The 55,438-nt window shown below is 72.6% G+C and carries 51 protein-coding genes and 1 riboswitch (1 of these 52 cut by a window edge); of the genes, 34 read left to right on the top strand and 17 right to left on the bottom strand.

The features are described 5' to 3' along the window. The 4 genes from FJ694_RS17005 to FJ694_RS16990 form a co-directional block, all read left to right on the top strand. Positions 1–514: the 3' portion of an AraC family transcriptional regulator gene (locus tag FJ694_RS17005; RefSeq protein ID WP_157268435.1), read on the top strand. 461 nt of this gene lie to the left of the window's left edge; only the last 514 of its 975 coding nucleotides appear in the window; its start codon lies beyond the left edge, outside the window; it ends in the stop codon at positions 512–514. Between the two features lie 68 nt (positions 515–582). Next, positions 583–741: riboswitch (FMN riboswitch) on the top strand. A 101-nt stretch (positions 742–842) separates the two neighbouring features. Next, positions 843–1,343: a 6,7-dimethyl-8-ribityllumazine synthase gene (locus tag FJ694_RS17000; RefSeq protein ID WP_157268434.1), complete on the top strand. Its 501-nt coding sequence runs from the start codon at positions 843–845 to the stop codon at positions 1,341–1,343. 14 nt (positions 1,344–1,357) lie between these two features. After that, positions 1,358–1,981 carry a GTP cyclohydrolase II gene (ribA, locus tag FJ694_RS16995; protein ID WP_157268433.1) on the top strand — a complete coding sequence of 208 codons (624 nt, stop codon included), beginning with the start codon at positions 1,358–1,360 and terminating at the stop codon, positions 1,979–1,981. Positions 1,982–2,155: 174 nt separating this feature from the next. Then, entirely contained in the window at positions 2,156–3,775 is a 1,620-nt protein-coding gene (locus tag FJ694_RS16990; RefSeq protein WP_157268432.1) for an OpgD/OpgG family glucan biosynthesis protein, read from the top strand. Positions 3,776–3,797: 22 nt separating this feature from the next. On the opposite strand, the gene FJ694_RS16985 is transcribed toward FJ694_RS16990, so the two are convergent. Both FJ694_RS16985 and FJ694_RS16980 read right to left on the bottom strand, forming a co-directional pair. Beyond that, positions 3,798–5,837, bottom strand: a complete 2,040-nt coding sequence (locus FJ694_RS16985) for a putative bifunctional diguanylate cyclase/phosphodiesterase (RefSeq protein WP_157268431.1) — start codon at positions 5,835–5,837, stop codon at positions 3,798–3,800. A 229-nt stretch (positions 5,838–6,066) separates the two neighbouring features. Beyond that, complete coding sequence (locus FJ694_RS16980; RefSeq protein ID WP_157268430.1) at positions 6,067–6,486, bottom strand: hypothetical protein; 420 nt, start codon at positions 6,484–6,486, stop codon at positions 6,067–6,069. Positions 6,487–6,826: 340 nt separating this feature from the next. On the opposite strand from FJ694_RS16980, the gene FJ694_RS16975 reads away from it, so the two are divergent. After that, positions 6,827–8,608, top strand: a complete 1,782-nt coding sequence (locus tag FJ694_RS16975; RefSeq protein ID WP_157268429.1) for a putative bifunctional diguanylate cyclase/phosphodiesterase — start codon at positions 6,827–6,829, stop codon at positions 8,606–8,608. A gap of 7 nt (positions 8,609–8,615) precedes the next feature. On the opposite strand, the gene FJ694_RS16970 is transcribed toward FJ694_RS16975, so the two are convergent. Further along, entirely contained in the window at positions 8,616–10,655 is a 2,040-nt protein-coding gene (locus FJ694_RS16970) for a sensor domain-containing diguanylate cyclase (protein ID WP_157268428.1), read from the bottom strand. A 374-nt stretch (positions 10,656–11,029) separates the two neighbouring features. On the opposite strand from FJ694_RS16970, the gene FJ694_RS16965 reads away from it, so the two are divergent. From FJ694_RS16965 to FJ694_RS16945, 5 genes are all read left to right on the top strand, one after another. Continuing rightward, on the top strand, positions 11,030–12,076 hold the full coding sequence (locus FJ694_RS16965) for a GGDEF domain-containing protein (protein ID WP_157268427.1): 1,047 nt from the start codon (positions 11,030–11,032) through the stop codon (positions 12,074–12,076). Beyond that, positions 12,060–14,132 carry a putative bifunctional diguanylate cyclase/phosphodiesterase gene (locus FJ694_RS16960; protein ID WP_157268426.1) on the top strand — a complete coding sequence of 691 codons (2,073 nt, stop codon included), beginning with the start codon at positions 12,060–12,062 and terminating at the stop codon, positions 14,130–14,132. The genes FJ694_RS16965 and FJ694_RS16960 overlap by 17 nt, the downstream gene beginning before the upstream one ends. Before the next feature lie 75 nt (positions 14,133–14,207). Continuing rightward, positions 14,208–14,717, top strand: coding sequence for a MarR family winged helix-turn-helix transcriptional regulator (locus FJ694_RS16955; RefSeq protein WP_157268425.1), 510 nt, complete (start codon positions 14,208–14,210; stop codon positions 14,715–14,717). A 68-nt stretch (positions 14,718–14,785) separates the two neighbouring features. Further along, positions 14,786–15,967, top strand: coding sequence for an MFS transporter (locus FJ694_RS16950; RefSeq protein WP_157268459.1), 1,182 nt, complete (start codon positions 14,786–14,788; stop codon positions 15,965–15,967). 46 nt (positions 15,968–16,013) lie between these two features. Beyond that, positions 16,014–16,733, top strand: coding sequence for an endonuclease III domain-containing protein (locus tag FJ694_RS16945; protein WP_157268424.1), 720 nt, complete (start codon positions 16,014–16,016; stop codon positions 16,731–16,733). A gap of 4 nt (positions 16,734–16,737) precedes the next feature. Here FJ694_RS16945 and FJ694_RS16940 read toward each other — a convergent pair whose 3' ends face one another. Further along, on the bottom strand, positions 16,738–17,151 hold the full coding sequence (locus tag FJ694_RS16940) for a type II toxin-antitoxin system VapC family toxin (protein ID WP_157268423.1): 414 nt from the start codon (positions 17,149–17,151) through the stop codon (positions 16,738–16,740). 76 nt (positions 17,152–17,227) lie between these two features. Continuing rightward, positions 17,228–17,482, bottom strand: a complete 255-nt coding sequence (locus FJ694_RS16935) for a type II toxin-antitoxin system Phd/YefM family antitoxin (RefSeq protein ID WP_157268422.1) — start codon at positions 17,480–17,482, stop codon at positions 17,228–17,230. A 194-nt stretch (positions 17,483–17,676) separates the two neighbouring features. Here FJ694_RS16935 and FJ694_RS16930 point away from each other — a divergent pair, with 194 nt between their 5' ends. Continuing rightward, the gene (locus FJ694_RS16930; RefSeq protein WP_157268421.1) at positions 17,677–17,892 is read left to right on the top strand and encodes a hypothetical protein; all 216 of its coding nucleotides are present in this window, start codon (positions 17,677–17,679) and stop codon (positions 17,890–17,892) included. 18 nt (positions 17,893–17,910) lie between these two features. Here FJ694_RS16930 and FJ694_RS16925 read toward each other — a convergent pair whose 3' ends face one another. Both FJ694_RS16925 and FJ694_RS16920 read right to left on the bottom strand, forming a co-directional pair. Further along, a complete protein-coding gene (locus FJ694_RS16925; RefSeq protein WP_157268420.1) occupies positions 17,911–19,578 on the bottom strand; it encodes a tannase/feruloyl esterase family alpha/beta hydrolase in 1,668 nt (555 codons plus the stop codon). Between the two features lie 9 nt (positions 19,579–19,587). Continuing rightward, positions 19,588–20,538 carry a Bug family tripartite tricarboxylate transporter substrate binding protein gene (locus FJ694_RS16920; protein WP_157268419.1) on the bottom strand — a complete coding sequence of 317 codons (951 nt, stop codon included), beginning with the start codon at positions 20,536–20,538 and terminating at the stop codon, positions 19,588–19,590. Between the two features lie 68 nt (positions 20,539–20,606). Here FJ694_RS16920 and FJ694_RS16915 point away from each other — a divergent pair, with 68 nt between their 5' ends. Next, positions 20,607–21,188 (top strand): hypothetical protein, encoded by a 582-nt coding sequence (locus FJ694_RS16915; protein WP_157268418.1) that lies wholly within the window; start codon positions 20,607–20,609, stop codon positions 21,186–21,188. A 74-nt stretch (positions 21,189–21,262) separates the two neighbouring features. After that, positions 21,263–21,766, top strand: coding sequence for a DUF3237 domain-containing protein (locus FJ694_RS16910; RefSeq protein WP_157268417.1), 504 nt, complete (start codon positions 21,263–21,265; stop codon positions 21,764–21,766). Here FJ694_RS16910 and FJ694_RS16905 read toward each other — a convergent pair. The 6 genes from FJ694_RS16905 to FJ694_RS16880 form a co-directional block, all read right to left on the bottom strand. Next, entirely contained in the window at positions 21,751–22,587 is an 837-nt protein-coding gene (locus FJ694_RS16905; RefSeq protein WP_157268416.1) for a helix-turn-helix transcriptional regulator, read from the bottom strand. The two genes, FJ694_RS16910 and FJ694_RS16905, sit on opposite strands and share 16 nt — an antisense overlap. Before the next feature lie 33 nt (positions 22,588–22,620). Further along, positions 22,621–24,330, bottom strand: a complete 1,710-nt coding sequence (locus tag FJ694_RS16900) for an acyl-CoA dehydrogenase family protein (protein WP_157268415.1) — start codon at positions 24,328–24,330, stop codon at positions 22,621–22,623. 5 nt (positions 24,331–24,335) lie between these two features. Beyond that, complete coding sequence (locus tag FJ694_RS16895) at positions 24,336–25,325, bottom strand: Bug family tripartite tricarboxylate transporter substrate binding protein (protein WP_157268414.1); 990 nt, start codon at positions 25,323–25,325, stop codon at positions 24,336–24,338. 84 nt (positions 25,326–25,409) lie between these two features. After that, a complete protein-coding gene (locus FJ694_RS16890; protein WP_157268413.1) occupies positions 25,410–26,177 on the bottom strand; it encodes an SDR family NAD(P)-dependent oxidoreductase in 768 nt (255 codons plus the stop codon). 55 nt (positions 26,178–26,232) lie between these two features. Then, positions 26,233–28,086, bottom strand: coding sequence for a feruloyl-CoA synthase (locus FJ694_RS16885; protein ID WP_157268412.1), 1,854 nt, complete (start codon positions 28,084–28,086; stop codon positions 26,233–26,235). A gap of 35 nt (positions 28,087–28,121) precedes the next feature. Continuing rightward, the gene (locus FJ694_RS16880) at positions 28,122–28,931 is read right to left on the bottom strand and encodes a crotonase/enoyl-CoA hydratase family protein (protein ID WP_157268411.1); all 810 of its coding nucleotides are present in this window, start codon (positions 28,929–28,931) and stop codon (positions 28,122–28,124) included. A gap of 244 nt (positions 28,932–29,175) precedes the next feature. Here FJ694_RS16880 and FJ694_RS16875 point away from each other — a divergent pair, with 244 nt between their 5' ends. The 4 genes from FJ694_RS16875 (at position 29,176) to FJ694_RS16860 (ending at position 33,854) form a co-directional block, all read left to right on the top strand. After that, the gene (locus tag FJ694_RS16875) at positions 29,176–30,972 is read left to right on the top strand and encodes a tannase/feruloyl esterase family alpha/beta hydrolase (protein WP_375140229.1); all 1,797 of its coding nucleotides are present in this window, start codon (positions 29,176–29,178) and stop codon (positions 30,970–30,972) included. Positions 30,973–31,133: 161 nt separating this feature from the next. Beyond that, positions 31,134–31,997, top strand: a complete 864-nt coding sequence (locus FJ694_RS16870) for an amidohydrolase family protein (protein WP_157268410.1) — start codon at positions 31,134–31,136, stop codon at positions 31,995–31,997. 71 nt (positions 31,998–32,068) lie between these two features. Further along, on the top strand, positions 32,069–33,175 hold the full coding sequence (locus FJ694_RS16865; protein WP_157268409.1) for a porin: 1,107 nt from the start codon (positions 32,069–32,071) through the stop codon (positions 33,173–33,175). Between the two features lie 100 nt (positions 33,176–33,275). Beyond that, positions 33,276–33,854 (top strand): peroxidase-related enzyme, encoded by a 579-nt coding sequence (locus FJ694_RS16860; RefSeq protein ID WP_157268408.1) that lies wholly within the window; start codon positions 33,276–33,278, stop codon positions 33,852–33,854. 38 nt (positions 33,855–33,892) lie between these two features. Here the strand turns inward: FJ694_RS16860 and FJ694_RS16855 are convergent, their stop codons facing one another. After that, complete coding sequence (locus FJ694_RS16855) at positions 33,893–34,831, bottom strand: DMT family transporter (protein ID WP_375140228.1); 939 nt, start codon at positions 34,829–34,831, stop codon at positions 33,893–33,895. Between the two features lie 15 nt (positions 34,832–34,846). On the opposite strand from FJ694_RS16855, the gene FJ694_RS16850 reads away from it, so the two are divergent. Continuing rightward, the gene (locus FJ694_RS16850) at positions 34,847–35,416 is read left to right on the top strand and encodes a helix-turn-helix domain-containing protein (RefSeq protein ID WP_157268407.1); all 570 of its coding nucleotides are present in this window, start codon (positions 34,847–34,849) and stop codon (positions 35,414–35,416) included. A 6-nt stretch (positions 35,417–35,422) separates the two neighbouring features. On the opposite strand, the gene FJ694_RS16845 is transcribed toward FJ694_RS16850, so the two are convergent. Both FJ694_RS16845 and FJ694_RS16840 read right to left on the bottom strand, forming a co-directional pair. Next, entirely contained in the window at positions 35,423–35,890 is a 468-nt protein-coding gene (locus FJ694_RS16845) for a hypothetical protein (protein ID WP_157268406.1), read from the bottom strand. A gap of 17 nt (positions 35,891–35,907) precedes the next feature. Next, positions 35,908–36,225, bottom strand: coding sequence for a PepSY domain-containing protein (locus FJ694_RS16840; protein WP_157268405.1), 318 nt, complete (start codon positions 36,223–36,225; stop codon positions 35,908–35,910). 123 nt (positions 36,226–36,348) lie between these two features. Here FJ694_RS16840 and FJ694_RS16835 point away from each other — a divergent pair, with 123 nt between their 5' ends. The 14 genes from FJ694_RS16835 (at position 36,349) to FJ694_RS16770 (ending at position 53,243) form a co-directional block, all read left to right on the top strand. Beyond that, positions 36,349–36,756 carry a PepSY domain-containing protein gene (locus tag FJ694_RS16835; RefSeq protein ID WP_157268404.1) on the top strand — a complete coding sequence of 136 codons (408 nt, stop codon included), beginning with the start codon at positions 36,349–36,351 and terminating at the stop codon, positions 36,754–36,756. Continuing rightward, complete coding sequence (locus tag FJ694_RS16830; RefSeq protein ID WP_157268403.1) at positions 36,753–37,433, top strand: response regulator transcription factor; 681 nt, start codon at positions 36,753–36,755, stop codon at positions 37,431–37,433. The genes FJ694_RS16835 and FJ694_RS16830 overlap by 4 nt, the downstream gene beginning before the upstream one ends. Further along, positions 37,430–38,875, top strand: coding sequence for a sensor histidine kinase (locus tag FJ694_RS16825; RefSeq protein ID WP_157268402.1), 1,446 nt, complete (start codon positions 37,430–37,432; stop codon positions 38,873–38,875). Before FJ694_RS16830 ends, FJ694_RS16825 begins: the two co-directional genes overlap by 4 nt. 138 nt (positions 38,876–39,013) lie before the next feature. Further along, positions 39,014–40,873 carry a dihydroxy-acid dehydratase gene (gene ilvD / locus FJ694_RS16820; RefSeq protein WP_157268401.1) on the top strand — a complete coding sequence of 620 codons (1,860 nt, stop codon included), beginning with the start codon at positions 39,014–39,016 and terminating at the stop codon, positions 40,871–40,873. A gap of 125 nt (positions 40,874–40,998) precedes the next feature. Next, positions 40,999–41,745 carry an SDR family oxidoreductase gene (locus FJ694_RS16815; RefSeq protein WP_157268400.1) on the top strand — a complete coding sequence of 249 codons (747 nt, stop codon included), beginning with the start codon at positions 40,999–41,001 and terminating at the stop codon, positions 41,743–41,745. 160 nt (positions 41,746–41,905) lie between these two features. After that, complete coding sequence (locus tag FJ694_RS16810) at positions 41,906–42,649, top strand: FadR/GntR family transcriptional regulator (protein ID WP_157268399.1); 744 nt, start codon at positions 41,906–41,908, stop codon at positions 42,647–42,649. A gap of 75 nt (positions 42,650–42,724) precedes the next feature. Beyond that, positions 42,725–43,702, top strand: coding sequence for a sialic acid TRAP transporter substrate-binding protein SiaP (locus FJ694_RS16805; RefSeq protein ID WP_157268398.1), 978 nt, complete (start codon positions 42,725–42,727; stop codon positions 43,700–43,702). Positions 43,703–43,739: 37 nt separating this feature from the next. Next, positions 43,740–44,390, top strand: a complete 651-nt coding sequence (locus FJ694_RS16800) for a TRAP transporter small permease (RefSeq protein ID WP_157268456.1) — start codon at positions 43,740–43,742, stop codon at positions 44,388–44,390. A 24-nt stretch (positions 44,391–44,414) separates the two neighbouring features. Further along, positions 44,415–45,824, top strand: coding sequence for a TRAP transporter large permease (locus tag FJ694_RS16795; RefSeq protein WP_157268397.1), 1,410 nt, complete (start codon positions 44,415–44,417; stop codon positions 45,822–45,824). Positions 45,825–45,849: 25 nt separating this feature from the next. After that, positions 45,850–46,617: an SDR family oxidoreductase gene (locus FJ694_RS16790; protein ID WP_157268396.1), complete on the top strand. Its 768-nt coding sequence runs from the start codon at positions 45,850–45,852 to the stop codon at positions 46,615–46,617. A 241-nt stretch (positions 46,618–46,858) separates the two neighbouring features. Continuing rightward, complete coding sequence (locus FJ694_RS16785; protein WP_157268395.1) at positions 46,859–47,722, top strand: fumarylacetoacetate hydrolase family protein; 864 nt, start codon at positions 46,859–46,861, stop codon at positions 47,720–47,722. A gap of 40 nt (positions 47,723–47,762) precedes the next feature. After that, the gene (locus FJ694_RS16780) at positions 47,763–49,298 is read left to right on the top strand and encodes a D-arabinonate dehydratase (protein ID WP_157268394.1); all 1,536 of its coding nucleotides are present in this window, start codon (positions 47,763–47,765) and stop codon (positions 49,296–49,298) included. Positions 49,299–49,322: 24 nt separating this feature from the next. After that, a complete protein-coding gene (locus FJ694_RS16775; RefSeq protein ID WP_157268393.1) occupies positions 49,323–50,378 on the top strand; it encodes an Ldh family oxidoreductase in 1,056 nt (351 codons plus the stop codon). A gap of 87 nt (positions 50,379–50,465) precedes the next feature. After that, on the top strand, positions 50,466–53,243 hold the full coding sequence (locus FJ694_RS16770) for an ATP-binding protein (protein WP_198320870.1): 2,778 nt from the start codon (positions 50,466–50,468) through the stop codon (positions 53,241–53,243). Here FJ694_RS16770 and FJ694_RS16765 read toward each other — a convergent pair whose 3' ends face one another. Further along, entirely contained in the window at positions 53,244–53,855 is a 612-nt protein-coding gene (locus tag FJ694_RS16765) for a helix-turn-helix domain-containing protein (RefSeq protein WP_310735049.1), read from the bottom strand. It lies immediately after the preceding gene. 166 nt (positions 53,856–54,021) lie between these two features. Here FJ694_RS16765 and FJ694_RS16760 point away from each other — a divergent pair, with 166 nt between their 5' ends. Both FJ694_RS16760 and FJ694_RS16755 read left to right on the top strand, forming a co-directional pair. Continuing rightward, a complete protein-coding gene (locus FJ694_RS16760) occupies positions 54,022–54,972 on the top strand; it encodes an urea transporter (protein ID WP_157268390.1) in 951 nt (316 codons plus the stop codon). 217 nt (positions 54,973–55,189) lie between these two features. Next, the coding region (locus FJ694_RS16755; protein WP_198320869.1) for a urate hydroxylase PuuD at positions 55,190–55,438 on the top strand (249 nt) is incomplete at its 3' end.

Here is a 55,438-nt window from a genome sequence, read left to right as displayed (position 1 = left end):
CGGGCGCGTGCACTGGCGGCTGCTGCAGGCCTTCCAGCGCCTGGTGGACCTGCTGGACGAGCCGGGGGGCATCCCGGTGCTGGCGCCGCTGGCGCAGCGCGAGATCCTGTACTGGCTGCTGGTCAGCGACCAGGGCGCCCGGCTGCGGCGCATCGGCGCCAGCGGCAGCCACGGCCAGCAGGTCGCGCGCGCCATCGAGCTGCTGCGCACGCGCTTCACCGAGCCGCTGCGCGTGGAGAGCCTCGCGGCCGAGGCGCGCATGAGCGTCTCGACCTTCCACCACCACTTCAAGCAGCTCACCGCCATGAGCCCGCTGCAGTACCGCAAGCGGCTGCAACTGAGCGAGGCGCGGCGGCTGATGTTCGCCGAGCACCTGGACGCCTCGACGGCCGCCTACCGCGTCGGCTACGAGAGCGCGTCGCAGTTCAGCCGCGAATACAGCCGCGAGTTCGGGGCGCCGCCGGGGCGGGACATCAGCGGGCTGCGGGAGGCCGCGCTGCAGGCGCCGCGCTGAAATCCCGTCGCACCCCATGAAATAGCTTCGCCCCGTAGAATCCCCAGGCCGGCACCGCAAGGCGCCGGCAGCGTTCTCAGGGCGGGGTGGAATTCCCCACCGGCGGTATCCGGGGCGAAAGCGCCGGGAGCCCGCGAGCGCCCGGTGCCGCGCAAGCGGCGCCGGGGTCAGCAGACCTGGTGCGAGGCCAGGGCCGACGGTCACAGTCCGGATGAAAGAGAGCGCGCCTGGCGTGAGGGCCGACCGCTTCCTTTTTCGGGCGGCCGCCGCGCCAGTGCGTCTCATGCGCCCTGATTCTGGCCAACCCACGTCGCCGTACGGACCGACCATGAATCAGACCAACGTCAAGGCTTCTTCTTCCTCCGCCGCCTTCCGGCCGCGCATCGCCGTCGTCAGTGCCTCCTGGCACCGCGACATCGTCGAGCGCGCGCACGAGGGCCTCCACGCCGAGCTGGCCCGCCAGGGCCTCGACGCCGCCACCACGCTCACGCACGTCGCCGTGCCGGGCGCCTTCGAGATCCCGCTGCACGCCAAGAAGCTGGCCGAGAGCGGCGCCTTCGACGCCGTCATCGCCTGCGGGCTGATCGTCAACGGCGGCATCTACCGCCACGAGTTCGTCAACAGCGCCGTCATCGACGGCCTGATGCGCGTGCAGCTCGACACCGGCGTGCCCGTGTTCTCCGCCGTGCTCACGCCGCGCGACTTCCACGACCACGACGAGCACCGCAACTTCTTCGCCGCGCACTTCGTGAAGAAGGGCGAGGAGGTCGCCGCCGCCGCGCTGGCGACGCTGCGCAGCCTGCGCCAGCTCGACGCGCTCGCGCGCTGACGGTGGAGGCGCTCATGAAATCCGACGCACCCCTGCTGCTGCTGCCGCAGGTCGAGGCCGGGCCCGTCGCCCGGCTGCCCACGCCGCACGGCGAGTTCGAGCTGCAGACCTGGACCGACCCCAGCGCCGGCGTCGAGCACCTGGCCATCCGCAAGGGCAATCTTCAGGACGCCGAGGGCGTGCTGGCGCGCGTGCACTCCGAGTGCCTGACCGGCGACCTGCTGGGCTCGCTGCGCTGCGACTGCGGGCCGCAGCTGCAGCTGGCGCTGCAGCGCATCGCCGAGGCCGGGCGCGGCGTGATCGTGTACATGCGCGGCCACGAGGGGCGGGGCATCGGCCTGGCGCAGAAGCTGCGCGCCTATGCGCTGCAGGATGAAGGGCTGGACACGGTGGACGCCAACCTCGCCCTGGGCCACCCGGTGGACGCGCGCCGCTACGAGGCGGCCGGCGCCATCCTCAAGGCGCTGGGCGTGCGCTCGATCCGGCTCATGAGCAACAACCCGCTCAAGCTGCTGGCGCTGCGCGAGCAGGGCATCGAGGTGCTGGAGCGCGAGCTGCACGCCGCCGGCGCGCACCCGGAGAACGCCGGCTACCTCGCCACCAAGCGCGAGCGGCTGGGGCATTTGCTGGGCGATTGAGGTCTTTTGGCACGCCGGCTGCCAAGCCGGCGTGGTAACCGTCTGCACCGCCCGGGAACCGGTTCTTGCGCGCCGGGTCAGCTTACCCCTCGCAACCCGTTGCCTCGGGTTAACCCGGGCCGTGGCGGCTATGCTGCGCCGCATCCCGGCCCTGATGCGCCCGATCCAGCACCGATGCACCGACGCCATTTCGCCCGCTACCTCGCCGCTTTCACCGCCCTGGGCCTGCAGGCCCCCAAGGTCCTCGCCGCCGCCGCGGCCCGCTCCAACGAGCTTCCCCCCGACCTGCCGCCGCCCGGCGCGGCCGCCCCAGGCTTCGACTACGCCTGGCTGAAGGGCCTGGCGCGCTCGCTGGCCGCCGTGGCCTACAAGCCGCCCAGCGAGGTGCTGCCGCCCGAAGTGGCGGCGCTGGACTGGGACCAGTACCAGGCGCTGCGCTTCCGCGACGACCACGCGCTGTGGGCCGGCGACGCGCAGAGCCAAGGCCGCTTTCAGCTGAAGTTCTTCCACCTGGGCCTGTTCTTCAAGAGCGCCGTGCGGCTGCACGAGGTGGTGCAGGGCAAGGCCCGCGAGCTGGCCTACGACCCGGGCATGTTCGACTACGGCAAGAGCGGGCTGCAGGGCACGAAGCTGCCGCGCGACCTGGGCTTCGCCGGCTTCCGCGTCAACTTCCACACCGACTGGCGCAGCGACGTGGCCGCCTTCCTGGGCGCGAGCTACTTCCGCGCCGTGGGCGGCGAGCGCCAGTACGGGCTGTCGGCGCGCGGCCTGGCCATCGACACCGGGCTGAACCGCCCCGAGGAATTCCCGCGCTTCACCGACTTCTGGTTCGAGCGCCCGGCGCGGGACGCCGACCTGCTCACCGTCTATGCGCTGCTGGACTCGCCCAGCGTGGCCGGCGCCTACCGCTTCGACATCCGCCCCGGCGACACCCTGGTGATGGACGTGGACGCGGCCCTCTACCCCCGCCGCCCCGTCGAGCGGCTGGGCATCGCGCCGCTGACGAGCATGTTCCAGTACGGCGAGAACGACCGGCGCCGCGCCGACGACTGGCGCCCCGAGGTGCACGACTCCGACGGCCTGGCGCTGTGCACCGGCGCGGGCGAGTGGCTGTGGCGCCCGCTGACCAACCCGGCCGGGCTGCGCTACTCGGCCTTCACGGACGACAACCCGCGCGGCTTCGGGCTGCTGCAGCGCGACCGTGCCTTCGACCACTACCAGGACGACGGCGTGTTCTACGAGAAGCGGCCGAGCCTGTGGGTCACGCCCAAGGGCCACTGGGGCCGCGGCGCGGTGGAGCTGATCGAGCTGCCCACCGACGACGAGACCAACGACAACATCGTCGCCTTCTGGCACCCGGCGCAGCCGCTGGCGGCGGGCGAGGAGCGGCTCTTCAGCTACCAGCTGCACTGGGGCGCGCAGCCGCCGGTGGCGCCGCGCGGCGCGCAGGTGGTGGCCACGCGCACGGGCCTGGGCGGCGTCGTCGGGCAGAAGCGCCAGTACTGGTCGCAGCGCTTCGCCGTGGACTTCGCCGGCGGCGATTTCAGTTTGCTGGGCCCCGACGCGGTGCTGGAGCCGGTGATCACGGCCTCGCGCGGCACGGTGGAGATCACTTCCGCGCGCCCGCTGGCCGCCGTGCGCGGCTGGCGCGCCATGTTCGACCTGCGCCCGGCCGACGACCGCACCGACCCGGTCGAGCTGCGCCTGTTCCTGCGCTACCAGGGCCGGCCGATGACGGAAACCTGGACGTACCAGTGGACGCCGCCGCCGGTGTCGGAGCGGCGCTTGTTCTGAACGGCGCCGGCGCGCGCCGCGCTCAGGGCGAGCGCTGCAGCCGGCCGGCGATGTCCGCCGCCGGCACCGCCTTGCCGAAGAACCAGCCCTGCAGCTCGTCGCAGCCGCGGGCCTTCAGGAAGTCGATGTGGTCCTGCGTCTCCACGCCCTCGGCCACCACCGTCATGCTCAGCGTGCGGCCCATGGCGATGACGGCTTCGGTGATGGCGCGGTCTTCCTCGCTGGCGGGCAGGTCGTGCACGAAGGAGCGGTCGATCTTGATCGTGTCGATGGGGAAGCGCTTGAGGTTGGCCAGCGAGCTGTAGCCGGTGCCGAAGTCGTCCAGCGACACGCGGATGCCCAGCGCCTTGAAGGCCTGCAGCACCGTGACGGCCTCGTCCACGTGGCGCATGAGCATGCTCTCGGTGATCTCCAGCTCCAGCCATGCCGGGTCCATGCCGGTGCGCTCCAGCACGGCGCGCACGTCGCCCAGCAGGGCGTCGTCGTAGAACTGGCGCGCCGACAGGTTCACCGCCACGCGCAGCGGCGCCAGGCCCTGCGCGCGCCACGCCACGTGCTGCGCGCAGGCCGTCTCCAGCACCCAGCGGCCGATGTCCACGATCAGGCCCATCTCCTCGGCCACGGGGATGAAGCGTGCCGGCGACACCAGTCCCAGGTCGGGATGCTTCCAGCGCAGCAGCGCCTCCACGCCGCTCAGGGCGCCGCTGTGCGCATCGACCTTGGGCTGGTAATGCACCTCGAACTGCCCGGCCGCCAGCGCGCGGCGCAGGCTGGACTCGAAGGCCAGCCGCTCCAGCGAATGCGCGTTGGCATCGGCGCTGTAGAAGGCGTAGGTGTTCTTGCCGTCCTCCTTGGCCTGGTACATGGCGATGTCGGCGTGCTTCATGAGCGTGCGCTCGTCCTCGCCGTCACGGGGGTACATGCTGATGCCCACGCTGGCCGTGACGTGGAACTCCTGCCCGGCCAGCGCCAGCGGGCGCGACACCGCCGCCAGCAGCCGCTGCGCCAGCGCCGCGAGCGCCGCCGCCCCGTCGGCGCCGGTGGCCAGCACCACGAACTCGTCGCCGCCGAGCCGGGCCACGGTGTCGCCTGCGCCGACGCAGCCGCGCAGGCGCAGCGCCATGTCGCGCAGCAGCCGGTCGCCAGCCTCGTGTCCCAGCGTGTCGTTGACGTTCTTGAAGCGGTCCAGGTCCACGAACAGCAGCGCCAGCGTGCCCTGCGGCGCAGGGCCGGCGTCCAGCGCCTGGCCCAGCAGGCGGCTGAACATGGCGCGGTTGGGCAGCCCGGTCAGCGCGTCGTTGTAGGCCAGGAACTCGGCACGCTCCGCCGCGAGCCGGGCCTGCTGCGCCGACACCCACAGCGCCTGCGTGCGCTCCCGGACGCGCGTGTCGAGGCGGACGTTGAGCTCGGCCAGCTCCGCGCTGCGGGCGTTGAGCGCCTCGTGGCTGCGCATCACGGCGTGCTGCCAGCGCCGCGTGCTGCGCAGCACGAACAGCACGCCCAGCAGCAGGCCCAGCGCCGAGGCCAGGGTGATGCCGACGCTGCGTCGCGCGCTGGACAGCATCTGCCGGCCCAGCGCCTCGCTGGCGTCGAGCAGGTGCTGGTTGAACTCGACCATGCCGGCGCCGTAGATGCGCTTCTGGTGCGTGTACTCGTCGCCGGCCAGCAGCTGCTGCGCCCGTTCCGCGCGGCCTTGCCGCACCAGCTCGAACGCCTGGTTCTCCATCGTCACCAGCGCGGTGTTGGCCGCGTCCGTGGCTGCGGCGGCGCTGCCGCGGGCCGCGTCCGGCGCCAGGGCCAGGGCTTCCTTGATGGCCGCGTCCAGCCGGGGCTCGACCTCGCGGTAGCGGCGCTCCCAGGCCAGGTCGCCGGTGGCGGCGGCCATGCGCGCCGACATGGTCAGCACCTCGTCGAGCTGGAGGATGTCCGTGCGCAGCATGTGCATGCGCGCGATGACCGGCAGCCGCGAGCGGGCGCCGGCGTACTCCGCATGGGCGTCCCAGCCCAGGCCCGCCAGGACGGCCAGCGACACCGCCAGGAACAGCACGAGGCTGGCGCGCACGAAGCGTCGGCGGGGAAGGGTCCCGGAATGGAACGGGGAGGAAAGGGGGGCTGCAGCCATTGCGCGCTCGAAGAAATCGTGGGGCCGGCAGCCGCGTATCGGCAGGAGGGCGCCCGGGCGTAGGCCGGCGCCGGGGGCTGCGGTCCACGATTTCACGCTTTCGAGCCGCGCGCAGGATGGAGGAAGCGTGAAATCGCATCCCCGGCGTGGCCCGGAGCCGCCGGCCTGCTCAATCCGCCGGCAGCGGCGCCGCCCCGCCGAAGTAGAAAACCATCGCCTGGTGGTCGCCGGACACGATCGTCACCGGCTGGCGCTGCACCTGGCCCTGGCTGGCAGCCTCGACCTCGTAGTGCCCCGCGGGCAGGTCGATCAGCAGCCACGGCTCGGGCAGCACGCGCGAGAACACCACGCGCCGGCGCGCATCCAGCACGCGCAGCCGCACCGTGGCGAGCCCGCCGCCGGCCGCGCGCGCCGCCGTCAGCACCAGCAGGCTGTACTGGCCGCGGCGCTGGCGCAGCACGGCGTCGTCCTGCGGCTGCTGGCCGCCCACGATGAAGTCCGCGCCGCCGGGCGTGAAGCCGCTGGTGGCCGCGGCGGCGGGGCCCGGCGCCAGCAGCAACGGCAGCCACAGCAGTGCCGCGACGGCCATCGCGGCAAGCGCTTCCCGGCCGCCGCACCCGAATCCAAACCCGACCCCGAACCTGGCCTGGCTCCGCATGGCATCCCCCGCTGGTGGTTGGGCAGTGCACCAAATTTAGGCGCCCAGGAGCGGCCGGGTTTGACAAACGGCAAGCCGGGCGCCGATTCCGTGCGTGGCCGCGGGTCCGTTCACAGTCCGGCCACGATGGCGCCCCCGGTGGCGGCCACAGTGGCGACACGCTTGGCCGCGCGGCGCCGGACTTTTTCACGCCGCGCGCGTGGCGCACGCCGCCGCCGCCCTACAGCACGCGGCGCCGGTGGACGAAGACAGCGGCACAGGCCGAACACCCATGCATCCGTCGACTTTCCAGAACACGCTTTCACGCCTCGATCCGGCGCGCTCGGCCAGCCCGGCCAACGACGCGCTGTGGCCGCCGCCGCTGCCCGATGGCGTGGCGCGTCACGTCTTCGACGCCACCAGCGACGGCGTGCTGGTCACGGATGCGCACGCGCGCATCGTCGAGGTCAACGCCGCCTTCGAAGCCATCACCGGCTACGCCCGCGCGCAGGTGCTTGGGCAGACACCGGCCCTGCTTTCCAGCGGGCGCCACGGCGTGGCCTTCTACCGCGAGCTGTGGACGCAGTTGCGCGACGAGGGCACCTGGGAGGGCGAGCTGTGGAACCGGCGCGCCGACGGCCGGCTCGTGGCCGAGCGGCTGCGCATCAGCGCTGTGCACGCGCCCGGCGGCGAGCTCACGCACTACGTGGGCGTCTTCAGCGACCTCACCGCCCACAAGCGCCAGCAGGCGCGGCTGGAGCGGCTGACGCACTACGACGCGCTCACGGGGCTGCCCAACCGCGTGCTGGCGCTGGAGCGGCTGGGCCGGCTCATCGCCGACGCAGAGCGCCACGGCCGGCAGGTGGCGGTGTGCTGCGTGGACCTGGACCACTTCGGCGCCGTCAACGAGCGCATCGGCGCGGCGCGGGGCGACGCGCTGCTGACCGCGGCGGCGCGGCGCATCCGCGAGGTGCTGCGCGTGGCCGACACCGTGGCGCGCTCCGGCGGCGACGAGTTCGTGCTGCTGCTGGGTGGCGCCGGCGACGGCAGCGCCACCGCCGTGCAGCCGGTGCTGGACCGCGTGCTGCACGCGCTGTCTCAGCCCTTCGCGCTGGGCGGCGAGCCGCTGGCGCTGAGCGCGAGCATCGGCGTGGCGACGTATCCGGCGCACGGCGCCACGCCCGAGCAGCTGCTGCGCGCGGCCGACCAGGCGCTCTACCGGGCCAAGAGCCTGGGCCGCAACCGCGCCTGCAGCGCCGGCGACGGCCCCGGGCACACGCTGGCGCAGGAAACCCTGCTCGAAGAGCTGCGCGCGGCGCTGGCCACGGGGCAGCTGAGCCTGCACTATCAGCCCAAGGTCTGCGCGCGCACGCGCCGCTGCCTGGGGGTGGAGGCGCTGGTGCGCTGGCAGCATCCGCGCCGCGGGCTGCTGGCGCCGGGCATGTTCCTGCCGGCGGTGGTGGGCACGCCGCTGGAGTTGGTGCTGGACCGCTGGGTGCTGCGCGAGGCCGTGGCGCAGCTCGTGCGCTGGCGCGCGGCCGGGCGCGGGCTGCACGTGGCCGTCAACCTGTCGCCGGCCACGCTGGCGCTGCCCGACCTGGCCGGCACGGTGGCGGCAGTGGTCGAGGAGGCCGCGCCGCGGCAGCTCGTGCCGCTGGAAGGCATCGAGCTGGAGGTGCTGGAAACCGCCGCGCTGGAGGACCTGGAAGCCGCCAGCCACGCCATCGAGGCCTGCGCGCGCCAGGGCATTTCCTTCGCGCTGGACGACTTCGGCACCGGCTACTCCTCGCTGTCGTACCTGCAGCGGCTGCCGGTGAGCACCCTCAAGATCGACCGCAGCTTCGTCAGCCACATGCTGGAAAGCCGGGGCGACCTGCACATCGTGCGCGCCGTCATCGGCCTGGCCGAGGCCTTCGGTGTGACGACGGTGGCCGAGGGCGTGGAGACCGAGGCCCACGCGCGGCTGCTGGCCGAGCTGGGCTGCCACCAGCTCCAGGGCTACGGCATCGCCCGGCCCATGCCGGCACCGGCGCTGGAGGCGTGGCTGGATGCGCCGGAAGCCGGGCCAGGCTGAGGGCGCGTCACTCCTGCACCACCGCCGCCTCGCTGCCCGGCCCGGCGGCGTGCACCCGCCCGCGGCCGGCGGCCTTGGCGTCGTAGCAGGCGCGGTCGGCCGCGCGCAGCCAGTGCGCGGCCTCGGTCATGTCCTCCCGCAGCGCGGCCACGCCGGCGGAGGCGCCCAGGCGCAGCACCCGGCCGTCCCAGGGCAGCTCGATGGCGGCCACGGCCGCGCACACCGCGTCGGCAATGGGCAGCGCGCGCTCGGCCGTGCAGCGCTCCAGGAGCAGCACGAACTCGTCGCCGCCCAGCCGCGCCACCAGGTCGCCGGCGCGCACGCAGCCGCGGATGGCCGTGGCCACGGCCTTGAGCATGGCGTCGCCCGCGGCATGGCCGGCCGAGTCGTTGATGGGCTTGAAATGGTCCAGGTCGATGGCCACCAGCACCGCCGGCACCGAGTGCGGCAGCGCGGCGAAGACCTTGTGCACCTGCACCTCGAAGGCGGCGCGGTTGGCCAGCCCGGTGAGCGCGTCGTGGTGCGCGGCCCACTGCAGCCGCGCGTGCGCCGCGCGCTGCGCGCTCACGTCGGAGACGGTCCAGATCAGTCCCCGCGCCGGCTCCTCGGCGCGCGCCGGACGCACGCCCAGCTGCGCCCAGAAGGCGCGGCCTCGGGCGTCGCGCAGCTGCCACTCGCCGCGGTAGGGCACCTGGTCGGCGAAGGCGCGGTGCACCTGGCGCAGCAGCGCCTGCAGCACGGTGTCCTCCAGCCCCAGCACGTCCAGCGGCAGCACGCTGCCCGGGGCGGGTGGCTGCAGGCCCAGCAGCCGGCACAGTTCGGGGTTGACCAGCTCGAAGCGGCTCTCGCGCGAGAAGGCGATGCCCACCGGCGCGGCCTCCATCACCGAGCCCAGCCGCTGCAGCAGCTCGGCGTTGGCGCCCTCCAGCCGCGCGCGCTCGGCGCCGGCCTGGCGCAGCACCCGCGCCAGCGCGCCGATCTCGCCGCCGGCCCTGGGCCAACCGTGCAGCGGGTCGATGGCCGGATCCGACAGCTGCTGCGCACGGCGCTGCAGCGCCCGCATCGGGCGCAGCAGCAGCGTCACCAGCGCCATCAGCACCAGGCTGGCGCCCAGCACCATCGCGGCGGCCCAGGCCAGCGCCTGGCGCCGCGCCTCGTGCAGCGGCGCCAGCAGCTGCCGCTGCGGCAGCGTGCGCCACACCAGCCATTGCGGACCCGCCACTGCCGCCACCGCGACCAGCTCGCCGGGCTGCTGCACGGTCACGCCCGCGGACTCCAGCGGCGCGCCGATGCGCACCCAGTCCACCCAGGCGTCGGCAAGGCGCGGCTCGGTGGCCAGCGGCTGCAGCAGCCGGCCACGGTCCGGGTGCGCCAGGATGCGGCCCTGCAGGTCCGTGACCACCAGCAGCGCGTCGATTTCGCCCGGGCCGCGGTACTGCAGCACCTGCGCCAGCAGCCCCTGGCTGCCCAGGCGCAGCGTGCCGCTGAGCACGCCGTACACGCCGCGCGGCCCGCGCAGCGGCTGCGCCAGCACCACCGAGGGCTCGCCCACCGCGCGGCTGGTCACGGGCTCGGAGATGGACGGCCGGCCCTCGACCAGCGCCTCGCGGAAGTAGGCCCGGTCGGCCACGCTGAACGACACCGCGCGCAGCCCCTGGCGCTCGGCGTAGGCACGCACGCGGCCGTCGGGCGTCACGGCGCTGATGTTGCCGAACATCCGGCGCAGCACCACCTCGTCGAGCATGAAGCGCTCCAGCGCCGCCTGGTCGCGCAGCGTGGCCTCGTCGAGCTGCTCGGCCACCGCGCGCAGCGCGCCCTGCAGCTCCTGCACCTGGCTGGCGAGCACGGCCGCGGTGCGCACCGTCTCGCCGAGCTCGCGCTCGCGCTCCTCGGCCAGCAGCGCCCGGTCGGCACGCTGCACCAGCAGCGCCGTGTTGGCGAAGACCACCAGCATCAGCAGCGCGATGCCGGCCAGCGTCAGCCGCGCGCGCAGCGTGCCCAGGGCATGGCCCAGCCGCGCCAGCAGGGCGCAGGCGGCGCGCTTCATGGCCCGTTCCCGCGCGGCGTGCGCGGCCGCGCCGCGCCGCGGGTTCCGTCCGCAGGGCGCGGCACGGGCATGCCGGTACGTCGAGGGAAGGCCATGTCAGGGGGGAGCAGCAGGGCATGGCGCCCGGCCCGCACCGGGACCGGCGGCCGCGCACGCCAACCGTTCACGATGCCCGGCGCAAAAGCGGGCACGCTTGCGCTGCGTCAAGGAAGCATGCGCGCTGAGGCTGCTGGCCGACACTCGCGGCGCACCGGCGCGCCCGGCGCCCGGACTTCGCCCACATTTCGCCAACATTTGCACGTTTTGCGCCGGCGGCCCCGGTTGATTCACCCCGGCGCGGGCCGATCACAAGGAAGCGCCCCCTTCGACCACTGATGACGCCCCTGATCGACCAACTCGCCGAGCTCACCGGCCACCGCGACCGCGACCGCGCCGACGCGCTGCTGCTGCAGACGCTGCACGCGCGGCTGCGACCCGGAACCGTGGCCCTGCACCGCTGCGTGGGCGAGGCGCCCGCGCAGCGCTGGCTCACGTCCATGCACGGCGCCGAGGGCGGCGCGCCGGGCGGCCCGGCCGTCCTGGGCACCCACCCCGCCGGCGCCGCGCGCCGCCAGGGCTTCGTGCGGCTGCCGCCGCTGGAGAGCGAGCCCGAGCGGCTGGAGTGCCTGCGCCGCCAGCGCAGCGTGCGCGTGCCGGGCCGCCCGGCCGCCACGCTGCTGCCGCTGGTGGCCGGCGCGCAGGCCGTGGGCGTGGTGGAGCTGCGCGGCGACGAGCCGCTGGACGAGCCGCGCCGGCGCGAGGCCGAGGGGCTGCTGCGGCTGTACGGCAACTTCCTGTCGCTGCTGGACTGGGGCGAGCGCGACGCGCTCACCGGGCTCTACAACCGCAAGAGCTTCGACGACAGCTTCCTGCGCGCGGTGCTGCCCACGCCCGGCCGCGGCGCCGGCGCACACGCGCCGCGGCCGGGCGCGCCGGGCTGGTTCCTGGCGGCGCTGGACGTGGACCACTTCCACCGCATCAACGACGACTGCGGCCACATCGTCGGCGACGAGGTGCTGCTCATCACCGGGCGGCTGCTGCGCGCGGTGCTGGGCCTGGACGAGGGCGTGTTCCGCTACGGCGGCGAGAGGTTCGTGCTGCTGCTCGAAGGCGAGGACGAGGCCCTGGTGCACGCGCTGCTGGAGCAGGCCCGCGCGCGCGTGGCCGCGCACCGCTATCCGCAGGCCGGCCCGGTCACGGTCAGCATCGGCTTCACGGCGGTGGAGCACGCCGAGCTGCCGCCCAGCGCCGTCGAGCGCGCCGGGCGCGCGCTGCACCGGGCCAAGGCCGAAGGGCGCAACCGCGTCGTCGGCCCGGCGGCGATGGCCGCGGCGGGCCTGGCGCGGGAACCGGAGCGCGGCGGCGATGTGGACCTCTTCTGAGCCGCTGGCGCGGCTGCGCCGCTTCTTCAGCGTCTTCGAGGCCGAGCCGCAGGACGCCGGCGTGTTCCGCGCCCGGCAGCTGCAGGCGATGCTGCGCCTCACGCCGGCGGCCATGGCCGTCAACGTCGTCAACGCGGCCACCGTCTGCGCCGTGAGCTGGAGCCAGGCGCCGGCGACGTTCCTGCTGACGTGGCTGGGCGTCATCACGCTGCTGTCGGCGCTGGGCCTGGGCGGCTGGCAGCGCGCGCGCCGGCAGCCCCGGCGCACCGCGTCGCCGCGCGCCATCCGCCGCGCGGTGCTGCATGCCGCGCTGCTGGCCGGGGCCTGGGCCGCGCTGCCGGCGGGGCTGTTCGCCGCGCTGGGACCGGGCACGCAGTTCTTCGTCGGCGTGGTCGTCACCGGCATGCTGTGCGGCGGCGGCTTCGCGCTGGCCAGCGTGCCGGCCGCGGCCACGGGCTGGGTCGCGGTGCTGGGCCTGGGCAGCGCCGTGGCGATGTGGCGCGCCGACTCGGCCGTGGCCGACGGCGTGCTGGTGATGCTGCTGCTGTACTGCTCGATCGTGGTCTACAGCGTCTGGACCACGGCCAAGACCTTCGGCGCACGGCTGGTGGCCGAGGCCCGCGCCGAGCGCCAGGACCAGGTCATCGGGCGGCTGCTGCGCGACGCCGGGGACGAGGCGCCGGGCAGCGCCGCGGCCGCCGCGGAGACGGAAGTCGAAGTGCCCCCGGCGCCCTGGCGCCCGGCCGGACCCGCACCCGCACCCGCGCCGGCCACCGGGCTGCTCGACCTGGAGCGGCTGCGCACGCATCTGCACGCGGCGCTGCAGGCGGCCGAGGGCGAGGCCGTGCCGCTGGTGCTGGTGGTGCTAGGCCTGCACGGCCACAGGCAGCTTCATGACGCGCGCGGCGCGGCCGCCGCCCGCGGGCTGCTCGACGCCGTCGGCCAGCGGCTGCTCGCGGCGATGCGCCCCGGCGACACCGTGGCCGGCCTGGCCGGCGGCGACTTCGCCGTGCTGCTGCGCGGGCACGGCGGGCGCGAGGTGGCGCATGCCCTGGCGCAGCGGCTGCTGGGCGTGCTCGACGAGCCCGTCGAGGACGGCTGCGGCGGCGCCCCGGTGGCGCTGCGCGCCAGCGCCGGCATCGCCCTGGCGCCGTGGGACGGCGCCGACGTGGACACGCTGCTCAACCATGCCGACATCGCGCTGTACGCGGCCCGCCGCGCCGGCGCCGGCCACTGCCGCTTCTTCGCACCGGAGATGCCCGGCAAGGACCAGCGCCGCAGCGCGCTGGAGGAAGCGCTGCGCGGCGTGGCCGGGCGCGGCGAGCTGCGGCTGGAGTACCAGCCGCAGGTGGACGCGCAGGACGGCCGCGTCCGCGGCTTCGAGGCGCTGCTGCGCTGGAGCTCGCCCGGCCACGGCGCGGTGTCGCCCGCGGAGTTCGTGCCCATTGCCGAGGCCGCCGGGCTGATGCCGCGCATCGGCGAGTGGGTGCTGCGCGAGGCCTGCGCGCAGGCGCGGCAGTGGCCCGACGCGGTGCGGCTGTCCGTCAACGTCTCGGCCACGCAGCTGGCCGAGCCCGGCTTCGCGGCGCAGGTCGCCACCGCCGCCCAGGGGCTGCGGCCCGGGCGCATCGAGCTGGAGGTGACGGAGTCGGCCCTCATCGACGACGTGGACGCCGCCGTGCAGGCACTCACCGAGCTGCGCGAGCACGGCTTCCGCCTCGCGCTCGACGACTTCGGCACCGGCTACTCGGCGCTGGGCTACCTGCGGCGCTTCCGCTTCGACACGCTCAAGATCGACCGCGGCTTCGTGCGCGACCTGGCCAGCGACGGCGAGGCGCGCGCCATCGTGGACACGATCCTGGCCATGGCGCGCGCCATGGGCATGAGCGCCATCGCCGAAGGGGTGGAGACGGCCGAGCAGGCGCAGATGCTGCGCGAGCGCGGCTGCGCGGCGCTGCAGGGCTTCCTGGTCAGCCGCCCGCTGCCGCCGCAGGCGGCCGCGGAGTTCCTGGCGGCGCACGAGGGCACGGCAGAGCCGCCGCGGTCACAGCCGTAGGGCGCGGGCTTGCCATGCGAGGCGGCAGGGTCATGCCGCAACGGTCCGGCGCGGCGTCCGGCAGAATGCGTGCATATGCACTCAAATCCGTCCCGGCCCGATTTCCCGCCGTTGCCGCCGGAGGCCGCTTCCGCTGCGGCGCCGCGCGGCTGCACCTGCTCGCGGCTGCGCCGGCTGACGCGGCGCGTCACGGCGGTGTACGACCGGGAGCTGGCCGCCGTGGGGCTGCGCGTCACGCAGTACGCGCTGCTGGCCACGCTGCGGCGCGCGGCCGGGGCGCAGGGCCTGGCGGTGTCGGAGCTGGCCGAGCGCATGGACATGGACCGCACCACGCTCACGCGCAACCTCAAGCCGCTGATCGGGCAGGGCTACGCGGCGCTGGTGGCCGATGCGCGCGACGCGCGCGTGCGCCGCGCGCTGCTCACGGCCGAAGGCGCGGCCGCGCTGGACGCGGCGCAGCCGCACTGGCTGTGCGCGCAACTCGAAGTCAACCGCACGCTGGGCGAGGCCACCGTCGCCGGGCTGCACCACTGGCTGGACACGGTCACGCCGGCGTTCCGCCCTGACGCAGGAGAAGAACCGTGAGCGCTGCCTTGCCTCCCACACCGGCCGCCACCGCATCCGCCGCCGCCGCGCGCAGCGCCTGGCTGACCATGCTGGTGGCCGCGGCCATCCTGATGATCACCATGGGCGCGCGCCAGTCGCTGGGGCTGTTCGTGTCGCCGCTGAACACGCATACCGGGCTGGGCATCGCCACCGTCAGCTTCGCCATGGCCGTCGGGCAGTTCGTGTGGGGCGCGGCGCAGCCGGTGTTCGGCGCCGTGGCCGACCGCTGGGGGCCGGCGCGGGTAATCGTGGCCGGCGCCGTGATGCTGGCCGCCGGCATGGCGCTGACCACGCGGGTCACGGGCGAGTGGGGCCTGGTGTTTGCGCTGGGCGTGCTCAGCGCGGCCGGGGCCGGGGCGGGGAGCTTCTCCATCCTGATCGGCGCCACGGCGCAGCGGCTGCCGCCTGAGCGGCGCGCCTTTGCCAGCGGCTTCATCAATGCCGGCGGCAGCTTCGGGCAGTTCCTGTTCGCGCCGCTGAACCAGGCCGTGATGTCGGCCTTCGGCTGGATGCAGGCGATGTGGGTGATGGCCGCGGCGGCGCTGGCCACCATCCCCATGGCCTGGGCGCTGCGCGGCCGGCCGCGCGCGCCGGCCGCCGCGGCGGCGGCCGCCGGCGAGATGCCGCTGCGCGCGCAGCTGCGCGTGGCGCTGCGCAACCGCAGCTACTGGTGCCTGCACGCGGGCTTTTTCACCTGCGGCTTCCACATCGCCTTCCTGGTGACGCACCTGCCGGGCGAGGTGGCGCTGTGCGGGCTGCCGGCCGGCGTGGCGGCGACCTCGCTGGCCGTGATCGGGCTGGCCAACGTGGCCGGCAGCCTGGCCGCGGGCGCCCTGGGCAACCACGTGCGCATGAAGATGATCCTGTTCTGGATGTACGCCTCGCGCGCCGTGGCGGTGCTGGCCTATCTCGCCGCGCCCAAGGAGCCCTGGACCTTCTACGTCTTCGCCGCCGTCCTGGGCGCGACCTGGCTGGCCACCGTGCCGCCCACGGCCGGGCTCACGGCCAAGCTGTTCGGCACGCGCTACCTGGCCACGCTCTTCGGGCTGACGCTGCTGAGCCACCAGGTCGGCGGCTTCTTCGGCGCCTGGCTGGGCGGGCTGGCCGTGGTGCACACCGGCAGCTACGCCTGGATGTGGTGGGCCGACGCCGCGCTGGCGCTGGCCGCCGCGCTGGTGAACCTGCCCATCCGCGAGGCCCGGCCGCGGCCGGCGGCGGCGCCGGCCTGAGCCGGGCTTGGCGCCGGCGGGCGCATGCCTTGCCGGGGCGCAGGCCATGGAAGCCTCGCCCCGCCCGCGCCCGTCCAGCCGCGTCTCCAGCGCGCCGCTGCCCGTGACCGAGCCCTTCGACGTGGGCGTGGCGCTGGCGCGCATCGAGGAGGCCATCGCGCCGTTCCCGAAGGCGGCACTGTTCGAGCTGCACGACGACGGTTTCACCTCGGCCTTCGAGCAGCTGGTGGCCTGCATCCTGTCGATCCGCACGCGCGACGAGGTCTCGCTGGTGTGCGCGCGACGCTTCTTCGCGCTGGCGCGCACGCCGGCCGAGGTGGCGGCGCTGGACGTCGAGGCCATCGACGCGGCCATCGCCGACTCGACCTTCCACGAGGGCAAGGCGGCGCAGATCCACGCCATCGCGCGCGAGGTGGCCGAACGCCACGGCGGCACGCTGCCCTGCGACGAGGCGGTGCTGCTGGGCTTTCGCGGCGTGGGGCCGAAGTGCGCGAACCTGGTGCTGGGCATTGCCTGCGGCGAGCCGCGCATCGGCGTGGACATCCACGTGCACCGCATCTCCAACCGCTGGGGCTACGTGCAGGCGGGCACGCCGGAGCGCAGCCTCGCGGCGCTGGAGCGGGTGCTGCCGCGCGAGCACTGGATCGACATCAACCGGCTGCTGGTGCCCTTCGGCAAGCACGTGTGCACCACCACGCTGCCGCGCTGCTCGACCTGCCCGGTGCGCGACATGTGCCGGCGCGTGGGCGTGGCGGGGCACCGGTAGGGACTCAGTTTTCCCAGGGGTTCAGCACCTGTAGGCCGAGCCCGTCGAAGTCGCGCCGGTTGCGCGTCACCAGGACCATGCCGTGATGCGCGGCCGTGGCGGCCAGGAGGCTGTCGATGGCCAGCAGCGGCCGGCCCGCCTGGGCCACGAGGCGGCCCCAGCGGTCGGCCACGCCGGCGTCCACCGGCAGGACACGCCCGGTGAAGAAGGCGGGCAGTTCGGCTTCCAGCCAGTCCTGCAGTGCCAGCCGCCGGGAGGCGTCGGCCAGCGCCTCGATGCCCTTGCGAATCTCGCCCAGCGTCAGCACGCTCAGGTAGAGCGTGCCTGCGGGCCGTTGCCCGATCCACTGCACGACCCGGGCGTCGGGCTGGCGCCGCCGCAACTCCGACAGCACGTTGGTATCGAGCAGGTAGCTCATTCGGGCACCGTCGCGCTGCGCGCGGTCCTGCTGGGCGGGAGGGATCGCCCTCTTCGGAGCGGCCGTGCGGGGGAGTTCACAATTCCACGTCCCGCGTAGGACTGCGGTCGCGTTTGAACTCCAGTTCATCGTCCAGGCCGGCCAGTGGGGAAGCCTGCATGAACTCCACCAGCGACGCCTGGCGCTGCGACAGGCGCTCGAATGCTGCGCGCGACAGCACCACGGCCACCGAGCGGCCATGCAGCGTGATGTCCTGCGGCCCTTCCGCCTCGGCACGCTTGACGACTTCCGAGAGCCGCGCCTTGGCTTCCTGCATTTGCCATGAGTGCATGTCAGTCCTTTTCTGACCAGAATGGTCAGAGTTTAGGCCCATGCTCTTTTCCCATCTGCCCGCAGTCCTGGTTTGGGATGTCCCAAGTTGTCCCGGGTCAAAGCCACCAAGGGGGGTTGACACTCCCGCCACGACACCCGGCGTGGCGCGGGCGACAGTGCCGGCTTTCCTGAACGAAGCCGGCATTGCAGTCCATGACCGAGAAGAACATGAACCACGGCCGCCTCGTGCTGGGCGTGGCCAGCCTGGCGGCGGTGGTGGCGACGGGCGTCACGGTGTGGGCCTTCATGCGCCGCCGCAGCCAGGGCGGCGCGCAGCCCGGGGCGGACGCGCCGGACGCGCCGGGTGGCGATCCGGCGCATTCCGACGCGGCCTTGCGCGCGCAAACGATGTCGGGGTGCTCGCAGTGACGGCGGGGGCGGCCCGCTTCACTCGCACCTGAAGCTGGCCGCGTCCTCGATGCTGCCCGAGCCGGCGTACTTCGCGACCTTGGGATAGGGGCACAGCGGCCGGGTGCGGCCCGGCCACGGCGAGGTGGCCGAGGCCTTGGCGACGATGCTCTCCGGCGCGGTACCTTTTTCCACCCACTCCACCAGCGGCGTGAGCGCGTCGTAGAGATCCGTGGCCGGACCGCGCGAGTTGGAGCAGTGGTTCATGCCCGGCACCAGGAACAGCCGCGCGAAGTCGCCGGTGGCCGCTGCGCCGCCGTTGGCCTCGGCCAGGCGACCGTAGTAGTCGATGGTGTCGTTGGCCGAGAAGATCGCGTCGCTCGTGCCGTGCACCAGCAGCATCTTGCCGCCGCGAGCCTTGAAAGCCGCCACGTCGGTGGATGTGGTGTTGTAGATGGCTGCGTAGGCATCGAGCCGAGCCGGATCGGTGTCGAAGTTGAACGCGAGGTAATCGAACGAGGGGTCGGGCGGCGTGAAGAACTCCAGCTTCATGGCGTCGCCGGCAATGAGCGTGGCGTTGCGCGAGTTGGGCTCGGCCGTGGTGGAGGTGCCCAGACGCCAGTTGCGCCAGTCGGGGGCGCTGATGCCCGCGTCCCAGGGCCAGGTGGCGTAGAGCTGCTGGCCGGTCGAGTTGCGCGGCCCGCCGAAGTCGCGCTTGAGCGCCGTCACCTGCTCGGCCGTGAGGCATTCCGCCGTCTTGGCGCCGCTGCACTGCAGCACGGCGGGGTCGAAATTGCAGGCCGACGGGTTGGCGGCGACGATGCCGTCCACCGCGCCGTCCAGGCCGTCGCAGCGCTCCAGCACCTTGTTGGACACGAGCTTCAAGTCGGCATCGGACAGCGCCTTGCTCAGGATGCGGGCGCCGTTCTCCACCGGCGCGGCGTTGGTGTAGCCGATGGTGCTCCACACCGAGGCCAGCGTCGCTTCCTTGGCGACCTTGATGGCCGGCGCATTGGCCGCGACGCCGTCGAAGTGGTTGGGAAAGCGTTGCGGGAACAACAACGCCTGGCGCCCGCCGCCGGAGCAGCCGACGAAGTAGGAGCGGTCCGGGGCGCGGCCGTAGGCGCGCGCGATGAGGTCCTTGGCCGCCAGCGTGACCTTGTCGTAGCTGTTGTAGGCATGGTCGATGCGTGCCTGCGCGTCCAGCCCGAAGCTCGCGTCCGTGACCTGGTGTCCGGCGTCGGTGGTGACGACGGCGAAGCCCTTGGCCAGTGCGCTGGTGCCCAGCCCGCTGTTGGAGCCCTCATTGCCGGCCAGCGCGCCGATGGCCGGGCGCACCACGCCGTCGTTGCCGCCGCCGCCCTGGAACATGAAGCGGCCGTTCCAGGCCTTGGGCAAGCGCAGCTCGAAGCCGGTGTGGTAAGGCTTGCCATCGCTGCCGGTGCGCGGGTTCATCTTGCCCGTGACCACGCAGTGCTCGGGCAGCGTCACGGTCTGCACCACCGTGCCGGCCGCGGCGCTGGTGGCGCTGAGCGTGGTGCCGGCCAGTGCTTGCTGAGCAATCTGCTCGCAGCTCAGGGCCAGCGCGGTTTCCGCGGGCGGGGTGGCGGGCGTGCCGCTGCCGCCGCCGCAGGCGGTAAGCAGCGTGGCACAGGCGGCGGCCAGGATGCCGGGTCGGGACGGGATGCTTGCCTGGAGGTACGGCATGAAGTTCCTTCAATCAGCCTTGAAGCCGCTGGCCTTGACGATGCCGGCCCAGCGCTGCCCTTCGGCGCGGACCATGCGCTCGGTGTCGGCGCGTCCCACGCCGGTGACGCTGAAGCCGGCTTCCTGCAGCTTCTGGCGCACCTCCGGGGCCTGCACTGCGGCGACGGCCTGGCGGCCGAGCTGATCGACCACCGCCGCCGGCGTGCCCGCGGGCACGAACAGCGCGAACCAGGCCGAGAAGTCCAGCTTCGGCCAGCCGGCCTCGGCGAAGGTGGGCACCTCCGGCAGCAGGGGCGAGCGCGCGGGCGCCGTGGTGCCCAGCGCGCGCAGCTTGCCGCCCTTGACCTGCGGCACCGCCAGCGCGGTGGAGACGAAGGCGGCACCCACGTCGCCGGACACCAGCGCCGTGATGGCGTCGCCCGTGGCGCGGTAGTGCACCGGCTCGATGCGGAAGCCCGCCTGTTCGGCCAGCAGCTCCGCGCCGAAATGCCCCGGCGTGCCGGCGCCGAAGGTGGCGAAGTTGACGCGGTCCCGGTTCGCCTTGGCCGCGTCGATGAAGCCCTTCACGTCCTTCACCGGCGAGGAGGCGGGCACGACCAGGATGAAGTCGGATCGCACCACTTCCGCCACGGGGATGAGCTCGCGCGCCGGGTCGTAGGGCAGCTTGCTGTAGGCGGCCGGTGCGATGGCGATGGAGCCGACCTCGCCCAGCAGCACCGTGGTGCCGTCGGGCGCGCTCCTGGCCACGGCCTGCGTGGCGATCTGCCCGCCGGCGCCGGCGCGGTTGTCGATGACGAGCGGCTGCTTCATCAGCTCGCCCAGCTTCTGGCCCAGCGTGCGCGCCACCACGTCCGGGCCGGTGCCCGGCGGGAAGCCCACGACCAGTTTCAGCGGGCTCTGCGCGAAGGCGCCCAGCGCGGGCAATGCAAGCGTGCTCAGGAGCAGGTGGCGGCGGCGCATGGCAGAAGTCTCCTTGTCGTGATGCGCGCCAGTGTGGGGGAGCGGCGCGCCGCGGCTGTCATCCCAGAGTGCGACAGCGCGCGGGCCGTTGCGCGCGCAGTGATTTCCCTGCAAAGCGGCTGAGTCACCCTGGCGGCCGCCGTCGCGGCGGCGGCGGCCGGGCCGGCACGCCCTGTCCGGCCCATCCCGCCCGGGCCAACCCCGAAGACGCCGCCGCGGCGCTGGCCGACTCGGCCTCGCACGCCCGGGTGTTCGGCCACCTGGCCCGCACGCAGGGCGTGCCCGCCAGCTGCCGCGGCGATGCCGAGCGCATCGGGGAGGGCACGCCCGCGCGCGCCGCCTGGGTCGAGTACCGCTGGCGCGACGGCACCTCGTACCGGCTGGAGACGGTGCAGCCCGAAGTCTCGCGCGTGGTCATCCACAAAGCGGCGGGCCTGCCGAAGGGCGTGATGGAGCAGCTGCGCCTGGACCTGCGCGCCGCCGGCCTGCGCATCGACTGGGACCGCGCCACCGGCACGGGCGCCGGCGACGGCGAGCTCGCCATCGCCGAATACCGCGACCCCACCCCGGGCCGCCACGCCGTCGTGCGCATCGGCAGGGACGGCAAGGGCCAGGTGGTGCAGGCCGCCTGGAGCGTCGGGCCGCAGTAGGGGCGGCCCGGCTGCCCGCGCCGTCATCCTCTGGGCTGACGGCGCCCGGCGCCGCGGCGGGCCACGATGGCGCCATGACGCCTTCCGAGCCTGCCGCCATGCCCGACACACCCGCCATCCCGCCCGCGCCCGCGCTCGATTTCCTGTGCCGCATCACCTGCGAAGTGGGTGCGCTGGTGACGCTGGGCGACGCGCCGCTGGGCGAGCGCCGCTACGTGCCGCTGGGCGGCGGCACGGTGCAGGGGCCGGAGTTTTCCGGCGAGCTGGTGCCCGGCGGCGTGGACTGGCAGATCCAGCGCCGCGACGGCGTCACGGAGATCGCCGCGCATTACGTGCTGAAACTTGCCGACGGCAGCCTGGTGGAGGTGCAGAGCAGCGGCCTGCGCCACGGCCCGGCCGAGGTAATGGCGCGACTGGCACGCGGCGAGGCCGTGGCGCCGAGCGAATACTTCTTTCGCACCCTCGTGCGCTTCACCACCGGCGCGCCGGCCTGGGCGCACCTGAACCGGGTCATGGCGATCGCGGTGGGGCAGCGCGAGGCGCGGAGGGTGGTGCTGGACCTCTACCGGCTCGGCTGAGCGAGCCCGCTGGGCCGCGTGCCCGGCACGAACGCCGCGAACAACTCGCTCTTGAAGCGGATGTCCAGCCGCCCGAACGCCCGCGCCCGGTAGGTCTTCACCGTGGCCAGGCTCAGCCCCAGGTCGGCGGCGATGCCGTCGTAGGTCATGCCCTGCAGCAGCCGCTCCAGCACGTCGAGCTCGCGCTCGGTGAGCGCGGCGCAGCGTTGGCGCAGGACCTCGCGCGGGCTGGTGCCGTCCGCATCGGGAACGGATCGTTCGTCCTGCCACTCGGCATGGCGCGCCACCGCGGCCAGCAGCGCGGGGGCGAGGGCACCGAAATTCGCGACCTGGTCCTCGCCGAAGCGGCCGTGCCTCCCGGCACCGTCGTGGCGGTAGAGGTTGACGGCCAGCAGCGAGCCGTCGCGCTCCAGCCGCGCCACCGACAGCCGCTCCACCATGCCGTGGCGCAGGTAGATCGCCTGCCGGTGGTCGGCGCTGGGGGCCTCGTCGGCATGCATGCGCAGCATCACCGCGCCGCCCGGATGGGCCTGCGCGCGCACGGCGTCGAAGCTGCGATCGCGCCGGTACAGGCCTGCGTCGCGGTACACGGCGAAGCAGTCGCCCGTGGTGTCGGGCACGCCGCGGCTGGCCGACAGGTGCATGGTCGGCGGGCGTTGCGGCCGCAACCGGTACACCGCCCACGAGGCGGCGCCCACTGCCGGCTCCAGCGCCGCCAGCGCGGCGGCGGCGAAGTGCGGGCGTCCGACGGCACCGATCACGGCCGCCAGCGCCAACTGCGCCGCATCGGGGCGCGGCGCGCTCAAAGTCCAGGACTGCATGGCTTGTCTCCTTGCGCGCAGTTGGGCTGCCTACTACTCCGCCATCCCCGCTGCAGCCTCCAGCACCTGCGCTGCCCCGCGCGGATCGCCGCGCAAGCTCTCCAGTTGCGCCAGCAACGCCTGCAGCTCCGGCAGCAGCTGCGTGAAGAACACCGCCGCCGTGGCCTGCTTGCGCCGGTCGAAGGCGTCGCTCGCACCGCCCTGCGCCGCCACGCCGTCGGCGCGCGCCCACAGCGCCGCCAGCAGCGCCAGGCCGCAGGCCCGCAGCACCACCGGCGCGGCCAGGCCGGCCGGGGTGTCGGCGTCCATTGCGGCGCGCAGGTTCGCAATGAGTCGCCCGGCCGCCTCCGCCGCCGGCCCGGCCCAGGCCGACCCCGTGTCCCGCAGCAGCCGCGACAGCAGCTGCTCGAAGGCCTGCGCCCGGTCCGGCAGCAGCCGGCGCTGCCACAAGTCCAGCGCCTGGATCTCGTTGGTGCCCTCATAGAGCATCGACACGCGCAGGTCGCGCAGCCGCTGCTCGATGCCCCACTCGCTGACGTAGCCGTGCCCGCCGAACACCTGCAGGCAGTCGCTGACGGACGTGAAACCCTGGTCGGTGAGCAGCGCCTTGACGATGGGCGTGAGGAGGGACGCCTCGCGCAGCGCCAGCGCGCGCGCGTCGGCGTCCGGGTGCGCATGCGCCTCGTCCAGCCGCAGCGCGGTCCACAGCGCCAGCATGCGCCCGCCCTCGGTCCAGGCCCGCGTGCGCGCCAGCAGCCGCTGCACGGGCGCGTGGCGCAGGATCGGCGCGCCGCCCTGCACGCGCTCCGCGGCGTAGGCCGTAGCCTGCGCCAGCGCCGCGGCCGCCGCGCCCACGCCCTGCAGCCCGACGTTGATGCGCGCCGCGTTCATCATCACGAACATGGCGTTGAGCCCGCGCCCGGGCTCGCCTACCAGCCAGCCCGTGGCGCCGTCGAAGCGCAGCACGCAGGTCGGGCTGGCGTGCAGGCCCATCTTCTCCTCGATGCGCTCCACGGCCACGGCGTTGCGCGTGCTGTCGGGCAGCCATTTGGGCACCAGGAACAGGCTCAGGCCGCGCGAGCCCGCAGGCGCGTCGGGCAGCCGCGCCAGCACCAGGTGCACGATCTGGTGCGTGAGGTCATGGTCGCCGCCGGAGATGAAGATCTTGGTGCCCTCGACCGCCACGCTGCCATCGCCGCGCGGCGTGGCGCGGGTGCGGCAGCCGCCCAGGTCGCTGCCGGCCTGCGGCTCGGTCAGCGCCATCGTCACCAGCGACGCGCCGCTGGCCAGATCGCCCAGGTAGCGGGCCTTCAGTTCCTCGCTGCCATGCGCGCGCAGGCAGGCGTAGCCGCCGTGCAGGATGCCGAAGTACATGCCCCAGCCCGGGTTGGCCGCGCTCACGGCCTCGTGCAGCACGGCGTCCACGACATGGGGCAGGCCCTGGCCGCCGTCGTCGGGGTGGCAGGCCAGCAGCGGCCAGCCGGCCTCGACGAAGTCGCGCCAGGCCGGCGCGAAGCCGGCCGGCGCATGCACCTGGCCGCCGTCGAGCCTGCAGCCTTCGCGGTCGCCTGACGCGTTGAGCGGCGCCAGCACGCCATCGGCGAAGGCGTGCGCGGCCTCGGCCACCTGGTCGATGAGCTCGGCATCGACCTCGGCAAAGGCCGGCAACTGCACCAGCGCTTCGGGCGCGCGCAGCAGCCGCTGCAGCACGAAGCGGGTATCGCGCAGGGCGTCGGCGCTCATGCTCGTCAAGCCTCCGGCGTGAAGCCCACCCGCTTGACGATCGGCGCCCAGGCCGCGTTCTCCTCGCGCACCATCTTCTGCAGCTCGGCCGGGGTGTTGGCCGAGGCCTCCAGGCCGAGCTGCGCGAAGGCGTCGATGGTCTCCTGCGTGGACACCGCCGCCTTGATCGCAGCCGCGGCGCGGTTGACGACGTCCGCCGGCGTCTTCGGCGGCATGAAGAAGCCGTACCACTCCTGCATCGTCAGCGTCTTGAAGCCCTGCTCGGCGTAGGTCGGCACGTCGGGCAGGAAGCGCGAGCGCTTCTCGCCCGAGGTCGCCAGCACGCGCACCTTGCCGCTCTTGATGTGGGGGAGGTGGTCGCCGATGGGCGAGCTCATGGAGGCGACCTGCCCGCCCACCAGGTCCGTCACGCCCGGGGCCGAGCCGCGGTAGGGCACGTGGTTGAGGTCCACGCCGCTTTCCTTGGCCAGCAGCGCGGCCACGAAATGGTTGGGCGAGCCCGCGCCCGGCGTGGCGTAGTTGGCCTGTCCCGGATGGGCCTTGGCCCAGGCCAGGAAGTCCCTGAGCGTCTTCACGCTCTCCGGCACCGCCGGGCCCACGGCGAGCGCGAACTGCACCACGGCGCCGGTGCACACCGGCGTCACGTCCTCGATGCCGTAGCTGATGCTGCGGTAGATGTGCGGGTACAGCGTGATCATGGCCGCCGGCGTCAGCAGCATGGTGCTGCCATCGGGCGCGCTGCGCTTGAGCTCCTCCACCGCCAGGCGCCCGCCCACGCCGGGCTTGTTCTCCACCAGGGCCACCCTGGCGAAGCTGCCGCGCAGCTTTTCGGCGACGCGGCGCGAGACGGCGTCGGTGGTGCCGCCGGCGGGGAAGCCGCACAGCACGCGGGTCTGCTCCACCAGCGTCTGCGCCAGCGCGATGCGCGGCAGGCCCATCAGGGCGAAGCCGCCGCCGGCGGCGGTGGCCAGGAACTGTCTGCGGTCGAAGGTCATGGTCGGGTCTCCTGAGCGTTGTATGCGGTTGCCGGGGCAACCTGTTGGTGTGTTTGTGTCCGGACGGGAGCGGTCGAAGCCGAATCAGCGCGGCGCCATGCGCAGCGCGCCGTCGAGGCGGATCACCTCGCCGTTGAGATGCCCGTTGGCGGCGATGTGCGCCGCCAGCTGCGCGAACTCCTCGGGGCGGCCGAGCTGCTTCGGGAACGGGATGGAGGCGGCCAGCGACTGCTGCACCTCGGCGGGCAGCTCCTGCAGCAGCGGCGTGGCGAACAGCCCCGGCGCGATGGTCATGACGCGGATGCCCCACTGCGCCAGGTCGCGCGCCAGCGGCAGCGTCATGGCGGTGATGCCGCCCTTGGACGCGGCATAGGCTTCCTGCCCCACCTGCCCGTCGAAGGCGGCGACGCTGGCGGTGTTGACGATCACGCCGCGCTCGCCGGCGGCATTGGCCGGCTCCAGCTTCGCGGCCTGCGCGGCGAAGAGGCGCACCACGTTGTAGGTGCCCACGAGGTTGACGCGCACCGTGCGCTCGAAGTCGGCCAGCGGGGCGGGCGAGCCGTCGCGCTGGATCACGCGCTTGGCGCCGCCGATGCCGGCCACGTTCATGAGGATGCGCGCCGGCCCGAAGCTTTCATTCGCCGCGGCCAGCGCCTTCAGGACGCTGCCCTCGTCGGTGATGTCACAGTGCAGCCCCAGGCCGCCGATGTCGCCGGCCACGCGCCGGGCGCCGGCCTCGTTGACGTCGAGCACCGCCACCCGGGCGCCCAGCCGCGCGAGCTCGCGCGCCGTGGCCTCGCCCAGACCGGAGCCGCCGCCGGTGACGAGGGCCACCTGTCCGTGGATGTCCATGTCCGTTCCTTGTGCGTTGACTGTTCTTGTTCGCCGTGAGCCGGTAGGAGCAGCATCACCGCTTCGGCAGGATCAGCCACGGGTCGCTGCCGTCGTACATCGCCTCGACCAGCGCCGCGCGGCTGGCGAGCACGGCGCGCTGGTTGATGGAGCCCTTGTCCGTGACCTCGCCCTTGTCCAGCGACGGCGGCTCGGCCAGCACGTGCAGCCGCGCCACGCGGTTGGCGCTGCCGGTGCCCTCGGCCCAAAGCTTGTCGGCGAGCTGCTGGAAGAACTCGCGTACCGCCGGGTGGTGCAGCACCTCGGGCGCCGGCGTGCGCGAGGCCAGGCCGGCGAGCTTGCGGCACTCGTCCAGGCGCGGGAACACCATCAAGCCCACCTCGGCGCGGTTCAGGCCCGTGACCACCGCGTCCTGCACGCAGGGCGCGCCGGCCAGCAGCACCTTGCTGCGCAGCGGGCCCACGCTCACGAAGGTGCCCGTGCCCAGCTTGAAGTCCTCGGCCAGGCGCCCGTCGAAGAGCAGGCCCTTCTGCGGATCGGTCGGGTCGATGAACTTCACCGCGTCGCCGGTGCAATAGAAACCCTCGTCGTCGAAGGCCTCGGACGTCTGCTCCGGGTTGCGCCAGTAACCGGGCATGACGTTGGGGCCGCGGAAGCGGATCTCCACCTTGTCGGCCACCGGCACCAGCTTCACTTCCACGCCGGGGCAGGGCAGGCCGACCTGGCCGGTCTGCAGCTCCTTGTTCAGCGCGAAGGTGCAGGACGGCGCCGTCTCGGTCATGCCGAGGCCCGTGATCATCAGGATGCGCTCGCCGATGGTGGCCTCGGCATGCGCGTGCAGCTTGTCGAGCGTGGCCTGCGACAGCACCGCGCCGGCGTACTTGAACATCCTCACACGGGCGAAGAGGGTCTTCCTCAGCTGCTCGTCCGTGTCCATCGCCGCGGCGATCTCGTCGAAGCCGCGCGGCACGTTGAAGTAGATGGTGGGCGAGATCTCGCGCAGGTTGCGCAGCGTCTCGGCCATGCCGCCGGGCGTGGGGCGGCCGTCGTCGATGTAGAGCGTGCCGCCGTGGTAGAGCGTGATGCCGACGTTGTGGTTGCCGCCGAAGGTGTGGTTCCAGGGCAGCCAGTCCACCAGCACCGGCGGCTCGTCCTCCAGGAACGGGTAGGCCTGGGTGGCCATCTGCAGGTTGGCGCACATCATGCGCTGCGTGTTGACCACGCCCTTGGGCGCCTTGGTCGAGCCCGAGGTGAACAGGAATTTCACGATGGTGTCGGGGCCGACCGCGGCATGCGCAATTTCCTCGCGCGTGCCGGGCTCGGTGGCCACCAGCTCGGCAAACGGCGTCACCGGGCCGCTCTCCAGGCTGCCCTCGGTCAGCACCACTTCCACGTCCGGGCCGGCCACCGCCTCGATGGCCTTGGCGAAGCGCGCGTCCGAGGCGAACACCAGGCCCGGCGTGGTCACGCCGAAGATGTGGCGCAGCTTGGCGTAGTCGGTGGCCACCAGCGAGTAGGCCGGCGAGATCGGCACGTAGGGCACGCCTACCCACTGCGCCGCGGTGGCGAGGATGAAGTGCTCCAGGTCGTTGTCCGAGAGGATGGCGATGGGACGCTCCACCGAGAGCGGCCGCGTGGCCAGCGCCTGGCCCACGCGCTGCGCCAGGTCGAGCATCTGCGCGTAGCTGATGCGCCGCCAGTCGCCGCCCAGGGCCGGGTCGCGCTTGGCGACGAAGGTGCGGTTCGGCGCCACGCGCGCCCAGCGCTCCAGACGGTCGGTGAGCCGCGCCGGGAAGGGCTGCAGCGGCTCGGTCGAGCGCAGGACGAGCTCGCCGCCGCTGCGCTCCTCGATGGTGGCCGACAGGCAGCCGCCCACGCGCGCCGCGCGGTACTTGGCCAGGATGCTCATGCTCTTTGTCTCCTCGTGTCCCGAAGCCGTCGGGCTCAGGACTTCACGACCTTGCCGGCGCGCTTTTCCAGGAAGGCCTTGAGCCGCTCCTGCGCGTCGGGCGTGCTCTCGGCCACCGCCGCCATCAGGCTCTCGGTGAACAGTCCTTCGGACTGCGCCTGGTCGGCGATGCGCGGCAGCGCGTGCATCACGGCGTAGTTGCTCATGGGCGCGTTGGTGGCGATGCGCCGCGCCAGCTCGATGGCCTTGCCCAGGCCCTCGCCGTCCTTGACGCGGTACTGCACCAGGCCGGCATTGAAGCCCTCGTCGGCGTCGTAGACGCGGCCGGTGAGCATCAGGTCGGTCATGCGCGCCACGCCGATCAGGCGCGGGATGCGCACCGAGCCGCCGCCGCCGACGAAGATGCCGCGCTGCCCTTCGGGCAGGCCGAAGTAGGCGGAGTCCTCGGCGACACGGATGTGGCAGGCGGAGGCCAGCTCCAGCCCGCCGCCCACCACCGCGCCGTGCAGCGCGGCGATCACGGGCACGCGGCCGAACTGCACCGCGTCGAAGGCGGCATGCCACATGCGCGAATGCACCACGCCCGCGCCGATGTCGCGCGCCACCAGCTCCGACAGGTCCAGCCCGGCGCAGAAGTGCTCGCCCTCGCCGCTGATCACCACCGCGCGCGTCTCTTCCGGCAGGTTCACGAACGCCGTGTGCAGCTGCTGGATCAGCGGGTCGCTGATGGCGTTGCGCTTGGCCGGGCGCATCAGCCGGATGTGCAGCACGGGGCCGGCGCCCTCGACGCGCAGCAGGTCCAGGGAGGCCAGCAGGCCGGCGGCGGGGGTGAAGTCGGGTTGCATGGTGCGGGTGCGGATGTGCTTGCGTTGATGGTTAAGAAGCTTAATCATCTGGTCGGGCGGGTGTTTGGGTGTTTTCCCGGATGATCGGCGTGTCGTCGTTGTGGTCTTGATCGACATCAGGGGAATCCCGATGCTGTACACCATGAATAGTTAATAGACTTAATCACATGTTCAGGCTGGCAGGCCCGAAGGGGGCGGCCGCAAGGGCATGCATTCGACAAAGCAGTTCAGGAGACACGGCTTCATGCTTTCCAACTCCAGGCGCCCCGGGCGCTTCATGAGTGGTCCCTCATTGCCGCTGAGCGTGGGTACGGCGGCGCTGCTGTCGCTGGCGGCGTGCGGTGGCGGCAATGACGGCGAATCGCTGCCCCGGCTCGGTGCCGCGACGGCCGCCGCGCTCAACGGCAGCTGCGAGGCCCTGGCCGCGACGCTGGCGGGGCAGGCCAACACCCGCATCAGCGCGGCCAGCACCGTGGCGGCGGGCACGCTGTCGCAGGGCGGGCAGCCGGTGGCCGAGCACTGCCTCGTGACGGGCAGCATGTTCGAGCGCGTCAGCGCGGTCGATGGCCAGCCCTACGCCATCGGCTTCGAGATGCGCTTGCCCAAGGCCTGGAACGGGCGCTTCTACTACCAGGCCAATGGCGGCCTGGACGGCAACGTCAGCACCGCGCTGGGCGCGCTGGGCGGCGGGCCGCTGACGGGAGCGCTGATGCAGGGCTTCGCCGTCATCAGCTCCGACGCCGGCCACACGGCGGCCGTCGGCTCGGGCTTCGGCCTGGACCCGCAGGCGCGCCTGGATTACGGCTACCAGGCGGTGGAGAAGCTCACGCCCATGGCCAAGGAAGCGATCCGCCGCGCCTACGGCAAGGGGCCGGACCGCTCCTACTTTGGTGGCTGCTCCAACGGCGGGCGCCATGCCTTCGTGGCCGCGGCGCGCCATCCCGACTGGTACGACGGCTACCTGGCCGGCGCGCCGGGCTACAACCTGCCCAAGGCGGCGGTGGCCAACATTTGGGGCGCCCAGCGCTACGCCACGCTGGTGAGCGCACCCAACGACCCGGCCACCGGCGCCGGGCTGGCCACGGCCTTCACCGACGCCGAGCGCCGGCTCGTCAGTGCCCGCGTGCTGGCCAGGTGCGACGCGCTCGACGGCGCCAGCGACGGCCTGGTGCAGGACACGGCCGCGTGCCAGGCGGCGTTCAACCCGGCCAATGACCTGCCGACCTGCACCGGCGCGCGCGACGGCAACTGCCTGACCGTGGCGCAAAAGGGCGTGGTGGCCGACATCTTTGCCGGCGCCCGCACCAGCACCGGCGCCGCGGTGTACACCAGCTTCCCCTGGGACTCCGGCTTCGGCGGCGGCACCAACCCCGGTGCCACCAATCCGGTCGGCTCCGGCACCGGGCAGTGGGAGTTCTTCGCGCCGCTGTTCCTCGACTCGGGCTCGGTGGGCCAGGTGTTCACGCCCACGCCGCAGCCCAACGGCTTCAACGGCCCGGCCTTCGCCCTGGGTGCCAACATCGACGCGCTGGTGGCCGGCATCAACGCCACGGGCGGCGTCTATACCGAGTCGGCCATGGGCTTCATGACGCCGCCCAACCCGACCAACCTGGCCGCGCTCAAGAACCGCGGCGCCAAGATGATGGTCTACCACGGCGTGAGCGACGCGATCTTCTCGGCCAGCGACACGCAGGCCTGGTACGACGGCGTGCGCGCCAGCAATGGCGGCGATGCTTCCGGCTTCGCGAAGTTCTACCGCGTGCCGGGCATGGGACACTGCTCGGGCGGCCCGGCCACGGACCAGTTCGACATGCTCACGCCGCTGGTGAGGTGGGTGGAGCAGGGCGAGGCGCCGCAGGCCGTGGTGGCCAGCGCGCGTGGCACGGGCAATGCCGGTGGTGTCAACGCCGACCTCGCGCTGCACGCCTGGAGCGCCACCTGGGCCGCCAACCGCACCCGCCCGCTGTGCCCCTATCCGCAGGTGGCCCGCTACAAGGGCACGGGCAGCCTGGAGAGCGCCGACAGCTTCCGCTGCCAGTAGTAAGCAATGCATGGTCCGAACACCAACCCGTTCGGACTGAGGTATCGAAGGCCGAATCCGGCAGGCTCGGATGGCTGCCCTGCGGTGGGGGCCGTCCAGCCTTCGATACCTCAGGACGAACGGAAAAGGCGCCCGGACCTGCCCGCCTCAAAGGACCCACCATGGACCTCGACAAGCTCATCGCCATCGACATCCACACGCACGCCGAGGTGTCGTGCTGGAACCCCTTCGACAACTACGCCGAGGAGTACGACCGCGCCGCGGACAAGTACTTCAAGGCCGGCAAGCGCCCGACGATTGCCGAGACGGTGGCCTACTACCGCGAGCGCAACATCGGGCTGGTGATGTTCACCGTGGACTCCGAGGCCAAGCTCGGCCGCCGGCGCATTCCCAACGAGGAGATCGCGCAGGCCGCGCGTGACAACGCGGACATGATGGTGGCCTTTGCCAGCATCGACCCGCACAAGGGCAAGATGGGCGCGCGCGAGGCGCGCCGCCTCATCGAGGAGGAAGGGGTCAAGGGCTTCAAGTTCCACCCCACGGTGCAGGACTTCCTGCCCTATGACCGCATGGCCTGGCCGCTGTATGACGTGATCGCCGAATACAAGCTGCCGGCCATCTTCCACAGCGGGCATTCGGGCATCGGCAGCGGCATGCGCTGCGGCGGCGGGCTCAAGCTGGCCAACTCCAACCCGATGCTGCTCGAAGAGGTGGCCATCGACTGGCCCGACATCGAGATCGTCATCGCGCACCCGAGCTGGCCGTGGCAGGACGAGGCGCTGTCGCTGGCGCTGCACAAGCCCAACATCTGGATCGACCTCTCGGGCTGGAGCCCGAAGTACTTCCCGCCCCAGCTGGTGCAGTACGCCAACTCGCTGCTCAGGGACCGCATGCTCTTCGGCAGCGACTACCCGCTCATCACGCCCGAGCGCTGGATGAAGGACTTCGACGAGGCCGGCTTCAAGCCGGAGGTCAAGCCGCTGATCTTCAAGGAGAACGCGGCGCGGCTGCTGCGGCTGCGCTGAGCGCTCACGGCCGGGGTTGCGCCAGCAACCCGGGCATACGCAGTTCCACAACCACAAGGGAAAGAGGAGACATGAAGAAGTACACCGTCATCGCCGCCGCGGCCGTTGCCGCCGCCGGCCTCGCCCACGCCCAGGCGCCCGCGGCGGCGGGGCCGAGCGTGCAGCTCTACGGCCTGATCGACACGGCCGTGGAGCGTCTCAACCACGTCGCGCCCGCGGGCGGCTCGCTCACGCGCATGCCCAACATCACGGCCACGCTGCCCTCGCGCTGGGGCCTGCGCGGCAGCGAGGACCTGGGTGGCGGCATGCGCGCCATCTTCACGCTGGAGTCGGGCTTCAGCCCCGACACCGGCGGGCTGAACCAGGCCGGGCGGCTGTTCGGGCGCCAGGCCTTCGTGGGCGTGGCCAGCAGCAGCTTCGGCCAGCTCACGCTGGGCCGGCAGTACAGCTATTTCTACCTGTCCATGCTCGACGCGGGCGTGTTCGGGCCCAACCTCTACGGCGTGGGCTCGCTCGATCCGTACATTCCGCAGGCACGCTTCGACAACGCCATCGCCTGGCAGCACCGCTGGGGCGCCTTCAGCGCTGGCCTGAACTACAGCCTGGGCCGCGACATCGGCGCCGCGCCGGGCGGCACGGCCTGCGGCGGCGAGCGCGCCGACGATGCCCAGGCCTGCCGCGCGGCCTCGGCGATGGTGAAGTACGACGTCGCCAACTGGGGCGCCGCGCTGTCGTGGGATCGCCAGAAGGGCGGCCCCGGCGCCGCCGCGGGCCTGGGCAGCAGTGCCCTGAGCGACGAGCGCCTGTTCGCCACGGCCTACGCCAAGCTCGGCGCCTGGAAGGTGGGCGCGGGCTGGATCCGCCGCGACAACGAGGGCAGCGCCACGCCGCGCAGCAACATCGGCTACGTCGAGGCGGCCTACGCCGTCACGCCGGCGCTGTCGCTGGAGGCGCAGTACGCGCAACTCGACTACCGCAACAGCCCCAACGAGGCCAAGCTCGTGTCGCTGCGCACGACCTACAGCCTGTCCAAGCGCACGGCGGCCTACGTCACGGCCGGGCACATCAGCAATGACGGCACGCTCAACCTCTCGGCCAGCGGCGGCTCGCCCGGCGGCAACCCCGTGGCCGGCGGCAGCCAGACCGGCGTGGCGGTGGGCGTGCGGCACGCGTTCTGACACGCCGATCCGGGCTGCAAAATGGCCCGGTTGTCCGGCCCGCATCGCGTATCGACGCGGCGCGGGCCGGACCCGCTTCCGCCACGACAAGGAGACCTGCATGACGCCAGCACAGCCGGCCGCGGTGAGCCGCTTCCCGGTGCCTGAATTGAAGGACATTCCCGACGACATTCGCGAGCGGATACTTGCTGTCCAGGAGAAGTCGGGCTTCATCCCGAATGTGTTTTTGGCGCTGGCGCACCGGCCGGATGAATTCCGCGCATTTTTCGCGTACCACGACGCGCTGATGGAAAAGCCCGGCAACCTGAGCAAGGCCGAGCGGGAAATGATCGTCGTGGCCACCAGCGCCGCGAACCAATGCCAATATTGCGTCATCGCGCACGGCGCGATATTGCGCATCCGGGCCAAGAACCCGCTGATTGCCGACCAGGTGGCGGCGAATTACCGCAAGGCCGACATCACCGGGCGGCAGAAGGCGATGCTCGATTTCGCCATGAAGGTGTCGCAAACCGCGCACCTGGTCGGCGAGGCCGATTTCGATGCGCTCAAATCCCACGGATTTGTCGAGGCGGACATCTGGGACATTACGGCCATCGCGGGATTCTTTGGCATGTCGAACCGGCTGGCCAATGTGGCCAATATCCGGCCCAACGCCGAGTTCTATTCGCTGGGTCGTTGAGAATATCGGCCGTGGACTGAAGGCAGTTCATTCACGGCCTATTTCATTTCGCCGGCCAGGCTGCGCGCCCGCCGGCGCTTCCACGGCGCCCACTTCAGCTCGCTGACCAGCAGCCCGACCAGGATCAACGCCGCGCCCAGCAGGGCTGGCGCCGGCAGCCGGTCACCGGCCAGGCGGCCGACGATGCCGCCCCACACCGGCTCGCCGGCATAGATCAGCGTGGCCCGCGTGGGCGACACCTCGCGCTGCGCCCAGTTCATCGCCAGCTGGATCAGCGCGCTCATCATCCCGAGCCCGAGCGCGCTCGCGAGCCAGACCCAGGAGAAGGCCGGCACCGCCTCGCCGGCCACCGGCATGGCCAGCAGCGACAGCAGCCCCGCGGCCAGCAGCTGCACCACGGTGACGCGGCGCAGGTCCACGTGCCCGGCGTAGTGGCTGATGAGGATGACTTCCGCCGCGATCGCCACCGCGCCCAGCACCGTCAGCAGCTCGCCGCGCCCCAGGCCGAGGCTGCCGGGCTCGGGACCGGCCAGCAGCACCAGCCCGGCGAAGGCCAGCGCGATGCCGACCCAGGCCATGGCGCGCGGCGGCTTGCGCAGCACCAGCCACTGCAGCAGCGGCACCAGCGGCACGTACAGCGCGGTGATGAACGCCGACTGGCTGCTGGTGATGGTCTGCAAGCCCGCCGTCTGCAGCCCGTAGCCCAGGAAGATGGAGGCACCGATGACCAGCCCCGCGCGCAGCTCGCGCCCGGTGAGGCCCGCCAGGGCGCGCCGGAACACCAGCGCGGTGAGCAGCCCGGCCGTCACGAAGCGCAGGCCCACGAAGAAGAGCGGGCCGCTGTGGCGCATGGCGGTGTGCACGATCAGGAAGGTCGTGCCCCACAGCATCGTGATGCCGACGAGCACGGCTTCCTGGCGGCTCAGGCGCGGCGCCATACTGCGGAGCAAGAGGGGAATTCGAAGGGTGTGCAGCATACTGCGCAACATCATATGAGCAATAAACTGCACAGCGCTGGGCCACGCTCGGATGTGCTGGCTTTCGTGGGTGAAAACCTGCGCCGCCTGCGCCACCGCGCGGGGCTGAGCCAGGCGGCGCTGGCGCAGGCCTCGGGCATCAGCCGGCGCATGATCGTGGACCTGGAGGGCGGGGACACCAACATCAGCCTCTCCAGCCTGGACCGGCTGGCCGAGGCGCTGGGTGCGACCTTCGTGGAGATCGTCAGCGACCCGAATGCGCAGAGCAAGCGCATCGACGCCCTGGCCTGGCGCGGCAAGGCCCCGGAGAGCCGGGCCCTGCTGCTGGGCAGCGTGCCGGCGCGGCGCGAGGCGCAGCTGTGGTCGTGGTCGCTGGGCGAGGGCGAGCGCTACGACGCGGAGCCCGACCCCGAGGGCTGGCACGAGATGGTGGTGGTGGTCGAGGGCTGCCTGCGCATCGAGCTGCAGGAAGGGCCGGTGACGGTGCCCGCCGGCGACTACGTCATCTACAGCAGCGCCCAGCCCTACGCCTACAGCAACGCCTTCGCGGGCGTGACGCGCTTCATTCGCAACGTGGTGGCTTGAGGCCGCTCATTGCGGGTGCGAGACGGGCGGCGCGGCGGACCGCAGGGGCGCGCGCTCCCTGGCCCAGGCCCACAACCGCCACGCCCCCTCCCGCGCCGGCCGGCTGAAGCGCCGCACGGCCCAGGCCAGCAGCGCGATGGACAGCGCCAGCCCCGCCAGGCCCATCGCCCACGTCAGCCACAGCGCCGGCAGCGCCCAGGGCATCACGGCGTCGAGGGCGGGCGGCGGGGCCTGCAGCAGGTCCAGCGACCACTGGGCGAATTCCTTGGCCGTCTGGATGTCGGCTTCGCTCACGTCGGTCCAGGCCAGCAGCCAGCCCGGCGCGGTCCAGCCGGCCACCGACTGCGCCAGCGCCGGCGCCTGTCCCGATCCGGCCAGCGACAGCAGCCATTGCAGGGCGGAGGACGCGGCCCAGGCCAGCGCCGTCCAGGCCAGGACCAGCAGCAGCCCGGCGCTCCAGAGAATGCGTTTCATGGTGGTGCTCCCTTCGCTCAACGCCGGCCCTTGACGTCCTGGGCCAGGATCTCGCCGCTGCGCGCGTCCACGTCCATCTCCACGCGCCGGCCCTTGTCGTCGCGGGCCTCGACCTCGTAGAGCTTGTCGCCCTTGCGCTCGATTTCGCGGATGTCGTGGTAGCCCAGCGACGCCAGGCGTTCGATCACCTGCTGGAAGCTCATGGCCGCGGCGGGCGTCGCCGCGGCGGGCGCGGGAGCCTGCGCCGGCGCGGACGCCGGTTGGGCGACGGCCACGAGGGCCGCCGTGGCCAGCGCGGCGGCCAGGGTGGCGCGGAAGCGATGGAAGACGTTCATGGTCCGGATCCTCGCAGTGGGATGGTTCGACATGGGGCGGATGCTGAGCCGCGCGCCATGAATGCCGCATGAACGGGCCGTTCACCGCCCGTTCATGCGCCGGCCTGTACCCTTGCCCGTTCCATGGCCGTGCCCGCTGTCCCGTCGAACGTCCGCCTCCGCCACGCCGCCCGCGCGCTGGCGCTGGCGGCGGCCTGCCTCGCGGGCAGCTGCGTGCCCGTGGCGGCCGGCGACGGCAGCGCCGAGCGGGCGCTGCGCGAGCGCGGGCGCGGCACCATCGTGGCGCTGGAGTCGCTCGTCCGGCAGGTGTCGGCGCAGCTGCCCGGGCGGCTGCTCGAAGCCGAGCTGGAAGAGGACGACGGCCGCCTCGTCTACGAGCTGACCTGGCTGCTGCCCGACGGCCGGCGCCTGGAGATCGAGCTCGATGCCCGCGACGGCACCTGGCTGTCGCTGCAGGGCCCCCGCCTGGAGACGGCCTTCCGCCGCGCGCCGGCCGCCGCGCAGGCGCCCAAACCCGGAGACAAGCGATGAGGCTGCTGGTGGCCGAGGACGACCCCGCGCTGGCGCAACAGCTGCGCCAGGCGCTGCGGGACGCGGGCTTCGCCGTGGACGTGGCGGACAACGGCATCGACGCCGAGCACCTGGGCCGCCATGAGCCCTTCGACGCCGTGGTGCTGGACCTGGGGCTGCCGGGGCGCGACGGCCTGTCGGTGCTGCAGGCCTGGCGCGGTGCCGGCATCGCCGTGCCGGTGCTGGTGCTCACGGCGCGCGGCAGCTGGCAGGAGAAGGTGCTGGGCATCGACGCCGGCGCCGACGACTACCTGGGCAAGCCGTTCCAGATGGAAGAGCTCGTCGCGCGGCTGCGCGCGCTGGTGCGGCGCAGCGGCGGACTGGCCAGCGCGGTGCTGCGCATCGGCGCGGTGGCCTTGGACACGCGCGCCTGCGCGCTGCAGGTGGACGGCCGCGAGGTGCCGCTCACCGGCCACGAGTACCGCGTGCTGGCCTACCTGATGCACCAGCGCGAGCGCGTGGTGTCGCGCACCGAGCTCTACGAGCACGTGTACGCGCAGGACGCCGAGCGCGACAGCAACACGCTGGACGTCTTCATCGCCCGGCTGCGCCGCAAGCTGCCCGACGGTTTCATCAGCACGGTGCGCGGGCTGGGGTGGCGCATCGGCGCTGGCGGCGGCGGCGACGGCGAGCCGTGACGCGGCAGCCACCGTCCCCGTCCGGGGCCGAAGCCGTTTCCCTGCGCCGGCGCCTGCTGCTGGCCGCGGCGGCCGGCATCGCGCTGGGGCTCGGCGCCGTGGGCGTGCTGCTGGTGCTGCTGTTCAGCCGCCATGTCGAGCAGGAGCTGGCCGAGCGTGCCGGCGTCCAGCTCGACGCGCTCACCGCCGGCCTGGCGGTGGTGCCGGGCGCCGGGCCGGACGAGTCTGCGGTGGCAGCACGGGTGGAATTGCGCCGCGAGCCGCCCGACCCCGCATTCCGCCAGCCGCTGGGCGGGCTGTACTGGCTGGTCGAGGTGCCCGGCGCGCAGCCGCTGCGCTCGCGCTCGTGGTGGGACACGCCGCCCGACCCGGCGCTGGCGCCGCGCTGGGCCGCGCTGCGCGGGGGCGAGACGCTGCGCCTCTCGACCACCGGCCCCGGCGCGCAGCCGCTGCTGCTGTGGGCGCGGCGCGTGGAGCTGGCCGGGCTGGAGGCGCCCGTGGCGGTGGCCGTGGCGGCCGACGCGACGCGGCTGCGCGGCATGACGCGCAGCTACGCGCGCACGGTGGCCGCGGCGCTGGCGGTGCTGGCGCTGGCGCTCTGGGCGGCGGCCTGGTGGCAGGTGAGGGCGGGCCTCGCGCCGCTGGCGCGGCTGCAGTCCGCGCTGCAGCGGCTGCGCCGCGGCGAGGCGCAGGCCGTGGAGGGCACTTATCCGGCCGAGGTGCAGCCGCTGGTGTCCGACCTCAATGCCGTGCTGGAGGACAACGCGCGCCTGGTGCGCGAGGCGCGCGAGCAGACCGGCAACCTGGCGCACGGCCTGAAGACGCCGCTGGCGGTGGTGGGCAACGCCGCCGCGCGATGGCCGGGCGAGGAGGGCGCACTGGTGCGCGCGCAACTGGCGCTGCTGCAGCGGCAGGTGGAGCTGCACCTGGTGCGCGCGCGCGCCGCGGCGCGCGCCCTGTCGGGGCCGCGCGGCGGCGCCGGCACGGGCGTGGCCGAGGTGCTCGACGAGCTGCTGCGCGTGATGCCGCGGCTGCATGCCGAGCGGGCGCTGCATTTCGAGCGCGAGCTGCCGCCGCAGGCGCAGCCGGTGGCGATGGAGGCCGACGCGCTGCAGGAGCTTCTGGGCAACCTGCTCGACAACGCCTGCAAGTGGGCGCGGCAGCGGGTGCGGGTGTGCGTGGTGGCGCCGGCACCCGGATCCGCGGACGCGCGCCCGCTGCTGTGCATCGAGATCCACGACGACGGGCCCGGCATCCCGCCGGCGCAGCGCGCGACGGCCCTGCAGCGCGGCCAGCGCCTGGACGAGCGCGCGCCCGGCAGCGGCTTGGGCCTGGCCATCGCCGACGAGCTGGCGCGGCTGCACGGCGGAGAGCTGGCGCTGGAGGACTCGCCGCTGGGCGGGCTACTGGCGCGGGTGAGGTTGCCCACGGCGGGGCATTGATCCGCCAACTTGGCGGGCAAGGGATAATCGCCGGCTTTGCCCGGCGCGCGGCTCCAGCGGGGTCCGCCCAGGCGTGCAAGGGCCCTGCTTGCCCGGGCCCGAACCCCTCCCGCGTCACTCTCCAGCCGACCACGAGACATGCCTGCCTACCGTTCCAAGACTTCCACCGCCGGCCGCAACATGGCGGGGGCGCGCTCCCTGTGGCGCGCCACCGGCATGAAGGACGATGACTTCTCCAAGCCGATCATCGCGGTCGTCAACTCCTTCACGCAGTTCGTGCCCGGGCACGTGCACCTGAAGGACCTGGGACAGCTCGTGGCGCGCGAGATCGAGGCCGCCGGCGGCGTGGCCAAGGAGTTCAACACCATCGCCGTCGATGACGGCATCGCCATGGGCCATGACGGCATGCTGTACTCGCTGCCCAGCCGCGACATCATCGCGGACTCGGTCGAGTACATGGTCAACGCGCACTGCGCCGACGCCATGGTGTGCATCTCCAACTGCGACAAGATCACGCCCGGCATGCTCATGGCCGCCATGCGGCTCAACATCCCCGTGGTCTTCGTCTCCGGCGGCCCGATGGAAGCCGGCAAGACGCGCCTGGCCAACCCCGTGACCAAGACCGTCGAGCTGCGCAAGCTCGACCTGGTGGACGCGATGGTGATGGCGGCCGATCCGGCCTATTCGGATGCCGACGTGGCCGAGGTCGAGCGCTCGGCCTGCCCGACCTGCGGCTCGTGTTCGGGCATGTTCACCGCCAACTCGATGAACTGCCTGACCGAGGCGCTGGGCCTGTCGCTGCCGGGCAACGGCACGGTGGTGGCCACGCACGCCGACCGCGAGCAGCTGTTCAGGCGCGCCGGCCGCCGCATCGTCGAGCTGTGCCGCCAGTACTATGAGCAGGAGGACGCGCGCGTGCTGCCGCGCGCCGTGGGCTTCAAGGCCTTCGAGAACGCGATGACGCTGGACATCGCCATGGGCGGCTCGACCAACACCATCCTGCACCTGCTGGCCATCGCACGCGAGGCGGAGATCGAGTTCAGCATGGCCGACATCGACCGCCTCTCGCGCGTCGTGCCGCAGCTGTGCAAGGTGGCGCCCAACACCAACAAGTACCACATCGAGGATGTGCACCGCGCCGGCGGCATCATGGCCATCCTGGGCGAGCTCGACCGCGCCGGCAAGCTGCACACCGACGTGCCCACCGTGCACGCGCCCACGCTGGGCGATGCGCTGGACCAGTGGGACATCGTGCGCACGCAGGACGAGGCCGTGCGCAACTTCTACCTCGCCGGCCCGGCCGGCATCCCGACGCAGGTGGCCTTCAGCCAGAGCACGCGCTGGCCCAGCCTGGACCTGGACCGTGCCGAGGGCTGCATCCGCGCCGTCGAGCACGCCTTCTCCCAGGAGGGCGGCCTGGCGGTGCTCACGGGCAACATCGCGCTCGACGGCTGCGTGGTCAAGACCGCCGGCGTGGACGAGAGCATCCTGGTGTTCGAGGGCACGGCGCACGTGACCGAGTCGCAGGACGAGGCGGTGGAGAACATCCTCAGCGGCAAGGTGCAGGCCGGCGACGTGGTGATCGTGCGCTACGAGGGCCCCAAGGGCGGCCCCGGCATGCAGGAAATGCTCTACCCGACCAGCTACATCAAGTCCAAGGGCCTGGGCAAGGCCTGCGCGCTGCTGACCGACGGCCGCTTCTCCGGCGGCACCTCGGGCCTGTCCATCGGCCACTGCTCGCCTGAAGCTGCCGCCGGCGGCGCGATCGGCCTGGTGCGCAACGGGGACCGCATCCGCATCGACATCCCCAACCGCACGATCAACGTGCTGGTGTCCGACGAGGAACTGGCGCACCGCCGCGAGGTGCAGGACGCCAAGGGCTGGAAGCCGGCGCAGCCGCGCCCGCGCAAGGTGTCCGCGGCCCTCAAGGCCTACGCCAAGCTGGTGATGTCGGCCGACAAGGGCGCGGTGCGCGACCTGTCGCTGCTGGACGACTGAAAACACGGCTGCCAAGCCGCTGGTAGGAGACCTCGAACCGGCCGCACGTTGTTTCACCGGCTGGGCCAGACCGGCTCGTTCTCCTTCAAAGTTCGGCATCGCTTTTGACTTTGAAGGAGACGCTCATGGACGGCCTGGGCACCTTGTTGATCACCGGCGGCAGCCGCGGCATCGGCGCCGCCACGGCGCGGCTGGCCGCGTGCAGCGGCTACGACGTCTGCCTGACCTACGCCTCGCGGCCCGACGCCGCGCAGGCCGTGGCCGCCGAGGTCGAGGCCGCGGGCCGGCGCGCGCTGTGCGTGCAGGCCGATGCCCGTGATGCCGACTTCGCCGAGCGCGTGCTCGCCGGCATTCCCGAGGCCTTCGGCCCGCTGGTGGGCCTGGTCAACAACGCCGGCATCACCGGGCCGCTGGGCGCGTTCCCGCAAGCGAAGCCCGAGACGCTGCGCGCCGTGTTCGAGGTCAACGTGCTGTCGCTGATGCTGCTGACGCAGCGCGTGGTGCAGCGCTGGCAGGCACAGGGCCAGGGCGGGTGCGTCGTCAACGTCTCCTCGGTGGCGGCCACGCTGGGCTCGCCCGGCGAGTACGTGCACTACGCCGCGTCCAAGGCGGCCGTTGAAACCTTCACCGTCGGGCTGGGCAAGGAGCTGGCGGCGCAGGGCATCCGCGTCAACTGCGTGTCGCCGGGCACCACGCTCACCGACATCCACGCCGCCATGGGCGACCCCGGCCGGCCGCAGCGCGTGGCCGCGCGCATCCCGATGCAGCGCCCGGGCCACGCCGAGGAGATCGCAGAGGCGATCATCTGGCTGCTGTCGGACAAGGCCGCCTACGTCACCGGGACGGTGTTGAAGGTGGCGGGCGGGATGTAGCGCTGCCCGGTCCGGCTCCCGCCAGGACCACGGCGGCCGCCCGCCGGCGGCGCGGGACAACCCCGGGGTTCGCCCGAGCGGGTTAGTCCGGATGGGTGAACCTGAAACCGGTTCCTAGGATGGCGTCCAACTGGTCAGGCCACCTAGCCATCACATCACCATGCCGATCCAGGCCATCGAGCCGCGCCGTCTCTACCGACAGATCGCCGATCAGCTGCGGGCGCTGATCGACGGCGGCGAGTTCACGCCGGGGGCGCGGTTGCCGGCCGAGCGCGAGCTGGCGCAGCAGCTGGGCGTGTCGCGTCCTTCCGTGCGCGAGGCGCTGATCGCGCTGGAGGTCGAGGGCGTGATCGAGGTACGCATGGGCTCGGGCATCTACGTGCGCCCGCGTGCCGCGCGCGCCGTGGAGTCGGCCAGCGAAGCCTCGGCGGTGGACGGGCCGCTGGAGACGATCCGCGCGCGCCAGGTGGTCGAGGGCGAGCTCGCGGCGCTGGCGGCGCAAGCCGCCAGCCCGGCGCTGGTGGCGGCGCTGGCCGAGGCGGTGGACCTGATGGAGCAGGACATCGACGCCGGGCTGATGCCGCTGCGTGGCGACCGGCTCTTTCACCTGCGCATCGCCGAGGCGGCGGAGAACGCGCCGCTGCTGCGCGTGGTGACGCAGCTCTTCGACGAGCGCAACAACCCGCTGTTCGAGCGCCTTGGGCGCCATTTCGAGAACGCCGCCAACTGGCGCGCCGCCGTGGCCGAGCACCGCCGCGTGGTGCAGGCTGTGGCCGCGGGCAGCCCGGACGCGGCGCGCGCGGCGATGCGCGAGCACCTGCAGCGCTCGCACGACCGCTTCATCGCCAACTGGCCCGCCACCGACGCGGCCCCGCTGCGCTCGCCGGATCGCATTGCGCCCTGAACGGGGCGCGCCGGGCGGCGCCCACGCTTGCCCGATCAACCAAGAGGCCCTCCAAGGCCGACCACAGGAGACGACATGGACCGACGCCTTGCCTTCAAGACCGCCCTGACCGCGCTGGCCCTGGCCGCCGCCGGCGCCGCGAGCGCGCAGACCAAGCTCAAGTGGGCCCACGTCTACGAGACTTCCGAGCCCTTCCACAAGTGGTCGGTGTGGGCCGCCGAGGAGATCAAGAAGAGGAGCGGCGGCAAGTACCAGATCGACGTCTATCCGGCGTCGCAGCTGGGCAAGGAGAACGACATTAACCAGGGCCTGTCCCTGGGCACGGTGGACATGATCATCTCCGGCTCCAGCTTCGCGGCGAAGAGCTTCCCGCGCATCGGCGTCACGTACTACCCGTACACCTTCCGCGACGTCAACCACCTGCTGGCCTACACGAAGAGCGACATCTACAAGGAGCTCACCGCGGGCTACGAGCAGAAGTCGGGCAACCAGATCATCGCCACGACCTATTACGGCGTGCGCCACACCACCAGCAACAAGCCGATTGCCAAGTGCGCGGACATGAAGGGCCTGAAGATCCGCGTGCCCGACGTGCCGGCGTACCTGGCCATGCCGCGCGCCTGCGGCGCCAACACCACGCCGATCGCCTTTGCCGAGGTGTACCTGGCGCTGCAGAACGGCACCGTCGAGGCGCAGGAGAACCCGCTGCCCACGATCGAGGCCAAGAAGTTCTTCGAGGTGCAGAAGCACATCGTGCTCACCGGCCACATCGTGGACCACCTCAACACCGTGGTGTCCGGCGCGCTGTGGAAGAGGCTGCCCGATGCCGACCGCAAGATGTTCACCGACGTGGCGCACGAGGCGGCGGAGAAGGCCTCGCAGGAAGTCGCCGCCAAGGAGAAGGAACTGGTCGGCACCTTCAAGGCCAAGGGCCTGACCGTCACCGAGGTCAACACCGCGGAGTTCCGCGACACGGTGCTCAAGAACGTGTCCTTCGAGCAGTTCGGCTACCAGAAGGCCGACTGGGAGCGCATCCAGGCGCTGGTGAAGTAAGCCGGTCCGCACCGCCATGGCCGCCACGCATCCCGACATGAAGCTGCACGCCGTGAATGCCGCCAATGCCGCCAATGCCGCCAACGCATCCAACGCTGCGAACGCGGCCGCCGGCGCCGGGCACGCGCTGCCCGGCGCGGACACCGAGGCCGAGACCCGCGCCATTGCCGCGAGCTTCGCCCAGGCCGACGGGCGCCCCGTGGACCTCTCGGGCTACGGGCTGGAGGACTGGATCTGCCTGGGCTTCTTCTGGCTCATGACGGGGCTGGTGGTCGTGCAGTTCTTCACCCGCTACGTGCTCAACGACAGCTTCGCCTGGACCGAGGAGCTGGCGGTGTACTGCCTGATCCCGGTGGTGTTCATCGGCGCGGCGGCCTGCGTGCGGCGCAGCCGCCACATCCAGGTCAACCTGGTGTACCGCTGGCTGCCGGGCCTGCCCGGGCGCCTGCTGGCCACGGCGGTGGACGTGCTCAACACCGCGTTCTTCGCCTACGCGGCGTGGCTGATCGCGCGCTTCGCGCTGGCCGTGGACAACGAGCCCATGACCACCATCGACTGGAACAAGAGCCACGTCTACTGGCTCGCCTTCGCCGGCATGGTGCTCATGGCCGCCCGCTCGCTCCAGGTCGGCGTGCGGCACCTGCGCCAGGGCTTCAGCGCGCTGGAGCGGCCCGAGGCCTACGAGTGAATTGAAGTACGGGGAGCCTTTGGCATGCTGATCCTGGTTGGTTCCTTCCTCGCGCTGATGCTCGTCGGCGTACCCGTGGCGGTGGCGCTGGCCGGCGCCTCGCTGCTGTTCATCGTGGTGTCGGGCTCGGTGCCCGACATCGTGGTGGCGCAGCGCATGATCGCCGGCATCGAGTCGTTCCCGCTGCTGGCCGTGCCCTTCTTCATCCTGGCCGGCAACCTGATGAACATCGCCGGCATCACCGGGCGCATCTACAGCTTCGCCGTGGCGCTGGTGGGCTGGATGCGCGGCGGCCTGGGGCAGGTGAACATCGTCGGCTCGGTGGTCTTCTCGGGCATGTCGGGCACGGCCATCGCCGACGCCGCGGGCCTGGGTTCCATCGAGATCAAGGCCATGAAGGACCATGGCTACAGCACCGAGTTCGCCGTGGGCGTCACGGCCGCCTCGGCCACGCTGGGGCCGATCATCCCGCCCTCGCTGCCCTTCGTGATCTACGGGATGATGGCCAACGTCTCCATCGGCGCGCTGTTCCTCGCCGGCGTGCTGCCGGGCGTGTTCATGACGCTGCTGATGATGGTCACGGTGGCGTACTTCGCGCGCAAGAACAACTGGGGCGGCGACGTCGCCTTCCATTGGGGGCGCCTGGGCGGCGCGGCGCTGGAGATCGGCATCGTGCTGGCCTTCCCGCTGGCGGTGTGGCTGCTGACCACGCGCGCGGGCGTCTCGCCCAACCTGGCCGCGGGCATCGCCTTCGCCGTGCTGCTGGCGCTGGACTGGAAGTTCAACTTCTCGGCGGTGATGGCGCTGATGGCGCCGGTGATCCTGATCGGCGGCATGACCATGGGCTGGTTCACGCCGACCGAGGCCGCGGTGGCGGCCGTGATCTGGGCGCTGTTCCTGGGCCTGGTGCGCTACCGCAGCATGACGCTGCGCACGCTGGTCAAGGCCAGCTTCGACACGGTGGAGACGACCGCCTCGGTGCTGTTCATCGTCACGGCGGCCTCGGTGTTCGCCTGGCTGCTGACCACCACGCAGGCCGCGCAGCAGCTCACCGACGCGATCCTGTCGGTCACGGACAACAAGTGGGTATTCCTGCTGCTGGCCAACCTGCTGATCCTGTTCGTGGGCTGCTTCATCGACACGATTGCCGCCATCACGATCCTGGTGCCGATCCTGCTGCCCATCGTGCTCAAGCTCGGCATCGACCCGATCCACTTCGGCCTGATCATCACGCTCAACCTGATGATCGGGCTGCTGCACCCGCCGCTGGGCATGGTGCTGTTCGTGCTGGCGCGCATATCGAAGCTCTCGGTGGAGCGCACCACCATGGCAATCCTGCCGTGGCTGGCGCCGCTGCTGCTGGCGCTCATCGCCATCACCTACATCCCCGCGATCACGCTGTGGCTGCCGCAGCAGCTGGGGATGCTCAAGTAGTCAAGCCAACAAGGATTCGTCACCCATGAGACTTCAGGGCAAGACCGCCTTCCTCACCGCGGCGGGACAGGGCATCGGCCGCGCCACGGCGCTGGCCTTCGCGCGCGAGGGCGCGGCCGTGATCGCCACCGACATCGACACCGCGCTGCTCGACGCGCTGGCCGGCGACTTCGACGCGATGGGCGCGAGCGGCTGCCGCGTGCAGCGCCTGGACGTGCGCGACGCCGCTGCGATCCAGGCCGCCGCGGACCGGGCCGGCGCGGTGGACGTGCTCTTCAACGGCGCGGGCTTCGTGCACGCCGGCGACGTGCTGGCCAGCACCGATGCGGAGCTGGACTTCGCCTTCGACCTCAACGTCAAGTCGATGGCACGCACGATCCGCGCCTTCCTGCCGGGCATGCTGGCCGAGGGCAGCGGCTCCATCGTCAACATCGCCTCGGTGGCCGGCAGCATCAAGGCGCCGGTGAACCGCTTCGTCTACGCCACCAGCAAGGCGGCGGTGGTGGGGCTGACCAAGTCGGTGGCCGCCGACTTCGTGGGCCGCGGCATCCGCTGCAACTGCATCTGCCCGGGCACGGTCGAGTCGCCCTCGCTGCGCGACCGCATCGCGGCGCAGGCGGCGGCCAGCGGCAAGTCCGAGGCCGAGGTCGAGGCGCTGTTCGTGTCGCGCCAGCCCATGGGGCGGCTCGGCCGGGCCGAGGAGATCGCGGCGCTGGCCGTGTACCTCGCCAGCGACGAGTCCGCCTTCACCACCGGCACGGCGCAGGTCATCGACGGCGGCTGGTCGAACTGATACGACACGCGCTACGCATGCCCCCCAACCCGTTCGCCCTGAGGTATCGAAGGGTGAATCCGACAGGCTGATGCGAAGCCATGAGACCGCTGGCCATTGATCCGTTCGCACTGAGGTATCGAAGTGCGAATCCGCCAGGCTCGGTTGGCTGCCTCCCAGCTCGGGCCGTTCATCCTTCGATACCTCAGGACGAACGGAATATTTCAACGGCTTTTGCTTCACCAGAACCGACACGTCACCCATGAAACTCCTCCGCCATGGCGCCCGCGGCGCCGAACGTCCCGCCCTGCTCGATGCGCAGGGCCAGCTGCGCGACCTCTCCGGCGTGATTCCCGACATCACCCCCGACACGCTGCGCCCGGAAAGCCTGCGCCGTCTGCAGGAGATCGACCCGTCCACGCTGCCGCTGCTGCCTGAGCCGTCGCGCATCGGCACGCCGTGGAAGCACGGCGGAAAGTTCATCTGCGTGGGCCTGAACTACGCGGACCACGCCGCCGAGTCGAACCTGCCGGTGCCGGCCGAGCCGGTGCTGTTCATGAAGGCCTGCAGCGCCACCGGCCCGAACGACCCGGTGGTGATGCCGCAGGGCTCGGTCAAGACCGACTGGGAAGTGGAGCTGGGCGTGGTCATCGGCCGGCGCGCGCGTTATGTCAGCGAGGACGAGGCGCTGGACTGCGTCGCCGGCTATTGCGTCATCAACGACGTGTCCGAGCGCGAGTACCAGCTCGAGCGCGGCGGCACCTGGGACAAGGGCAAGGGCTGCGACACCTTCGGCCCCATCGGCCCGTGGCTGGTGACGCGCGACGAGGTGCCGGATCCGCAGAACCTCAACCTGTGGCTGGAGGTCAACGGCCGGCGCTGGCAGGACGGCAACACCCGCACCATGGTGTTCGGCGTGAAGCAGCTGGTGGCCTACATCAGCCGTTTCATGACGCTGGAGCCGGGCGACGTGATCAGCACCGGCACGCCGCCGGGCGTGGGCCTGGGCGCCAAGCCGGCCCCGATGTACCTCAAGGCCGGCGACGTGATGCGCCTGGGCATCGAGGGCCTGGGCGAGCAGCGCCAGGCGGTGCACGCCTGGGACGCGCGGCTGCTGGACGACTGAAGCCATTGAACCACCTGAACCGCCCGAACCGGAGTTGGTTATGGACCCCGTGATCCGCATCCATCCCGCCGACGACGTCGTCATCGCGCGGCAGCAGCTCGTGCCGGGCACGCGCATCGACAGCCTCGGGCTCACGGTGCAGGGCCTGGTGCCACCGGGCCACAAGCTGGCCGTGCGCGACGTGAGCGCCGGGCAGCCGGTGCGGCGCTACAACCAGGTCATCGGCAACGCCACGCGCGCCATCGCCGCGGGCCAGCACGTGCACGTGCACAACCTGGCCTTCGGCGACTTCGAGCGCGCGCTGGAGGTGGGCGTGGACGCGCGGCCCACGCCCGCGGCCGTGCCGCAGGCCACCTTCGAGGGCATCGTGCGCGGCGACGGCCGCGTCGCCACGCGCAACTACATCGGCATCCTCAGCTCGGTGAACTGCTCGGCCACGGTGGCGCGCGCCATCGCGGACCACTTCAAGGGCCATCCGCGCCTGCCGGCCGAGGCCCAGCCGCTGGCGGCCTATCCGAACGTGGACGGCGTGGTGGCGCTCACCCACGGCCTGGGCTGCGCCACCGACAGCGAGGGCGAGGCGCTGAAGCTGCTGCGCCGTACGCTGGGCGGCTACGCGCGGCATGCGAACTTCGCGGCGATCCTGGTCATCGGCCTGGGTTGCGAGACCAACCAGGTGGCCGGGCTGATGGCGCAGGAAGGGCTGCAGCCGTCCACGAAGCTGCACGTCTTCAACATCCAGGACAGCGGCGGCACGGCGCAGAGCGTGGCGCATGGCGTGGCGCTGGTGGAGAGCCTGCTGCCCGAGGCGAACCGCGTGCGGCGCCAGCCGGTGCCGGCGAGCCACCTGACGGTCGGGCTGCAGTGCGGCGGCTCGGACGGCTACTCCGGCATCAGCGCCAACCCGGCGCTGGGCGCGGCGGTGGACCGGCTGGTGGCGCATGGCGGCAGCGCCATCCTGTCGGAGACGCCCGAGATCTACGGCGGCGAGCACCTGCTGGCGCGCCGGGCGGTGAGTGCCGAGGTGGCGGCGAAGCTGATCGAGCGCGTGCGCTGGTGGGAGCGCTACACCGCGCGTAACGACATGAGCCTGGACAACAACCCCAGCGCCGGCAACAAGGCCGGTGGCCTGACCACGATCCTGGAGAAGTCGCTGGGCGCCATCGCCAAGAGCGGCACCACCGCGCTGGTGGACGTGCTGGAGTACGCGCAGCCGGCCACCGCGCGGGGCCTGCTGTACATGGACACGCCGGGCTACGACCCGGTCTCGGCCACGGGGCAGGTGGCCGGCGGCGCCAACATGATCGTCTTCACCACCGGCCGCGGCTCGGCCTACGGCTGCGCGCCGGCGCCCAGTTTGAAACTCTCGACCAACACCGCGCTGTGGAATCGGCAGCGCGACGACATCGACCTCAACTGCGGCGGCATCGTGGACGGCGAGGCGAGCGTCGATGAGGTCGGCGAGACCATCTTCCGCCGGATGCTGGCCACGGCTTCCGGACGGAAGACCCAGAGCGAGCGCCACGGCTACGGGCAGCACGAGTTCGTGCCCTGGTCGCTGGGCGCGGTGATGTGAGCCGTTTCGGACAGGAAGCAGTGCATGACCGTTGAAAGTATTGAACTCATCCATTGCCCCGCCGACGCCCTGCGCGCCTGGGGCCGCGCCTGCCTGCAAGCCATGGACGTGCCCGAAGCCGATGCGCGCTGCGTGGCCGACGCGCTGGTGCAGACCAGCCTGTGGGGCGTGGACTCGCACGGCATCGCGCGGCTGCCGCACTACCTGAGCCGGCTGCAGGCCGGCTCGGTCAAGGCGCGGCCCGCCATCCGCGACGAGGTCACCGGCGCGGGCACGGCCCAGGTGCACGGCGACCGCGGCCTGGGCATCGTGGTGGCCGACCATGCGAACCGGCTGGCGATGCGGCTGGCGCGGGAGGCCGGCGTCGGCGCGGTGGGCGTTTCCGACAGCTCGCACTGCGGCGCCATCGGGCTGTACGTGCGCGCGGCGGCCAGGGAAGGGCTGATCGGCCTGGCCTTCACGCATGCCGACAGCATTGCCGCGCCGCATGGCGGGCACCGGCCGCTGCTGGGCACCAACCCGATTGCCATCGCCTTTCCGCGCGCTGGCGGTGAGCCGGTGTGCCTGGACATGGCCACCACCTCGATTCCCTGGAACCGCGTCATGAACGCGCGCCGCGAAGGCGCCGTGCTGCCCGAAGGCGTGGCCGTGGACGGCGAGGGCCGCCTCACCACCGACGCCAATGCGGCCGCCGCGCTGTTGCCGCTGGGCGGCGCCGGCTACGGCCACAAGGGCTACGCGCTGGCCTTGCTGATCGAGCTGCTGTGCGGGCCGCTCCATGGCAACCCGTGGGGGCCGCACATCCCGCCGATGTATGCGCAGCTGGACCGCCCGCGCGAGCTGGGCGCCTTCTTCATCGTGCTCGACCCGATGCGCTTTGCCGGCGGCGCGATGCTGGCCGCCACCGTGGCGCTGATGGCGCAGGAAGTGGCCGCCGAGCCCGGTGCGCCGCGCATGCCCGGCGACCCGGAGCTGCAGCGCCAGGCCGCGCGCGTCGTGTCCGGCATCCCGCTGGAGCCGGGGCTGGTGGCGCAGATGCGCGAGTGGAGCCAGCGGCTGGACGTGCCCGCGCCGGCCTGAGGGCGGCCGCGGGCCGCGCGGCGCCCGGCTGCCACAATGGGCCTTCAATGCAGCACGCCGGCCCCGCGCGGGCCCCGCTTTTCGCCCATGAAGCCTGATTTCGAGGCGCGCGGCGCCGCAGTCCCGTCGCCCTTCACCGGCGAAGGCGAGATGGCGCGGCGCATGCGCGGCTTCGACTGGGCCGGCACGCCGCTGGGGCCGGTGGGGCAATGGCCGCACAGCCTGCGCACGGCCGTGTCCGCGCTGCTGGAGTGCCGGCTGCCGATGTACGCGGCCTGGGGTCCGGCGTTCACGCAGCTCTACAACGACGGCTACTGCGCTGTCCTGGGCCACAAGCACCCGGCGGCGCTCGGGCGCTCCGCGCGCGAGACCTGGGCCGAGATCTGGGACACGGTCGGCCCGATGTGGGCACGGGTGATGGACGGCGAGGCCATCGGCTTCGACGACTTCCAGCTCACCATCGACCGCGCCGGCTATCCCGAGGACTGCTGGTTCAACTTCTCCTACAGCCCGCTGCGCGACGACGCGGGGCGCGTCGCGGGCGTGCTGGTCACCTATGCCGAGACCACGCAGCGCGTGCTGGCCGAGCGGCGGCTGCGCTTCCTCGACGAGCTGTCGCAGGCCACGCGTGGCGTGGCCGAGCCGGCCGAGGCGATGCGCGTGACGGCGGCGATGCTGGGCCGCTGGCTGGGCGTCAGCCGCTGCGCCTATGCGCACGTGCTGCCGGACCAGGACACCTTCGACCTGGTCGGCGACTACAACGACGGCGTGCCCAGCATCGTCGGGCGCTACCGCTTCACGGACTTCGGCGCCGAGGTGCACCGCCTCATGCTCGCCGGCGAGGCCTACGTCAACGGCGACGTGGACACGGATCCCGTGACCGCCGGCGGCGACCTGTCGGCCTACCGGCACACCCGCATCCAGGCCGTGATCTGCGTGCCGCTGCTCAAGGACGGCCGCTTCGTGGCCGCGATGGCGGTGCACCAGGCCGTGCCGAGGCGCTGGACGGCTGACGAGGTCGAGTTGCTGCAGACCGTGGTGGAGCGCTGCTGGGAGCTGCTCGCGCGGCTGCGCGCGCAGGCCGCGCTGCGCGAGGAGGCGCACTCGCTGGAGGTGCTCAACCGCACCGGCGCGGCGCTGGCGGCGGAGCTGGACCTGGAGACGCTGCTGCAGCGCGTCACCGACGCCGCCACCGAGCTCACCGGCGCGCGCTGGGGCGCCTTCTTCTACAACGGCGTGGACGAGCGCGGCGAGGCGATGCTGCTTTACACGCTGTGCGGCGCGCCGCGCGAGGCCTTTGCCAGGCTCGGGCATCCGCGGCCCACGGCGCTGTTCGGGCCGACCTTCCGCGGCGGGCCGCCGATCCGCATCGACGACGTGCTGGCCGACCCGCGCTACGGGCAGTGGGGCCCGCACCACGGCATGCCGCCGGGACACCTGCCCGTGCGCAGCTACCTCGCCGTGGGAGTGGCCTCGCGCTCGGGCGAGGTGTTCGGCGGGCTGTTCTTCGCGCATCCCGAGCCGGGCATGTTCAGCGAGCGCAGCGAGCGGCTGGCCGCGGGCATCGCGGCTCAGGCTGGCATCGCCATCGACAACGCGCGGCTGTATGCCCGCGCGCAGCAGTCCGCGCGCGAGCGCAAGGAGCTGCTGGAGAGCGAGCGCGCCGCGCGCGTGGAGGCCGAGCACGCCAGTCGCGTCAAGGACGAGTTCCTGGCCACGCTCTCGCACGAGCTGCGCACGCCGCTGAGCGCGATCTCGGGCTGGGTGCACATCCTGCGGCGCAAGCTGGCGGACGCCGCGCCCGAAGTGCGCAAGGGCGTGGAGGTGATCCGCCGCAGCACGCAGATGCAGGTGCAGCTCATCGACGACCTGCTCGACATGAGCCGCATTACCTCCGGCAAGCTGGTGCTGGACCTGCAGCCGGTGTCGCCCGAGGCCGTGGTGCAGGCGGCCGTGGACGTGATCGCCCCCGGCGCGGCCGACGCCGGCGTGACGCTCACACTCGCGCTGGAGGGCACCGGGCCCGTGACCGGCGACGCCGGGCGGCTGCAGCAGGTGGTGTGGAACCTGCTGGCCAACGCGGTGAAGTTCACGCCGCGCGGCGGCGAGGTGCGGGTGGAGCTGTCTGCCGAGGACGGCGAGGCCGCGATCCGCGTGGCCGACACGGGCGTGGGCATCCGCGCGGAGTTCCTGCCGCACCTGTTCGAGCGCTTCCGGCAGTCCGACGGCTCGATCACGCGCCAGTTCGGCGGCCTGGGACTGGGCCTGTCGATCGTGCACCGGCTGGTGGAGATGCACGGCGGCAGCGTGGCGGCGCACAGCGACGGCGAGGGCCGCGGCGCCACCTTCACCGTGCGGCTGCCGCTGCGCGGCACGACGCTGCTGCCGCGACGGCCGGGTGCTGCCGGCCACGCGCCGGAGATGACGCCTGAGCAGCTGCAGCACCGCCTGGCGCGCCGGCGCGTGCTGGTGGTGGACGACGACGCCGACGCGCGCGAGATGCTCAGGCGCGTGCTGGAGGAATGCGGCGCGCGCGTGGACCTGGCCGAGAGCGCGCAGGCCGCGCTGCAGGCGTTGCGTGCGCAACGCTACGACGCGCTCGTCTCCGACATCGGCATGCCCGGCACCGACGGCTACGAGCTGATCCGCCAGGTGCGGCGGCTGCCGCCCGAGGCGGGCGGCAGCGTGCCGGCGGCAGCGCTCACGGCCTTCGCCCGGCCACAGGACCGCGAGCGCGCGCTGGCGGCCGGCTACGCGCTGCACTTCGCCAAGCCGATCGAGCCGGGGGCGGTGCTGGCGGGGGTGGCGGCGCTGGTGTCGGCGGAAACGGACGAAGGCCGGGAAGACCGCCCCGGCCCGGGCTGATCAGCGCCCCGCGCCGGCCACGACCCGCCGCAGCCCCTGCGGATCGAGCAGGTGAATCTCACGCTGCCGCACCTCCAGCAGCCCCTGGGCCTGGAAGGCTGAAAAGGCACGGCTGACCGTTTCCAGCGTCAGGCCCAGGTAGCTGCCGATGTCCTCGCGCGTCATGCGCAGCACCAGCGCGGCGCCGGACCAGCCCAGCGCCTGCAGCCGCTGCGCCAGGTCGAGCAGGAAGGCCGCCAGCCGCTCGCGGGCGCGCATGCCGCCCAGCAGCAGCATCACGGCGTGGTCGCGGTTCACGATGCGGCTCATGCCGCGCAGCAGTTGCCGCTGCAGCGCGTGGCCGGCCTCGGACGCCTGCGCCAGCGGTGCGCAGGAGATCACGCACACCTGCGAGTCCTCCAGCGCCACGGCGTCCACCGTGTGGCGCCCCGTTTCCAGCGCGGCCAGGCCCAGCAGGTCGCCCGGCATCTGGAAGCCCGTCACCTGCGTGCGCCCGTCCTCGGCGGCGGTGCAGGTCTTGAAAAAGCCGGTGCGCACGGCGTAGAGCGCCGTCAGCGCATCGCCGGCCTGGAACAGCCGCTGGCCGCGCGGCACCGCGCGCTGCGTGCTCACCAGCGCTCCAATCGCGGGCAATGCCGGCGCCGGCAGCCCCGCCGGCAGGCACTGCGCGCGCAGGCGGCAATCGGCACAGCCGGACTGCGGCCGCGGCCTGGGCGTGTCCGCAGAGGGTAAAAGGGACGTGTCGTGAAACTGCATGCCAAACTGTATACAGTCGGGCATGCATTCCAGCGTGAACCCCGGCCGCGGCGATGGCTTCCAGGCCGGGCGCGGGCCCGGGAAGCCGGTCCGGCCGGGTCTCGCCTTTCCTGCCTGCCTTGCCACTGCCGCGGGCACGGTGCTGCGCGGCCTGGCGCAGGTGTTGCTGCTGCGTACGGCCACGGCGGGGCTGCTGGTGCTGATCGGGCTGGCCCATGCCCGACCGGCGCTGGCGGCCGCGGCGCTGCTGGGCAGCGCGCTGGGGTGCTGCGCGGCGGCGCTGTGCCCGTCCCTGCGCGAGGACGCACGCCAGGGCCTGCACGGCTACAACGCCGCGCTGGCGCTGATGGTCCTCGTCGCAGGCTTCGAGTTTTCTCCCGCGCTGGCGGCCGTGGCCGTCGCGCTCCCGGTGCTGCTCGTGCCGCTGCGGCAGGCGGCGCGGCGCTGGCCGGTGCCGATCTACACGGTGCCGTTCCTGATATGCGCGTGGGGATTGCCGGCGGCCGCGTCGTGGTTGGGCCTGGAACCGATGCCGCTTCCGCCCGCGCCGGCCGCAGGCCCGGCCGAGGGCCTGCTGCACGGCCTGTCCCAGGTGCTGTTCGTGCAAAGCGTGCCGGCCGGGCTGTGCGTGCTGCTGGCCGTCGCGCTGGAGTCGCCGCGGCTGGCGCTGCTGACGCTGGCGGCATCGGCACTGGGCCTGCTGATCGGGTTGCTGGTGGGCGTGCCCGGCGCCGCGCTCGGCGCGGGCCTGGCCGGCTTCAACGCGGTGCTGTGCGCGCTGGCGCTGGGCCGCGCGCTCCCGGCCGTGCCGACGCTGGTGGCCGCCGCGGGCGCGGCGCTGCTGTCGCTGGCGGCGCAGCGCGCGGGCGTTCCGGCGTGGAGCGCGCCTTTCATCCTGTGCGCCTGGGCCGCGCTCTGGCAGGCGCGCCTCGCCACGCCCGGCGCGGACGGCGGCCCTGCCGCCCGGGAATAGCTGCCATTCCCGCGCAGCGGACCCTGATACGGGTTAACGCGAAGCCGTTTGGATACTGAGGTGTATACACTTTCCCTCCAGGTCGCCGCGGAGCCCGCGCCGCAGCCCCCAGCGCTGCAGCCAGCTTGCGACCCTCGCTCCTCACAGAGCCCGCTGTGGTGAGGGGAAGAAGCCGGTGGCCGCCACGCGCCGCCGGCACTTCCTGCGGTACCCCCCCATGGACGTCTCGTACCTCATCGACTGGGCCAACCTGCTGCTTCGCTGGGCCCACGTCATCACCGCCGTCGCCTGGATCGGCGCCTCGTTCTACTTCGTCATGCTCGACAACAGCCTCAGTGCGCCCACGCACGAGGACCTGAAGAAGAAGGGCGTGGACGGCGAGATGTGGGCCGTGCACGGCGGCGGCTTCTACCACTCCAACAAGTACATGGTGGCGCCGAAGTGGCTGCCGCTGCCCCAGAACCTG

Origin of the sequence: Azohydromonas aeria (assembly GCF_009760915.1) — a bacterium.
In the GTDB taxonomy this organism is placed as follows: domain Bacteria; phylum Pseudomonadota; class Gammaproteobacteria; order Burkholderiales; family Burkholderiaceae_C; genus Azohydromonas; species Azohydromonas aeria.
The sequence above is the reverse complement of the archived record's forward strand: the minus strand, read 5'-3'. Positions and strand labels throughout refer to the sequence as shown.

What these genes read in the sequence shown, in the direction of transcription:
- FJ694_RS17000 (WP_157268434.1), top strand. Translation starts at nt 843, where the DNA reads ATGAATCAGACCAACGTCAAGGCTTCTTCTTCCTCCGCCGCCTTCCGG.
- ribA (WP_157268433.1), top strand. Translation starts at nt 1,358, where the DNA reads ATGAAATCCGACGCACCCCTGCTGCTGCTGCCGCAGGTCGAGGCCGGG.
- FJ694_RS16990 (WP_157268432.1), top strand. Translation starts at nt 2,156, where the DNA reads ATGCACCGACGCCATTTCGCCCGCTACCTCGCCGCTTTCACCGCCCTG.
- FJ694_RS16980 (WP_157268430.1), bottom strand. Translation starts at nt 6,486, where the DNA reads ATGGCCGTCGCGGCACTGCTGTGGCTGCCGTTGCTGCTGGCGCCGGGC.
- FJ694_RS16975 (WP_157268429.1), top strand. Translation starts at nt 6,827, where the DNA reads ATGCATCCGTCGACTTTCCAGAACACGCTTTCACGCCTCGATCCGGCG.
- FJ694_RS16970 (WP_157268428.1), bottom strand. Translation starts at nt 10,655, where the DNA reads ATGAAGCGCGCCGCCTGCGCCCTGCTGGCGCGGCTGGGCCATGCCCTG.
- FJ694_RS16965 (WP_157268427.1), top strand. Translation starts at nt 11,030, where the DNA reads ATGACGCCCCTGATCGACCAACTCGCCGAGCTCACCGGCCACCGCGAC.
- FJ694_RS16960 (WP_157268426.1), top strand. Translation starts at nt 12,060, where the DNA reads ATGTGGACCTCTTCTGAGCCGCTGGCGCGGCTGCGCCGCTTCTTCAGC.
- FJ694_RS16955 (WP_157268425.1), top strand. Translation starts at nt 14,208, where the DNA reads ATGCACTCAAATCCGTCCCGGCCCGATTTCCCGCCGTTGCCGCCGGAG.
- FJ694_RS16950 (WP_157268459.1), top strand. Translation starts at nt 14,786, where the DNA reads ATGCTGGTGGCCGCGGCCATCCTGATGATCACCATGGGCGCGCGCCAG.
- FJ694_RS16945 (WP_157268424.1), top strand. Translation starts at nt 16,014, where the DNA reads ATGGAAGCCTCGCCCCGCCCGCGCCCGTCCAGCCGCGTCTCCAGCGCG.
- FJ694_RS16940 (WP_157268423.1), bottom strand. Translation starts at nt 17,151, where the DNA reads ATGAGCTACCTGCTCGATACCAACGTGCTGTCGGAGTTGCGGCGGCGC.
- FJ694_RS16935 (WP_157268422.1), bottom strand. Translation starts at nt 17,482, where the DNA reads ATGCACTCATGGCAAATGCAGGAAGCCAAGGCGCGGCTCTCGGAAGTC.
- FJ694_RS16930 (WP_157268421.1), top strand. Translation starts at nt 17,677, where the DNA reads ATGACCGAGAAGAACATGAACCACGGCCGCCTCGTGCTGGGCGTGGCC.
- FJ694_RS16925 (WP_157268420.1), bottom strand. Translation starts at nt 19,578, where the DNA reads ATGCCGTACCTCCAGGCAAGCATCCCGTCCCGACCCGGCATCCTGGCC.
- FJ694_RS16920 (WP_157268419.1), bottom strand. Translation starts at nt 20,538, where the DNA reads ATGCGCCGCCGCCACCTGCTCCTGAGCACGCTTGCATTGCCCGCGCTG.
- FJ694_RS16910 (WP_157268417.1), top strand. Translation starts at nt 21,263, where the DNA reads ATGACGCCTTCCGAGCCTGCCGCCATGCCCGACACACCCGCCATCCCG.
- FJ694_RS16905 (WP_157268416.1), bottom strand. Translation starts at nt 22,587, where the DNA reads ATGCAGTCCTGGACTTTGAGCGCGCCGCGCCCCGATGCGGCGCAGTTG.
- FJ694_RS16900 (WP_157268415.1), bottom strand. Translation starts at nt 24,330, where the DNA reads ATGAGCGCCGACGCCCTGCGCGATACCCGCTTCGTGCTGCAGCGGCTG.
- FJ694_RS16895 (WP_157268414.1), bottom strand. Translation starts at nt 25,325, where the DNA reads ATGACCTTCGACCGCAGACAGTTCCTGGCCACCGCCGCCGGCGGCGGC.
- FJ694_RS16890 (WP_157268413.1), bottom strand. Translation starts at nt 26,177, where the DNA reads ATGGACATCCACGGACAGGTGGCCCTCGTCACCGGCGGCGGCTCCGGT.
- FJ694_RS16885 (WP_157268412.1), bottom strand. Translation starts at nt 28,086, where the DNA reads ATGAGCATCCTGGCCAAGTACCGCGCGGCGCGCGTGGGCGGCTGCCTG.
- FJ694_RS16880 (WP_157268411.1), bottom strand. Translation starts at nt 28,931, where the DNA reads ATGCAACCCGACTTCACCCCCGCCGCCGGCCTGCTGGCCTCCCTGGAC.
- FJ694_RS16875 (WP_375140229.1), top strand. Translation starts at nt 29,176, where the DNA reads ATGCTTTCCAACTCCAGGCGCCCCGGGCGCTTCATGAGTGGTCCCTCA.
- FJ694_RS16870 (WP_157268410.1), top strand. Translation starts at nt 31,134, where the DNA reads ATGGACCTCGACAAGCTCATCGCCATCGACATCCACACGCACGCCGAG.
- FJ694_RS16865 (WP_157268409.1), top strand. Translation starts at nt 32,069, where the DNA reads ATGAAGAAGTACACCGTCATCGCCGCCGCGGCCGTTGCCGCCGCCGGC.
- FJ694_RS16860 (WP_157268408.1), top strand. Translation starts at nt 33,276, where the DNA reads ATGACGCCAGCACAGCCGGCCGCGGTGAGCCGCTTCCCGGTGCCTGAA.
- FJ694_RS16855 (WP_375140228.1), bottom strand. Translation starts at nt 34,831, where the DNA reads ATGCTGCACACCCTTCGAATTCCCCTCTTGCTCCGCAGTATGGCGCCG.
- FJ694_RS16850 (WP_157268407.1), top strand. Translation starts at nt 34,847, where the DNA reads ATGAGCAATAAACTGCACAGCGCTGGGCCACGCTCGGATGTGCTGGCT.
- FJ694_RS16845 (WP_157268406.1), bottom strand. Translation starts at nt 35,890, where the DNA reads ATGAAACGCATTCTCTGGAGCGCCGGGCTGCTGCTGGTCCTGGCCTGG.
- FJ694_RS16840 (WP_157268405.1), bottom strand. Translation starts at nt 36,225, where the DNA reads ATGAACGTCTTCCATCGCTTCCGCGCCACCCTGGCCGCCGCGCTGGCC.
- FJ694_RS16835 (WP_157268404.1), top strand. Translation starts at nt 36,349, where the DNA reads ATGGCCGTGCCCGCTGTCCCGTCGAACGTCCGCCTCCGCCACGCCGCC.
- FJ694_RS16830 (WP_157268403.1), top strand. Translation starts at nt 36,753, where the DNA reads ATGAGGCTGCTGGTGGCCGAGGACGACCCCGCGCTGGCGCAACAGCTG.
- ilvD (WP_157268401.1), top strand. Translation starts at nt 39,014, where the DNA reads ATGCCTGCCTACCGTTCCAAGACTTCCACCGCCGGCCGCAACATGGCG.
- FJ694_RS16815 (WP_157268400.1), top strand. Translation starts at nt 40,999, where the DNA reads ATGGACGGCCTGGGCACCTTGTTGATCACCGGCGGCAGCCGCGGCATC.
- FJ694_RS16810 (WP_157268399.1), top strand. Translation starts at nt 41,906, where the DNA reads ATGCCGATCCAGGCCATCGAGCCGCGCCGTCTCTACCGACAGATCGCC.
- FJ694_RS16805 (WP_157268398.1), top strand. Translation starts at nt 42,725, where the DNA reads ATGGACCGACGCCTTGCCTTCAAGACCGCCCTGACCGCGCTGGCCCTG.
- FJ694_RS16800 (WP_157268456.1), top strand. Translation starts at nt 43,740, where the DNA reads ATGAAGCTGCACGCCGTGAATGCCGCCAATGCCGCCAATGCCGCCAAC.
- FJ694_RS16795 (WP_157268397.1), top strand. Translation starts at nt 44,415, where the DNA reads ATGCTGATCCTGGTTGGTTCCTTCCTCGCGCTGATGCTCGTCGGCGTA.
- FJ694_RS16790 (WP_157268396.1), top strand. Translation starts at nt 45,850, where the DNA reads ATGAGACTTCAGGGCAAGACCGCCTTCCTCACCGCGGCGGGACAGGGC.
- FJ694_RS16785 (WP_157268395.1), top strand. Translation starts at nt 46,859, where the DNA reads ATGAAACTCCTCCGCCATGGCGCCCGCGGCGCCGAACGTCCCGCCCTG.
- FJ694_RS16780 (WP_157268394.1), top strand. Translation starts at nt 47,763, where the DNA reads ATGGACCCCGTGATCCGCATCCATCCCGCCGACGACGTCGTCATCGCG.
- FJ694_RS16775 (WP_157268393.1), top strand. Translation starts at nt 49,323, where the DNA reads ATGACCGTTGAAAGTATTGAACTCATCCATTGCCCCGCCGACGCCCTG.
- FJ694_RS16770 (WP_198320870.1), top strand. Translation starts at nt 50,466, where the DNA reads ATGAAGCCTGATTTCGAGGCGCGCGGCGCCGCAGTCCCGTCGCCCTTC.
- FJ694_RS16760 (WP_157268390.1), top strand. Translation starts at nt 54,022, where the DNA reads ATGCATTCCAGCGTGAACCCCGGCCGCGGCGATGGCTTCCAGGCCGGG.